We start from the raw sequence: 56,747 nt of genomic DNA, 5'->3' as shown, positions 1-56,747 counted from the left end.
CAACCCTTCTTCCTAACTTCAAAGTGATTCAAGAGAACTTACATAAAATTGGTCCAATTCGGAAATACGTTGCATCTTACTGTCAGTATTCTTCTCGTTACGATAAATATAAAGAAGGTATCGTGCTTAATGCCTTTAAGCCAGAGCTTGCAAACGGTTCACTGATGGATTTAGGTGTATATTGTCTTTATCCTCTGATTACGTTGTTTGGAGGGCCTCATAAAATAAAGGCGACGGCGTTTATGCTAGAATCTGGAGTAGATGGAGAAGGGTCAGTTGCTTTAGAGTACGAAGATCGTGACGCGGTCATCATGTATTCTAAAATTACAAATTCGCATTTGCCAAGTGAAATTCAAGGAGAAAAAGGCAGTATGATTATTGACAAAATACATACCGCTGAAAAAGTAGAAATTCGATACAATGACGGACGGGTAGAAGAGTTAACGGTCGATCAGCCTTATCCTGCTATGTACTATGAAATAAATGAATTCGTAGAGCTGTTAAAGCAAGGAAAGATGGAATCGGACACAAATTCTTATGAGAATTCATATTTAACAATGCACGTGATGGATAAAGTGCGAGAGCAAATCGGTCTTGTATATCCAAATGATAATAAATAAATAACAGAGGCTGGGCAAAAGTAGTTTAGTTGAAGAAAGATCCGAACGAGTTTGATTCTTGATGGAGAACCAAGCTCGTTCGGATTTTTTTATTGATAGGACAAAAGTAGTTTTCATGTATGAAGTTGTTTCTAGCTGTTGCACGAAAATCAACAGCGGTGTAACCCGTCATCCATACTAGATCATTTTCTAATTTGTTCGTCTCTAAATTGGATTGAGATAGTTATGTCTCATTCTCTTTTATTGTCGCTATAAAGAACATAATTGAGATTCGAAATCTTGCTTCGGCACATTTTAAAAGCAAATATGTTGAAACAAGGGAAGTTTTTTAGTATCTTCTATCTTTATCTATCCCTGCATACATAGGATTAATCAAAGGAAAGAATAAAAAGAGTGGAAAATATTCGATAATCAATCCTAGATTAAAATGATTATAAAAAAGTATTGACTATAATAATAGCTCGTGTATAATAAAGAATGTAATCAATAGTCATTACTAGTTTATAATGATACTAATAATCGTTATCAAATAGAAGCTGTCATTGATTGCATTAAAAATAATACATACAAGCATAAGCTTGTGAAATACATTGTACAAGGAGAGGTTTTGACATGGCAGAACGTATGGTAGGAAAACAAGCACCACGCTTCGAAATGGAAGCTGTACTTGCAAATAAGGAATTTGGAAAAGTAAGTTTAGAAGAAAATATGAAAAACGGTAAATGGACAGTATTGTTCTTCTATCCAATGGACTTTACATTCGTATGTCCAACAGAAATTACAGCTCTATCAGATCACTACGAAGAGTTTGAAGATCTAGATGCTGAAGTTGTAGGCGTTTCTACAGATACAATTCATACTCACTTAGCTTGGATTAACACAGATCGTAAAGATAATGGACTTGGAGATTTGAATTATCCATTAGCTGCAGATCCAACTCACGCAGTAGCACGTGATTACGGCGTCTTAATTGAAGAAGAAGGCGTAGCGCTTCGCGGGTTGTTTATTATTAATCCAGAAGGTGAATTGCAATATGCAGTTGTAAACCATAACAACATCGGCCGCAGCGTAGAAGAAACATTACGTGTACTTCAAGCTCTTCAAACTGGCGGACTTTGCCCAGCTAACTGGAAACCAGGTCAAAAAACACTTTAATAAATAGCGGTGGAGTAGAGGAGAAATTCCTCTACTGCTGCCATTAAAATAGAAAAGACAGTTTTCTAACTATAAAAAACAGAATATTCAGTTTAATCAATGTGGAGGAGGATTTTAAAATGAAATTACGTGAACAAATGCCTGAATTAACTGGAGCAACATCTTGGATTAACGACGAAGTAACAAAGGAAGACTTAGTAGGTGATAAAGCAACGCTTATCCACTTTTGGTCAGTAAGCTGCCATTTATGTAAAGAAGCAATGCCTGAAGTTAATGATCTTCGTGATGAGTATGATGATCAATTGAATGTTGTAGCAGTTCATATGCCTCGTTCGGAAGATGACTTAGATATGGGTGTTATTGAGGCAATGGCAATGGGACACGATATTACTCAGCCAATTTACGTAGACAGTGAGCATAAGTTAACAGACGCTTTTGAAAATAAATATGTACCAGCATATTATGTATTTGATAAAGAAGGTCAGCTTCGTCATTTCCAAGCGGGTGGAAATGGAATGCCGATGCTTCGCAAACGTATTAACCGCGTTTTAGGCGAAGAATAATCTCTACATGAAGAAGAAATAAAAAGGCCGGGATAAAAATATTTTAGCCGAAGTGAAAAACGAACCACTAATCAAAATATTTGATTAGTGGTTCGTTTTTTTTTTTTTTGTTGTGTCACAAGCGGGATCAGCTCATGTATCCTATTTATTCGTCTTTAAATTGGATTCATTTCGTTATGTCTCAATCTCTTTTTTATTTTTTACTGAGTCGTTTTGATTATTAATGAGCAATTCATCATATTGACATAAAAAACCTAATATAGTTAAATTTATATAAGAACAAACGTTCGTTATTTGGTGTTGTTATTTTACTCTTTTCTCCCTTTTTAATAAGTATAAGAAAAAAAGGAGGAGATTTGCACAATGACTCAGCTCTATTCGCAGCAAGAAAAGCGGCACGACAAAGAATGTACTTTTCATACATTTCTTACAAACCACAGCGCAACTCTTCAGACTCATATAATGAATACATTTTTGACATCAGAACGCTATGAGCGATTACAAAAAGCGGTTGTTAAACATGATACAAAAGAACAAAGACTTCTAAACAAAGAATTTCATCAGTTTTATAGCGAAGTTAGATTGCTTCATTATATTAACAAGCTTTGCAGACATTATTCCAGAGATGTTATGCGTGTCAAAGAAAAAGAGCGTTCTTATATTCCTCTTCGCCTGCAGCAGCCGGCTGCGCTAGATGGAAATCGAACAGTGGAAGATATGCTAGGAGTACAGGACGGGGCTGTATGGGAGCATGAATTTTTAGGAAATCAACTTGAAAATCGTATTCTTCATCATGCATTTCGCCAATTAACGGCCAAGCAGCAGTGTATGCTGCACTTGATTATTGTCGAACGCTGGACTCATAAAGAAATCGCTGCTTATTTTTCTATTTCTCAGCAAGCGGTTTCTAATCATTATCAACGTGCGCTAAGCAAGTTGAAAAAAATTATGAAGGTGAGTGATAGACATGTTTGATCCTCAGTGGCTTCAACTTGTTGGAAACGTAGGATTTCCCGCTGTCCTTTCTTTTTATTTATTACTGCGTGTAGAAAACAATATAAAGCGACTTGAAGAAAAAGTGGAGAAATTAACAACTGACTTAAGAAAGAAGTGAAGAAATGGAAACTCTATATGAGCTTGTAAATAAAGTGAAAGCTGGAGATGAAGAGGCGTCAAGGCGTTTATTAAAAAAGCTGGAACCAAAACTAAATAAAGCTGTTCAAAGCTTTTCGCTGCATGAGAGAGAAGACGTAAAGCAAGATTTAAAGATTAAAATTCTTTCCGCTGTTAAGACGTTTGATTTTTCCAAAACGCCAGGACTTTGGGAATTTTTACGCCATAAATAAAAAAGAGCGCTCGTTGTATCGACGCTCTTTTTTTATTTTTGCTGAAGTTCGACTACTTACCTTACGAAAATACAAAAAATAGAAAATGGATAAATATTTAAAAAAAGGTAAAATATTATGTGTGCAAATAGAGTTTAGTAGTATACTAACAAGTAGAATTTCTTGTATAAAAGGAAGATAATCACTCTTTATATAGAGAGGATTGTCGGCAACGAATAGAGGATAGAAGAGTTTTATTTAATGAAGGAAAAAATCGTGCTGTTCGATAAATCAAACAGCACGATTTATAAAAAGGGGCAGTAAACAATATGTAAGCTAAGAAGCCTATTGTTTTTTGTTTTAGCTTTTTGGAAAGAGGTGAAGAATAAAGTGAGTCAACTTCTCTTTAATATCACGTTAATTATTTCTTTCATGTTTGCTGCGAGTATAGTTCGAGAGCAAATCATTTCTAGAGTAGAAGGAATAAAACGGTACAAAATGTATCGCTTAATTTATTACGGATGTTCTTACGGCCTATTAGGCAGCATTTTAATGATATATACAATTAAAATAGATTCTACTATTATTCTTGACCTTCGCTTTTTAGCGGTGACAATTGTTTGTCTTTATGCAGGAATGGTACCCGCTATCATTGCGGCTTGTATTGTAGGGGTAATGCGTCTGCTTTTGTTTGGAATTACGGCAAGCGGAATAATAGGGGCTGCTGCAATTATCGTAATGGCTTTACTGTCTGGGTGGACGGTTCGCTTACCTTATCGTCCATTTATTCGTTTTCAATTAATGAATTCTATTAGCTTGCTTTGCGTATTCTTCTCATTGTCCTTTCTTTTTAAAGATATCAAGCACGCTGCTACAATTATCATTTATTTACTGCCCGCTTCTTTTATAGGTGGGTGTTTGGTCTATCTGGTAGGTAGATATATATATGTATCTCGAGTAACGACAAGTCAGCATAAAAAGCTGTCTAAAATGTTTTCAGTTATGATTCAAAATGCAAAGACAGGTACCAAACGCCAGAGCGCGAAGTAGCTGTTATTAATCAAACTTTTTGTGACATGTTTGACATACCCGGACCTCCTAATCAATACGTGGGATTGAAAAGTAATCAGCTGTTTTTATCTCACGCTCCTATGTTGAAAGATCCTGCTAGGTTTTTAAAAACGGTAGAAAGCACCGTTTATTCAAAAGAGTCAATAGTAGATGAAGAAATTACGTTTATTAACGGTAAAATTTATGCGCGTGACTACATTCCAATCTATGAAGGTCATGTGTATATTGGCCACTATTGGGAATATCGAGATATTACGGAGAAAAAGAAGGCTGAGTGTGATCTTCGCAAAGCCAATAAAAAGCTTGAAATGCTGTCCATGAAAGATGGCTTAACAGGTCTGAACAATCGCCGATCTCTTGATAAACAGTTGGAAATTGAGTGGAAATACGCACAGGAAGAAAAAGAGCCGCTTTCTTTTCTCTTATTTGATATTGATTATTTTAAAGCGTATAACGATACCTATGGCCATATTCAAGGAGACGAATGCTTGAAAGAAGTAGCGAATATTGCTAAAAGCGTTGTTTTTGACGAATCGGCTTTTGTTGCAAGATACGGAGGAGAAGAGTTTGGTATATTGCTTCCTCGAGCTAATCAATATGAAGCGATAAAAATGGCAGAAGCTATTAGACAGCAAGTGCAGCAGCGTGCAATTATCCATCAAGCTTCTGACGTGTTTAAGTGTGTCACAATCAGTGTTGGAATAATGACAGTCGTTCCATCCGAACACATACAGCTGATTTCAATTGTCCATGGAGCAGATCAGGCTTTATATGAAGCAAAGCGTACGGGTCGAAATCGAATTTCAGTATATTCTCACCACAAAGAAGCTGACTCAAACGTTTGAGTCAGCTTTGAAAAGAGATATAAGCCTCTTATTTAGGAGGAGCTTTTTCTTTTTCATCTTCTTCCATAATTCCTTTTGTAGCGTTTTTAAACTCTTTTAACGTTTTTCCGGCAGCTTTCCCTAATTCTGGCAGTTTCTTTGGGCCAAAAAGCAATAGAGCGACAAATACAATTAAGGCAATTTCTCCAAACCCAAGGTTCATTGTCATCGTCTCCTATTTTTTGAAAGTGTTTACAAGTTTAGTATAGCATGAAAAGAAAGGAAGTAGTACATCATTATCCAGTGATTTTAAGGCCGATTACACCTGCTACAATACAAAAAATAAATAAAATTCGACGCATATCTTTTGCTTCATGAAAGAAAAGCATGCCAAGAAGTACGCTTCCGGCAGCTCCTACTCCCGTCCATATGCCGTAAGCTGTTCCAATAGGTATCTCCTTTAATGCTAAGGAGAGAAGATAAAAACTTCCTGCACCGAAAAGGATAAATCCAATCGAAGGAAACAACCGCTTAAACCCATCTGAAAGTTTTAAAAAAATCACAAATCCCACTTCGCAAAAACCGGCAGCTATTAATGCAATCCAAGCCATGTTACGATTCCTCTCTTTCTGTTTCTTCAGTAGAAATCAACTTTAAACCAACGATTCCAAAGATCATTAATCCTAAAAATAAAATCTTTCCAATATTTGCTCCTTCGTCTAAAACGGTCATTCCAAGTATCGCTGTGCCAGCAGCCCCTATACCAGTGAATACTGCGTAAGCTGTTCCGACAGCAATTTTTTTTAAGGCATTTGAAAAGAAATAAAAGCTGATCACAATTGTGACGATTGTAATGATTGTTGGAGTTACTTCAGTAAATCCGTGTGAATATTTTAAGCCGATTGCCCATACAATCTCGAGCAAACCAGCGATAATAAGGTAAATCCAAGCCATTTTAATTCCTCCTTGCATAATAATAAGCCCTTTTTACAGGGCCTATTTAGCACGTATGCCTTCCCAAAATATCGTCCAAGCATCGTGAATTTTTTGGTCATAATACTCCGGTTCATAATAAAAGCGCTGAATGAACAGTCCGTCGGTTAAACAATAAAAGCTATTGATATACAAATCAATCGGACGTTCAATTATTTCGCCTTCAGCCATTCCCTGTGTAAAAATAGCATGCAGAATTTGATCAGACAATCGTTCGCTTCTTAAGAAAATAGCTTTTACTTCCGACTGTAAATGTTCAGGTGGAAACAAAATAAGACGACGGTACATCTGGCCAAAAGAATCTTTTTCAATCATCGTGCAGAAATCTACAACAAAGCAGTGAAGCTGTTCTTTAGCAGACTTTGTTTTATGCTGTTCGTATATAACAGATAACTTTGTTAAAAATAAATTCATTAAATCATGCACGGTTAGTAAAAATAAGTCGTCTTTGTTCTTAAAATGAGCGTACAGGGAAGGTTTTTTTATGCCTACTTTTGATGAGATATCGGCAAGCGATGTTTCTGTATAGCCTTTTTCTCCAAAGAGCTCCATTGCTGCAGCTCTAATTTTTTCTACAGTTGATAATTCACTCAAGAAAAGCTCCTCCTCAATCTAACTAACGGTCGTTAGGTAAAAGATATCAAATATAAAAAAAAGAAGCAAGGGAATCGCTTCTTTTTAATGTATTTTCACTAAATGACGCTGAGTTAAAAATAAAGAGAAGATAAAAATAAGCTCAAACGTATTTGTTACAGCCGTGCTTGGTATAGGAATTGACACGGCACTTCCTACAATCATCACGGCTACTCCAATCATCATACTGCTCCATCGCGTCTTGCGAAATAAGGAAATTCCAACAAAAAGCAAAATAATCGCCACAATGAGAACCATAAGAGGGGGACCGGATGATCCTACTAATGTATAGCGAACAATGCCATATTCACGTACAACTTCCATACGCTGACTAATCGTCTCGATTATTTCATAGCTAATTAAGGCAAACGTAGTTAGCAAAAAAAGAATGCCGGCAACAGGTTTTTTAGCCCATGTAATCGTCGAATATTTCGCTACGCCATACGCAAAGAGCACCAAAGTAGGGGTAAATAAAGCGTGAAACCAAAAGCGAAGCATGCTGAGTGAACGTAAAGTATCCCCTTCACCGATAAATGAACCAATCCCAATCATTATATTATCGTAAATTAGTCCAGCTATTACTAAAGGAAGAAAAAGCATGTAAAACGGCGAAGTGTTTTTTCGCACTACATATATGCTAAAGAAAAACAGGACAATATAGCAAAAAGAAAATAGAAAATAAAGGGTTGTATCAACCATTGTTTTCCTCCTTCTGATGATACTTCTTCTTTTTATGATAACATCATATGCCAAAAAAGTGAGAAATCATGCATTTTTCTAGGCAATCTTAACGGACCAAAGACGCCTTTATCGGTAGAAAGATTCAGAAAATATTGAAATAAAAATAGGAAAAGAGGCCATAGTCAAGAGATTTAGATTTACTGAATTGATTATTAAATAAAGGAAATCTATAAAATTACAACAAAAGAACTAGGAACATATGGAGTCTAAATACTTATATAATTAGAAAAAAATATTTAATGTCCTTTCTATTTAAGCAAGTTAAATGTAAGCATAAAATGATAAATAAATGTATTTTTTTTACTTTTATATCTATCTATCATCCTTACAAGTACGGTTGTTAGACAAATTCAATTGGTATATCCATAAAAAGGAATTAATGGGATAAAATATTTTTTATCCCACCTTTATATTACAAAACGTTTTCTAAAGTTAAGAAATTTTTAATTACGTAATATTTCCGTGTGTTAATTGTAAGAGTGGTGTATAAAATATTCCTGTTGTTATGGTAAAAAAAGGTATCGATGGGATTTTTATAGGTAAATAAACTTTAGACCTATTCTGTAAATTTTAAATAAAACGATGAGTTTTTAATTCTGTAAATAGACAATCGGAATTGTAAGAATATATAACATTTGAGCTATTGACCACTAATGAGCGCAGATGATAGTTTTAGAGCTGTTGAAATTGGTACTCGAGTCCATTTTTCAAAGCAGGTGTTTTAGCAGCATGCTAGCGCTGTTAATTGATTAGCTCCCATACATATATAAAGGGAGTGAAACTATGAAATCGTATATCTATCATTATGAATCAAAAGCATTCATAACGTATCCAACAGGAGAAGTTTGGAAGGAGAAGAATGAAACATGATCTTAATTATCCTATGCTGCCTATTTTTAGTAGGGTATGGCGTTTGGGAGTATCGCAGACATTTACGCAAGCTGCATTCAATTCCTGTACGAGTGAATGTTAATGGTATTCGCGGGAAATCCACCGTTACACGATTGATTACAGGTATTGTAAAAGAAGCAGGTTACAAAACAGTAGGAAAAACGACAGGAACACAAGCGCGTATGATCTACTGGCATACAAGTGAAGAAGAACCAATTATTCGTCGTAAAGAAGGTCCGAACATTGGAGAACAGCGACGAGTGGTAAATGAAGTTGCCGATATTGGCGCGGAAGCTCTTATTTGTGAATGTATGGCTGTACAGCCTGATTATCAAATCACATTCCAAAATCAGCTGATTCAAGCCAAGGTAGGCGTTATTGTAAACGTACTAGAAGATCACATGGATGTAATGGGTCCAACTCTAGATGAAGTTGCTCAAGCGTTCACTGCTACTATTCCTTACGATGGCCACCTTGTTACAATTGAAGGTCCATATTTGGAATACTATAAAAAAATAGCCGCAGAGCGCAACACAAAAGTTATTGTAGCTGACAATGATAAAGTATCTGAAGCGTATTTACGTGAATTTGATTATATGGTTTTCCCTGATAATGCTTCCATCGGTTTAGCAGTAGCAGAAGCACTTGGTATCGATGCTGAAACAGCGATGAGAGGAATGTTAAATGCTCAGCCTGACCCAGGAGCTATGAGAATTACAACGTTTGGCGATGAAAAAAATCCAGCCTTTTTAGTGAATGGATTTGCTGCCAACGACGCTTCTTCCACGCTTCGTATTTGGGAACGTGTAGATTCAATGAACTATAGTGAAAAGCTTCCTATTGTCATTATGAACTGCCGTCCGGACCGTGTAGATCGCACGGAGCAATTTGCTGAAGATGTAATGCCATACATTGAAGCGGACGTAATGATTGCAATTGGTCAGACGACCTCACCAATCGCTGCAGCATATCAAAGAGGCGAATTGCCAACAAAAGAATTCTGGGATATGGAAGGCGCTTCTACAGAAGAAATTTTAGAGCGCATGAAGCCTTATTTAAAAGATCGTATCGTATACGGTGTCGGAAATATCCACGGTTCAGCCGAGCCGCTTGTTGAAGCTATTATTGAAATGAAAAAGATGAGAAAAGCAGTTTAATCTAGGAGGCCATTTCATGTTCGGATCAGATTTATATATCGCCCTTGTGTTAGGGGTTACACTAAGCTTAATTTTTACAGAAAAAACGGGCGTATTGCCAGCGGGTCTTATCGTACCGGGGTATTTAGCTCTTGTATTTGATCAGCCAATTACCATTTTAATGATTTTCTTAATTAGTATTTTAACTTATGTTATCGTCGTATACGGAATCTCAAAAGTAGTTATTTTATATGGACGTCGCAAATTTACAGCGATGTTAATTACGGGTATTGTGATTAAAGTTGCATTTGATTATTTCTTCCCGATCTTGCCATTTGAAGTGTTTGAATTACGCGGAATTGGTATCATTGTACCGGGCTTAATTGCAAATACAATGCAAAAGCAAGGTCTTCCTTTAACAGTTGGAACAACGGTTTTATTAAGTGGTGTAACATTTGGAATTATGCAAGTTTATTATTTATTTTAATACACAAACAAACCGCAGCTGGTAAAGGAAGGTGAAAGCGTTGAAAGAGAAAAAATTAAACTTTCAAGAAAAAGTATTGATGTTTATAAAGAAAACAAAGCCTACAACGGGCAAGCAAGCTCTTATCTTAACGCCAATTTTAATCGTAATTTTAGCTCTTTCAGGATGGATGGAGCGTTCGGATGCTCTTGAAAACCCTGAGACGGCTAATCCAGAGGCCAATAATGATTTAACGATGACTATGGTCGGAGACATTATGATGGGTCGCCATGTAAGAGAAGTAACTGAACGCTACGGAGAAGATTTTGTATTCCGCAACGTGGAGCCGTTCTTTAAAAATTCGGATTACGTAAGCGGGAACTACGAAACACCGATTTTAACAAATGACGTAGATTCATATAAAGCAATGGAAAAAGGTATTCATTTATATAGTAAGCCTGCTGATCTAGCGACTGTTAAAAATGCAGGTTTCGACGTATTAAACTTAGCGAACAACCATTCAATGGACTACAGTGCAAAAGGGTTAGAAGATACGATCTCTACTTTTGAAGCAAACAAATTAGATTTTGTTGGTGCTGGCCGTAACTCTGAAGAAGCAAAGCATATTTCGTATAAAGATGCTGACGGTATCCGCATTGCAACAGTAGGTTTTACAGATGTACATTCAGACGGAATGTCGGCTGGAAAAAACAACCCAGGTATTTTAAAAGCAGATCCGGATCTTATTTTCAGCACGATTCAGAAAGCGAAAGCAAATGCTGATTTAGTTGTAGTAAATGCCCACTGGGGTGAAGAATACGATGCACAGCCAAGTCCTCGTCAAGAAGGACTAGCAAAAGCGATGGTAGACGCTGGTGCGGACATTATCATTGGTCACCATCCGCATGTTTTACAGTCATATGACGTATATAAAGGTTCGGTTATTTTCTATAGCTTAGGAAACTTTATTTTTGACCAAGGGTGGTCAAGTACAAAAAATACAGCAATGGTTCAATATCATTTAAACAAGCAGGGACAAGCTAAAATTGATGTTATTCCAATGGTTATTAAAGCAGGTACACCAACTCCAACAGATAACCCTTGGCGCATGAAGCGTATTTATAACGATTTAAACAAGTTTTCTTCAAACCCTGAACTGTTAGAAAAAGAACGAAACAAGTTTGAATTAAACTTAGATCATTCTCGCATTATAAAACATGCAGAGGAGCGCAAAAAGAACGAAGCGCAAGCTAACTAATAGCCCGTCATACACAGAGGAGGTAAAAGATGATAAATAAACGTAATACAATTATTGTTTCCATTGTCATCTTTTCACTCATAGTAGGTGTATGTGTTTATCAATTTATGTTTCCAAAACAAGAATATGCAGTAAGTACTTCAGATCCTCGCGCCACAAAAGTAGGTATGGAAATTCTTAAACAAGGCGGTACAGCAGTTGATGCAGCTATTGCCATTTCCTACACGCTTGGTGTTGTGGAACCGTACGGATCAGGACTTGGGGGAGGCGGCGGAATGCTGATTGATCCAGCAGATGCCTCTCCAACATTTATTGACTACCGAGAAATTGCACCTAAGAATGATAAAGAAGATGAGATTGGCGTACCAGGTTTCGTCGCTGGTATGGATTATATTCAGCACCACTACGGATCTATGTCGATGAGCAAACTAATCGACCCGGCCATTAACTATGCCGAGAATGGGTACAAAGTGGACAAAGATTTGCACGATAGGCTGGTTTCATACAAAAGTAATGTGAATGAAGATGAAATTCCTAGCTTTTATCCAGATAAGGACGCCATTAACACAGGTGAAATTGTCAAACAGCATGAATTAGCGAACACGCTGCAAAAGATTAAGGAAGAAGGGCCAAATGCTTTTTATAGAGGAAAAATTGCAGACGATATTACAGAAGAAACAAAAGTAAGTCACAAAGACTTGCGAAAGTATGCGCCTGTTGAACGCAAACCTCTATCGACGAATTATAAAGGTCATCAAATTATTTCAGCACCTCCGCCTTTTGCTGGTGCTACGCTTATTCAAATGTTAAAAATGACGGATCAAGAAGATATTTGGAAGCTGAAGGAATCGCATCCTAGTCTTTATTATCATTTTCTTGGTCAAATTTCAAAAGTAGCTTATCAAGACCGCTTGAAAAAAATCGCTGATCCGGCTTTTATAAAAGAAACGCCAAATGATTGGATCGACGATCATTACGTGCATTTACTTCGTAATAAATTAAATAATACTGAAACAGATCATACCAAAGTAAGCGACGTCGAAGAACATGAAAGTACCACTCATTTTGTTGTCATGGACGGTGAAGGAACCGTTGTATCAACAACGAATACGCTGAGTAATTTCTTCGGCAGCGGTGAATATGTAGATGGATTCTTTTTAAATAATACGCTGAATACGTTTGGGGAAGGAATTAATAAGCGTCAACCCGGTAAGCGTCCAAGAACATTTACAGCCCCTACCATTATTCGTGAAGGTGATGAATGGGTAATGTCCATTGGCACACCGGGAGGAAATCGTATTCCTCAAGTGTTAACGCAAGTAATTGGGGATTATTTTGAAGACAAAGATTCCATTAAAAACGCAGTAGAAAACAAGCGTGTCATTTTTGATTCTCATAAGTTTTATTCAGAAGCTAAGCTTAAACAGTCAACTAAAGATGGTTTAAAAACGTACGGCTATGACTTGAAAAACAATGATAACGCGATGTTTTACGGAGGCGTTCAAGCTCTTGTGAAAGACTTAAAGAAAAATAAGATTCAAGGTGACGCTGATCCGCGCCGCCACGGTTTATGGGAAAAAAGTACAGACTAACTTAATTGGAGGAATAGAAAATGATCGCAAAACGAATCGTAGGGATTGTAGGACCAATTGCTATTGTAGCAGGAGTAGTAGCAGGACTTGGAGCTTTAAAACATCCGGCTACTCTTTCAACAGATGAACAGCAAAAAATTGAAAATAACGTAAAAATGATTGAACAAACAAAATCTGCTGCTGCAGATGCAGTAAATGATGCTGCGGCAGCTGCTGGAAAATAAATCTTGTGTAGTAACAAAAATGGCATCGTCCTAGACGATGTCTTTTTTGTGTCCAATGTATTTTATGGATAAAAATGAAAGCGCTTCACAAAATATACATATGAGTAAAAATGGAGGGGAATGTGTGAATAAAAAATTACTGTTATTTAATATTGTTGCTGTTTTGTTGTTAATCGGCGTTATAGCCGTTTTCTTTATGACTCAATCAAGTACAGAATTTAATCCTAAAAAGCTCCTAAAAAAAAATAATGATCATTCTTATGGTGTGAGCTCTTCTAATTCTCTGGCAGCAAATGTAGGGATGGACGTATTAAAAGAAGGGGGGAATGCAGTAGATGCGGCCATTGCTATTTCGTATGCCCTCAATGTAGTCGAACCTTTTGGATCCGGAATTGGTGGAGGTGGAGGTATGCTGATTGCCAAAAAAGATCAGCCTGCTACCTTTATCGATTACCGGGAAACCGCTCCAGCTTCTATGAACGGTAAAAACGGCGTGCCGGGATTTGTCGCTGGTATGGAATATATTCAGCAGAAGTATGGTACAAAATCAATGAATGATTTAATTCAGCCGGCTGTTGAATACGCTGAAAAAGGGTTTGAAGTAGACTCTCTTTTATCTTCTCGATTGTATTACTCTAGAGGAAGGATGGATGTAGACGATCTATCCGCTTTTTATCCGAAGGGAGAAGCAATCGAAGAAGGGGAAACGCTGTCGCAGCCCGTGTTAGCTAAAACGCTAATCAAGATTCAGCGGGAAGGTGCATCTGCATTTTATAAAGGAGACGTGGCACAAGATCTTGCTGATGCAACGCCTATTTCTAAAAAAGACTTATCTTCCTATCAAGTGACAGAAACCAAGCCTGTCGTTTCTGCTTACAATGGAACGGAAGTGATTTCAGCGCCTCCGCCTTTTTCCGGAATTACACTGATTCAAATGTTAAAAATGGCAGAGAAAGAAAATCTTGAAACAATGCCTGACAAAGAATATTACGAAACGATGAACAGAATTAAAAAAGCAGCTTACTCCGACCGGTTAAAACAAATCGGCGATCCAGATTTTCATAATCAAAACTCAAGTGAATTAGTTAGTGATGATTATATAACAAACTTGGTCAATCACCCGACACGTTCTTCAGGTGAAGGCGATGAAGAACACGAAAGTACAACACATTTTGTGGTTATTGATTCAGAAGGAACCGTCGTATCTACAACCAATACGTTGAGTAACTTCTTTGGTACAGGCGAACAAGTTGACGGCTTTTTTCTTAATAACAATGCTGATACCTTTGGAAGCAAAGAACCGAATAATCGCGAGCCGGGAAAAAGAGCAAGAACTTTTACGGCTCCAACTATTATAAGAGAAAAAGGTGAGTGGGCGATGGGAATAGGTTCTCCGGGCGGAACGCGGATTCCTCAAATTTTAACTCAGGTACTTTCTAAAAACCTTGAAGGAAATGAACCGCTTCAAGAAGCTGTAAACGAACCGCGATTTATTTTTGACGATTCGATTATTTATGTAGAGCCCGATTTAAATACAAAAAATATTCCTTCTGCGTTTCGAATAGAAACAAAGGAAAGCGACGTCTTTTATGGAGGTATCCAAGCGTTAACCATTAATTTTCAAGATAAACAAATGGAAGGAGCCGGAGACCCTAGAAGAAATGGAGTTTGGAAAACAGGAGATTAACGAAGTAAAGATTCCTTCTCATATGCTTAGGCATAGTGAGAAGGCGTTTGAAAATATCGAATGCAATGAAAATCTTTGTCGCTGGAATGAAAATGTACGTAAATAGGGGAACGATCTAAAGCAGGGTGAGCGTTGAAAAACGTGGCATCACCGTAGCGCAAAGCTTTTAGCAAGTAAGGCATTTCCTGTTTGAAAATAGCATATCGTATGGCTTGAACGGATTTTTCCGTTTGTTCATTTCCAATAAATACGTATACATACAGCGTATCAACACCGTCTTTGTGGAGCCATTCGGCAAAAAGCTCATTTCGCTGCTCATTTAATTGATCAACAGCAAACTTTTCGTCGATCCAAAGAAATAAATCGTCTGTTTGTTCAGAATGTGTGAGCGTATAGCGTCGCCCAATAAAAGGAAAGGTAGGCGTGCTTCCTTGCCGGTATGTGACGCTAAATTGCTGAGGATTAAAAGCAGACAAAGGGCATCTTCCTTTCACGCTTTTAAGTAGTTTATGCATAAAAAAGAGAAATTTCACACATTCGTCAAGAATTTTAAGCTGTTTTTCTTACATGCATACTTATGAAAAAGTTGTTACACTGAAGAAAAGAAATAGTGGGTGATAAAAGATGGAGCCGCTGTATATTGTCTTATCAATTTTTTTAGCAGCGATGCTATCGTATGATATTGCTAAATTTGTTCGAGGGGACCGGCCAGATTGGAAAGAGGGTTTCGTGACGGGCCTTGTGTTCGTGGGCTTTTTAGCAGCCATGCAAATGGCTTTTCACATTGTATAGCGACGAAAGAGGCTGGGACAAACGTAGTTTAGTTGAAGGAAGATCCGAACAATGAATTGTTCGGATCTTTTATGGTTAGGGTGAACGTAGATTCCATTGATTTCGTTATGTCTCAATCTCTTTTTTAAAGATATGCCGGATAAGTTTAGTCCGGCAATACTAAAAAGCTTGGATATCGAATAAGCTGTTGTATACTGCATTTTTGATAAAGGGGCTTTTTACTTGTATCGAAAAAAAACACTGCTTTTGAAGCGAAGTTTAGGAGTAGCTGTGTTTCTTTCTGTTATTGCGCTGGGAGTTTGGATGTTTCAATTTACATTTTTTTCTCCGAGTCATCAAGCCAAATCTGCTGTAAAAGAATTTTATACGCTAGAACAGGAAGGGAACTTTTCGGAATCATGGGATCTTTTTCATTCATCCATGAAAAAGAAGTGGACAAAAGGTGCATACATACAAGATCGAGCACACGTATTTCTCAATCATTTCGGGGTAGACACTTTTACGTATTCCATTGAAGATGTTGAAAAAAGAAAGAGCTGGAAGATGGAAAATGATCGTAAAGCGTTTCCTGTGGTTTACGAAATGACCGTTATCCAAACGTATAAAGGGAAATATGGAAACTTTGATTTGGTGCAAAAAGTGTATGCTGTTCGTGAAAAAGGAGAATGGAAAGTCGTGTGGGATTATAAACAGTAGGAGAGCCTGCTGTTTTTTTATCTTCATAAGAAATGAGCATACCTCAGCTGTTAATAGGCCTCTTTTTTAACAGAAAAAACGTTATGTTTTTTTGCGAGTGGGTAAAATGAAAGAAGGAGGCGAACACAGATGAAATTTAAAACGATTTTATTTGATGCATATGGAACACTGTTTGATGTACATACCGTTATTGAAACGTGTGATAAGCTGTATCCGGAACGAGGAGAAAGTATTAGCCATTTATGGCGTTTGAAGCAAATTGAATATGCAATGCAATATCAGCTGATGGGACGATACGTTGACTTTTATACATTAACAAATCAATCCCTGAAATATGCAGCAGAAGCAAATGATATTGATTTAACGGAACACGAAGAAAAAATGCTGATGAGTGCTTACATGAAGCTGAATGTCTACGATGAGGTCAAAGAGGTGCTCGCCTATTTAAAAGAAAAAGGATATCGTCTGGCTATTTTTACGAATGGTCCTAAGCACATGATTGATCCGCTTGTTTCTTATCACAACATGAATCATTTATTTGAAGACGTTATTTCCGTAGACGAAATCAAACAGTACAAGCCTACGATGGCAAGCTATCACTATGCAAAAAATAAAATGAACGCAAAAAGAGAAGAAGTATTATTTTTGTCATCGAATACATGGGACATTGCCGGTGCTAAAAACTACGGGTTCGCAACGGCTTGGGTCAACCGAAAAGGAAATGTAGCTGAACATAAAGAATTGCAGCCAAACGTAATCATTAAGAGCTTAAATCAGCTTACTAAATAAAAAAAGAACGAGCATTAAGCTCGTCCTTTTTTATTTATTGCTAAATGTATCTTTTGTTTCGCCTACTGCTTTTTGAGCATTTCCTTTTGTTTTCTCAGCTTTTCCTTCACGCTGAAGGTCGCGGTTATTCGTTGCATTTCCCACTTGATCTTTTACTTCACCTTTAGCTTTTGATACATTTCCTTTAATTTTATCTCCTAAACCTTTACTCATTTTAATCTTCCTTTCTATTAGTAATTAAGTAGTGTTACTTGTCTGTTCCACCATTAGAAAGAAATTAAACATATTTTCTGATTTTAACTTAAACAGAAGCTAAGCGTACGATATTCAGGAGTAATGTTTAGGCACTATCATTACTATTGTTCGGAGGTTTTAAGCTCCCAATCATCATAAATCTGAGATTCATAAGGCCATGATAATAAGCTCAAAGATTCCACTGCTTTTAGAACAAGAGGTGAAGCATTATTGATGTTGAGATCTTGCGGTGCAATCCACAATGCTTCCAAAGAATCCTGTCCTTCAAACTGTACGGGGTTGGAAAGAAGCTCACCGCCGGCAATGTTTACGTAATAAAATACGGCAATGTGATGCACGTGAGTAAATTCTTTCCACTTACAGGGATACTGAAAATCTGTTGTACCCGCTTGAGAAACAATGTTAATCTCAAAGCCTGTTTCTTCCACAAATTCTCTTTTCATCGCTGCCGTTAATGTTTCACCGTGCTCTAGCTGTCCGCCTGGCAAATCAAAACGATGAATATACGGACCTCTATTTTTTCGAATAACAAGCATCTTGTTATCTCGCATACAAATTCCATATACGCCAAAGGCGCGATCATAGTTTGGTTCCATCTTTTTTTCACTACTTTCTATAACAGAATGGCTTGATAAAGCATAGTTTGATTTCTTTATCCTACCATACATTTTGCTATAGAACCTTTTTTAATGAGATGCTTTTACAGTAAGCGTGCGGGAAACGGCACTTTCGTTATGCAAACGGTCAACAGAGGTTACAACATATGTGTATGTTTGATTTTTGAGTGCATTTGGATCTACAAACAATTGTTTTTCTCCTGTTTTTCGAACGGTTGTCAGCAGGTTTTCTGCGTCGTTAATGTCGCCTTTTTTATTACCTTGAAAGCGATAAATGGCATAATAAGCGGAATCATTCTGCTGGTGATCTCGAATTTCAAATGCTGCTTCTTTTGTATGAGGACCCGCGTTTTTTAATTTTGGTGCTTTTGGGGCCGTATTATCAAGCCAAGGCATTGCTGGAATAAGCGCAGGGTGTTTATAAATATCGTTTTGCAGCTTATCTTTTATTCCTAGCGAGTTTCGGTTCAAATCTTTCAGGCTAAAATGCATGCTCCCCTGTACTTCTGGAAACTGGTGATTTAGAGCAATTTGCCTCGGATACTCATCGGGATCAGACCAAGCTTCCACCGCGTTGTTATTAATTTTGTAAGCAGCTTGTCCAATATAAAGGTGAACTGGCTTTCCGCGCACTTCATCTCTCCACCAGTTGAGCAGCGTATCGTAAGCAGCGGGTTCAAATCCGATATTCCAATAAATTTGCGGAGTAATGTAATCAATGTATCCATTTTGAATCCACGTACGCGTATCAGCATACAAATCATCGTAGTTTGTTTGTCCAGCAGTCGTCTCAGAGCCGGTTGGATCATTAGCAATGTTTCGCCATACGCCGAACGGACTGATGCCAAACTTCACGTATGATTTTGTTTTTTTAATAGATTTATTTAAATCTCGAACAAGCTGATTAACATTGTCACGCCGCCAGTCTTCAATATTGGAAAACGTTTGAGCACCGTAGGCTTCATATGTTTTTTGATCTGGGAACGTTTGACCTGCAATTTTATAAGGATAAAAATAGTCGTCCATATGAACAGCATCAATATCATAGTTTCTTACGACTTCGAGCACTTCTTCAATAATAAAGTTTTTTACTTCTGGAATACCTGGGTTGTAGTAGAGTTGTTTTCCGTAGGAGACGACCCAATCAGGATGTTGTTTGGCAGGATGATTATCGGCTAGTTTGTTTAAATCAGTATGATTCATTGTAATGCGGTAAGGGTTAAACCATGCGTGGAATTCTAAGTTGCGCTTGTGTGCTTCGTCTACCATAAAGGCCAGAGGATCATAGCCGGGATCTTTTCCTTGTGTACCGGTTAAATATTCTGACCACGGGCCATATTTTGACGGATAAAAGGAATCGGCGGTCGGTTTAATTTGAACAACAACAGCATTCATCCCCATCTTTTTTACTTCATCTAGCAAATAGGTAAACTCTTTTTTCTGCTGTTCAACCGGAAGACCAGGCTGAGAAGGCCAATCAATGTTGTATACGCTTGCAATCCAAGCGGCTCGAAGCTCCCGTTTTTGATACGTAGTAGGTACGTCTGCTTTAGCAGGCAATGTGCTCGAACAAAACAGCAGTAAAAACAAGATGCCTCCAACCCATTTTCTAATATGCATGTTCGTTCCTCCTTCTTTTTTGGTTGAGATAAAATTTCTTTCATAATATAGCATGCGGTCGTTATATTCACAATAGATTTTAATGAAATATTCTGAAAAATAAAATAAAGTTTTAAAAATATCAGAAAAATATTGAAATTAAACTTCAGAAAAAATATAATAATGGTAATTTAAAGAATATTTTAGAAATACGTTACTTAACGATGGAGGAATTCATGCGCCAATTTTCCGTACTTACTTTAATCGATGCACAAATGAATCATTACAGTCCTGCTGAAGGAAGAGTAGCTGATTACGTGCTAGAAAATCCCACGACCACGTTGAACTTAACGACCAAACAGTTAGCTAAGCAGTGTCAGTGCAGCGAAGCTACGATTATTCGCTTTTGTCAGCGTGTAGGCATTAATAGTTTTAAAGAATTAAAGATTGAATTAGCAAAAGATGCTCATAAGGTGCATACCGAACAGCTGCCGAATCTTCCAGTTAATTTTGAAGACGAGACAGATGCCGTGCTTGAAAAAGTCATAAGCAAAAGTATGAGCGCACTGATGAATACAAGCCGACTAGTGAGCACTTCTGCAATTGATGCAGCTGCGGAAGCTATTCATGGAGCGAAACGAGTGTTTTTATACGGAGCAGGAGGATCATCTGTAGTTGCGCTAGATGCTCAGTATAAACTGCTTCGAATTGATATTTCGGCTCTGTTTTCATTAGATAGTCATGTTCAAATGGTGATGGCTACGAATATGACAAAAGATGATGTGCTGTTTGTGGTATCCACTTCAGGTCAAACAAAAGAAGTGGTAGAACTGATGCAAATAGCCAAAGACAAAGGAGCAGCCGTCATTTTGCTAACGCAGCACGGATCATCGCCAGCTTCTAGATTAGCTGATATTCTGCTGACTATTTCGGTAGAAGAACAGCATATTCGAATTGGAACGATGAGCGCTCGTATTGCTCAGTTAGCCATTGTAGATGCGATGTTTATACGGTTATGTATTCAAAAAGGCAATCAAGTGTTTGAACGCATAATCGATACACATAATGTAATTCAAAAAATAAAGAGGTAGGGGGAAATGAGAAAATGAAGGTATTGTTTGTATGTTCTGGAGGAATGTCAAGTGCGATTGTGGTAAAAGCATTAAAAACAGAAGCACAAAAGCACGGAACGGATATGGAAGTGCTGGCAATTGGAACAAATGAAGTGGCAGAGGAAATTCAAAAGGGCTGGGACGTTGTAATGGTTGCACCGCAGATTCGTCACCGGTTTAATGCAGTGAAAGCGGAAGCAGATAAAGCTTCTGTTCCATGCGGGCCCATTCCGCCGCAGGCTTATACGCCGCTTGGAGGTCCAACGCTTTTTAAAACGGTTCAACAGCTCGTTAGCTAAGAAAAGCAGGTGTATTCCTGCTTTTTAAATAGATAAGGGGTTTCATTTACACAAGGGGAGAATATAGAGGGGGAAAGGGTATATGAGCAAATTTGTGTCGTTTTTAGAGAACAATTTATCAGGACCTATGGCCAGGTTATCAGAACAGCGGCATCTTCAAGCCATTCGCGATGGTGTTATATCCGCTTTGCCGTTTATCATTATCGGAAGTTTTTTCTTGATTCTAGCGTTTCCGCCTGTGCCGCAAGACAGCACAATTGCGAAATGGGCCGCTGATAACAGCGCCAATATTTTAATACCGTATCGCGTAACGATGTTTATTATGTCTTTATATATAGCCTTTGGGATAGGATACAACTTGTCCAAAAGCTATAATCTCGATCCGCTGTCAGGAGCGCAAATTGCAGTAGCTGCACTACTTCTTACGGTCACTCCAAAGCTGATTGAAGAAGAAGGGTTTATGCTTCCAATGACAAACCTTGGAGGTCACGGTTTATTTGTAACGATGATTGTATCGATTTTATCGGTCGAAATTCTCAGGTTTTGTAAAGCAAAAAATGTCACCATTAAAATGCCGGAACAAGTGCCGCCTTCGGTATCGAGGTCTTTTGAAGCACTAATTCCGGTTGCGATTGTTGTTGTACTTATGACAATTATTACGATTGTTTTAGGTATCGACCTTCATCATTTAGTTGATAAACTAGTTGCTCCGCTTGTGGAAGCTGGAGATAGTTTAGCAGGAGTGTTAATACCGGTTTTCTTAATCACGTTTTTCTGGTCATTCGGAATCCACGGCGTCTCTGTTGTTGGAACAGTGGCACGGCCTGTATGGGAAGTGTACTTAGCAAAAAATGCTGAAGCGGTAGCGGACGGAGCTTCCACACTTCCGTATATTGCACCTGAAACGTTCTTTCAGTGGTTTGTTTGGATTGGAGGATCTGGAGCGACGCTAGGTCTTGCCTTAGCGATGCTGTTTTTCTCAAAATCTAAATATTCGAAAGCGCTTTCTAGGACATCTTTTATTCCAGCGGTTTTTAATATTAACGAACCAATTATTTTCGGTTTGCCAATTGTCTTAAATCCTATTTTAATTATTCCATTTATCATTATCCCGATTATTACAACGATCATTTCATACGCAGCAACGGCGACAGGTCTTATTACGCCAACCTACGTAATGGTTCCATGGACGCTCCCGGCGCCGATCGGAGCTTATCTATCAACCGGAGGAGACTGGCGGGCGGTTGTGCTAGTCATTATCAATATTGCTATTTCTGTTGTCATTTATCTTCCGTTCTTTAAAATGTACGACCGAAAGATGGTCGAAATGGAAAAAAGCGATGAAGCAACGGTTGCACCATCCGATAGTTCAGTTCAAATGTAAAGAAAGAGAAGCCAACTTGTTTGGCTTCTATCTCTTTAGTAGGAGTGAGGGTCAATGTTTGTTCGGTTTCGATATAAAACTGTGTTTTTATTTCTGCTAACCATGGTTCTTTGCAACGTTATTTTTACACCTCTACTGCAGTATGCTGGTTTATCAGCGCAGCATAGTTTATTTGCCATTACAAGTCTATCAGCAGCGCTGCTTACAACATTTATTTCCATTCGGCTTTCAAACGCAGCTTTATCTAAAACCGCCGTTTGTATACGCTTTGTTTTGCTTGGAATAGGGTGCACAGCCGTTACATATTTAGCCGTTTTTTAACAAGGAGGGACAAAAAATGAAAGTAGTGACAATAGGGGGAGGATCAAGCTACACACCGGAATTGGTCGAAGGGTTTATTAAACGATATGATGAGCTTCCAATTCGAGAGCTATGGCTTGTAGATATTGAAGAAGGAAAAGAGAAGCTTGAAATTGTAGGAGCACTTGCGAGAAGAATGGTCAAAAAAGCAGGTGTTGATATGGAAATTCATTTAACGCTTGATCGACAAAAAGCGTTGATAAATGCTGATTTTGTAACGACACAGCTTAGAGTAGGTCAGCTTGATGCGCGTATTCAAGATGAACGCATCCCTCTTAAGTACGGAATGATTGGTCAAGAGACAAACGGGGCGGGAGGATTATTTAAGGGCTTGCGAACGATACCCGTTTTGTTGAAAATTGCCGAGGAAATACACGAAGTTTGTCCAAACGCCTGGCTTATTAATTTTACAAATCCTGCAGGTATGGTAACGGAGGCACTGCTTCGCTACGGAAAGCATTCTAAAGTAGTAGGAGTCTGTAACCTGCCTGTACATATGACAAACTCCATCGCGGGCTTGCTTCAAGTAGAAAAAGAAGATGTTCACATTGAATTTGCAGGGTTAAATCACTTGGTATATGGACTGCATGTGTATGCAAAAGGAAAGGAAGTAACGCAAGAAGTCATTCGGCGATTAAGTGATCCAAACTCTCAAGTAACAATGAGAAACATAGCTCCTATTCCATGGCAACCGGACTTTTTGGAAGCTCTTGGCGTGATTTTATGTCCTTATCACCGCTACTACTACAAAACAAAAGAAATATTAGCAGAAGAGCTTCTGACCTTTCAGTCAGGTACCACACGCGCTGAAGTGGTCAAAGCATTAGAAGCCGAGCTTTTTGAACTCTATAAAAATCCAAATCTAGAAATGAAGCCTCCGCAGCTGGAAAAACGAGGAGGCGCTTATTACAGCGATGCCGCATGCAATTTAATTTCATCCATTTATAACGATAAAGGCGATATTCAAACATTAAATGTAAAAAACAATGGAGCCATTTCCTCACTCCCAAACGAATCTGCGGTTGAAGTAAACTGTGTAGTAACAAAGCAAGGGCCAGTACCGCTCGCTGTCGGTGAACTTCCGGTAGAAGTTAATGGACTTGTGCAGCAAATTAAATCGTTTGAACGAGTAGGAGCAGAAGCTGCGGTTACAGGATCTTATGAAAAAGCACTGGTTGCGCTGAGCATTAATCCGCTTGTTCCAAGTGACGAGCTGGCTAAGTCGGTCTTAGATGAACTGCTTCAAGCTCATCGCAAGTATTTACCTGCTTTTTTTAAGGAAGTGAACGCGTAGTATGTATGCTGTTGCACTTATGTCAGGAACGTCACTCGACGGAGTTGATGCAGCTCTTGTTCAAATTGAAGGAAGCGGCTATGAAAGTAAAGTTAAGCTTCTTCATTTTATTACCGTGCCGTTTTCACCTCAGTTAAAAAAGGAAATTGAGCAGGCGCTTTCTTTTGAACATTCAAATGTACAGCTGATCTGCAGCTTAAATTTTAAACTTGGCTATGCATTTGCGGATGCAGTGAAAAAAGTGTGCCAAGAAGCCCGCTTTTCTCTTGAACAAATAGATGTTATTGGATCGCATGGTCAAACCATTTACCATCAGCCTTATGCTTCGGGAAGTACAGCGATGTCTACACTCCAAATTGGAGAGCCGGCTGTTATTGCCTATGAAACCAAAACGAAGGTAGTAGCAAACTTCAGAGTGATGGACATGGCAGCAGGCGGGCAAGGTGCTCCGTTAGTTCCTCACACGGAACGGATTTTGTACAGCCACGCTGAGCGTACAAGGCTGCTTCAAAACATTGGAGGTATTGGAAATGTAACGTTGATTCCGCCAAAAAAATCTCCTGTACCCGTAGTAGCTTTTGATACGGGGCCGGGAAATATGATGATAGATGAAGCGTGTCAGCAGCTTTTTAATGTTTCATTTGATGAAAATGGGCGTTTAGCAGCTGAAGGAAAGATTATTTCAGAGCTTTTAGAAGACTGTATGAATCATGATTACATGAAGCTTTCTCCTCCTAAATCGACGGGAAGAGAACTGTTCGGTACACAGTACACAAAGAGACTGCTAGAGAATTATAGTAAACATAAAAAGGAAGATCTGCTAGCTACGATTACTATGTTCACGGCATCATCCATTGTACATCACTATGAAACATTTATTTTTCCTGCCTATTCTATTGACGAAGTGATTATTGGAGGAGGCGGAAGTTATAATAATACGCTGATGAATATGATTAAAGCGCAGATCGGGAAACGCTGCAGCGTGTATACACAAGAAGAAATAGGAATGTCTTCAGAAGCAAAAGAAGCCGTAGCTTTTGCGGTGCTCGCAAATGAAACACTTTCAGGTTATCCAAGCAATGTACCAAGCGCAACCGGCGCCTTGTCTCCTGTAATATTAGGAAACATTACGCCTGTACCACTATAAAAAAGGGGATGGAAGAAATGACAGAAGCAGCAAATATGGAAAATGAAATTTTTGAACTTATTGCATACGGAGGAAATGCCAGATCACTTGCATATGAAGCGTTAGAAGCAGCTGAAGATTATGATTTTAATAAAGCTGACGAACTTTTAAAGCAGTCTCAAGAAGAGCTCAGTCATGCTCATAAAACGCAAACTGCGCTTATTCAACGTGAATTGAACGGAAAAACAATTGAAAAGTCGCTGCTTTTAATTCACGCACAAGATCATTTAATGACGGCTATTTCAGAGCAAAAATTAATTGAACATATGATTAAGCTTATTAAAAAATTTAAAAAAGAAGGCGAAAATCAATGAAAAAGCTAGGTATTGCGATTTACCCGGAACATTCGACTGTCGAAAAAGATAAAGCGTATATAGCACTTGCGCATCAATACGGATTTACCCGCATTTTTACATGCTTGCTTTCTGTTGAAGGCGATCAGAAAAAAGTAATGGCAAATTTTAAAGAAATTATTGAGTTTGCCAATGAGCTAAAGATGGAAGTAGTAGTGGATATTGCTCCTCGCGTATTTGGAGCGCTTGGCATTTCTTATGATGACTTATCTTTTTTTCACGAATTAGGGGCTTATGCTATTCGCCTTGATCTAGGGTATACGGGAAATGAAGAGTCTATTATGACTTTTAATCCATACGGCTTAAAAATTGAAATTAATATGAGCAATGCGACGAAGTATGTGGATAATATTTTAAGTTACCAGCCAAACCGAAAACAGCTATTGGGGTCGCATAATTTTTATCCTCATCGATACGCAGGATTGTCGTATGATCACTTTGTAAAGTGTTCAGCATTGTTTAAAGAACATAACCTTGAAACAGCAGCCTTTATTAATTCACCAAGCGCTACGTTTGGACCGTGGCCTGTTACTGAAGGGCTTTGTACGCTTGAAATGCATCGCACGCTTCCGGTCGACGTGCAGGCTAAGCATCTTTTTAAAACGGAGTTGATTGATTGTGCAATTATTGCCAATGCTTATGCATCAGAAGAAGAAATGAAGGTGCTGCGTGATGTTGTTCAGCAAGAGCGCTTTACTTTTAATGTGACGCTGTATGATACGATTACTGAACTTGAGAAAAAAATTGTGCTGGAAGAGTTTCATTTTTACCGCGGAGACGTATCCGATTATTTAATTCGCTCTACGCAAAGCCGAGTAAAATATAAAAAAGAAGAATTCAAGCCTACGCATACTCCTTCCATTCGAAGAGGCGATATTTTAATAGAAAATGAACTCTACGGACAGTACAAAGGAGAGCTGCAAATTGCGCTGTTAGACATGGAAAACTCAGGTAAAACAAACGTAGTAGGACGCATTGCAGAAGAGGAAATATTCTTACTAAATGAACTGCAGCCATGGGACAAATTTGCTTTTTGTGAACGGTGATAAAATGGACTATATTATTGGTATCGACGGGGGCGGAACAAAAACAGAAGCCGTTGCTTACAGCTTAAACGGTCAAGAGCTCGCTGCTTCAAAAAGCGGCTATGGAAATTTACTCATTAATTACAATACGGCTATTACTCATATTGATGAATGTATTACGGCGTGCAAAACTGCGCTTACTGGTTATACATGTAAAGGCATTTCACTAGGACTTGCTGGAAGTAAAGCATTATCTAAGGAAGAAATAAAAAGATATTTTTATGATCGTTATCAGGTAGAAGTAGGTTTATATGATGACGCCATGATTACACACGAAGCACTACTGCATGGAAAAGACGGGATATTAACCATTGCAGGAACTGGAGCCGTCAGCATTGGAAAAAAAGACGGGGTATACGAATACGGAGGAGGGTGGGGACACCTTCTTGGAGATGAAGGAAGCGGATATTGGATTGGTCTTCAAGCACTGATATTGCTGACGAAGGAGCATGATCAAAGCCGTCCGTACAGCAGCCTTAGTCAGACAATCTTGCAACATGTAAAAGCAGATACCATACACGATATAAAAAAGTTTGTCTATTCATCTCCTAAATCAGAAGTTGCTTTACTCACTCCGCTTGTTGTAAATCAAGCAAGAAATCATAAACAAAAAGCAAGTGACATTCTTCAACAAGCTGGAAAGCACCTTGCAAACATGACTCTTCATTTATATAAGAAACAGCGGTTTGAAGGGAGCTGCTTGCTGGCATGCAAAGGCAGCATTTTAACGGAAGTTCCAGAAGTGTTTGATGTTTATAAAAAAGCATGTGAGAAAGAAATAAAGCATATCCAGTGGGCAACACAGCGAGTATCATCTGCTAAAGGAGCTTATCAGCTGTTCATGAACGAGTATAAATAGAGAAAAAATGATAGTGGAAAAGGCAGGGGATCACAGTGAACTTAAATCATATCTTAACTGAAAAACGCAATCCGCAAACCTTAAACATTGATGAATTATCAAGTCTGGAAATTGTAAAAAAAATTAATGAAGAAGATTACCAAGTGCCTCAGGCGATCAATAAGGTGCTGCCTGTTATTGCTTTGTTAGTAGATGAAATTGTCAGTGCTTTTAAACAAGGCGGACGTCTTATTTATATCGGAGCAGGTACAAGCGGGCGGCTAGGTGTGTTAGATGCATCTGAATGTGTACCAACATTCGGTACACCTGCCGAACAAGTAATTGGGATCATAGCCGGGGGTGACAAGGCGCTCCGTCATGCGTTAGAAGGAGCAGAAGATAACAAGAAACAAGCGATAGAAGATTTGAAAGCGATTAATTTATCAAATAAAGATATTCTTGTAGGTATAGCTGCAAGTGGAAGAACTCCTTATACACTCTCAGCGCTTGCGTATGCAAACAGCCTGGGGACAGTAACGGGCTGTGTTGTAAATTCTCCTCAATCACCTATGGAACAAGAAGCAAAATATGCAATAGTAGCAGAATCAGGGCCGGAAGTTGTAACAGGTTCAACAAGAATGAAAGCCGGAACTGCTCAAAAGCTTGTTCTTAATATGCTGACGACCGCTTCAATGATTCAAATTGGTAAAGTCTACAGCAATCTAATGGTAGACGTACAGCCGACTAACGATAAACTCGTACAGCGTGCTAAAAATATTATTGCGGAACTAACAGGCGTCTCACCAGAGGAGGCAGCGGAAAGTTTACAAACATACAAAACGCCAAAAGCCGCCATTCTTGCGCTTCTTACTTCTATAGAAGGTGATGAGGTGCATCGGCTGCTTGATAAACATGACGGACATTTAAAAAAAGCCATTGGAGAAGCAATGGAACAGCAGATTAAAGATTAACCCTTAAAAGAAGTGCATACAGCACTTCTTTTTTTTGTTGAGCACATTTTTTGCACAATGTATGTGGGTGAATTCGGTCTAATCATTTTGCAAGACCCGTAGTATAGTAAAAGCATAAAACATAGTAAGTATTTCAATTTGTGCACGAATTGGACTGAAGGTGATTCATTTGTTAGACAAACGCAGTACGGCCGTATTGCAAGTTTTGCTTCAAGCCGCAACATTTATATCAGTACAAGAGTTAATGAAGCAGTTTCAAGTGTCAAGACGTACCATCTATTATGATATTGAGAAAATTAACGATTGGCTGTGTCAGCAAGAATTAGAGTTTGTTCAGTACACATATGGAAAAGGCTTTTTTCTAAACGATCAAGCAAAGGACCAAGTTGCTAAACAATTTTCTCATGTTATGCCATCTGCTTACTTATCAGTTGAGGACCGTCAAATATACGTTGCTTTGATGTGTATACTTCGAGGCGGAAAAATTGGAACTCAGCAGCTCATGGATGAAACAGAAGTTAGTCGCAACACTGTATTACAAGATATTAAAGACTTAAAAAACAAGTGGGCAAAGAAAGGCATATCTTTGACATACAGCTATAAAGATGGGTACGAAGTAAAAGGATCTGAAAGCGACATTCGAAATTTGCTTTATATACACATTACAGAATTATTAAGTCAACATCAAGAAGAGTTGTTGAAAAGGGTTATGAAAGCAGATTACGAATATTCACTGATTTATAACTGGCTTGTAGAGTGTGAAGATAAACTGGGAATGGCGTTTACAGACAAGATGCTGACGCAATTAGCCTATATGCTCACGTGCTGTATTCAGCGTATTGGAGGCAAGCGCTATGTAGACGCCTTGATTACTAGAAAAGAAGAATTAGAAAAAACCAGGCAGTACAAAGCGCTGCAAGAAATTGAAAGCGTTTTAGGATTTGATTTTCCACCTCATGAAAAACATTATCTGGCCACGGTTTTACTAAGTGCAAAAGTAAATGTAGTAAATCAAGCAGATAGTGATGATTGGATGAGAACCATTGTAAAAGAAATGGTATCACGGTTTCAAGCATATGCTTGTGTGGTATTTGAAGATCGAAATCGTCTTGAACAAAATTTATATATTCATTTGAAGACGGCTTATTACAGGCTTCTCTATAATATTCACCTCCCTAACCCTATGCTTTCGGCTATTCAAACAAAGTATCAGGATATAGTGGAACTGACAAAAAAAGCGTTGCTTCCTTTGGAAAACAGCCTTCAAACACGTATTAATGAAGACGAAATTTCTTATTTTGCTCTTCATTTCGGAGGGTGGATGAAAAAACAAGAGGGAAGGCAAAAACAAAAGCGTATTGTTATTGTTTGTGCCAATGGAATTGGAACGTCCCGTATGCTTCAGTATCAGCTTGAACAACTGTTAACAGATGCTGAATTGATAGGGCCAATGACGGTAAGAGATTATGAGCAGTTTAAAGAAACCTATGATTTAGTTATTACAACTACGCCATTAAAAAAGCGAATGAACGTGATGCTTGTGAATCCTATTTTAACGGATGATGAAAAGCAGCGGTTAATCGACTTAGTTGAACCAGCTTCTTCTCAGCTAACCACTCAAGCCATCATGGGTATTATTAAGCAGCATGCAAATATTCAAGATGAACCAGCTCTATTAGCTAATTTAAAACTAGTGATACAGCAATCAAAAAAAATGGTAAGAGAGGATAAAAAGCCAATGTTGCATGAAGTATTGCAAGAGCCATTCTTGCAGCTTACAGATTCAGCAGATGATTGGAAATCAGCTGTTAGGCTGGCTGCCAAGCCTTTGTTGAACTATGAATATATTGAACCTTCTTATGTAGAAGCAATGATCAAAAGTGTAGAACAGTTAGGCCCTTATATTGTTATTGCGCCAAAAGTTGCGCTCCCTCACGCAAGGCCGGAACAAGGTGTAAATCGTGTGGGTATGAGCATGCTTCGTTTAAAGGAGCCGGTCTATTTTTCTACTGAAAAACAGCACGGAGCGCAGCTTATTATCGTACTTGCTGCTACTGATAATGAAACCCACTTAAAAGCACTGTCACAGCTTTCAATGATGCTATCTGAAAACGATAATATTGACAAGCTTATTGCTATGAATACAAAACAAGAAATGCTTGCGTTAATTGAAGCTTACTCAAATTAAAAGGAGAGATAAAAAATGAAAAAGATTTTAGTTGTATGCGGAAACGGTTTAGGAAGCAGTTTTATTGTGGAAATGAATGTAAAGAAAATTTTAGTAGAGCTTGGTGTTGAAGCACAGGTATCTCATACGGATTTAACAACTAGTAAAACGGAGCAGGCAGATATCTATTTAGGATCTGCAGATATTGTAAATCAATTGGATGATGGCACTCGCACGGTCGTGGCATTGCAAAACATTTTAAATCAAGCGGAAATTAAAGGAGCACTGCAAAAATACTTCGTGGAGGCGTAAGCCATGTTTGATTTAATTATGAAAGATATATTAGGAACACCGGCTATTCTAGTAGGGTTGTTTGCGCTCATCGGTTTGTTGCTTCAAAAGAAAAAAAGTGCAGATATTGTATCAGGCACGTTAAAAACAATTATGGGTTTTCTTATATTAGGAGCAGGAGCTAATATATTAATTGCTTCACTTGAAGCGTTTGGAAAAATGTTTAATAAAGCGTTTTCCGTTGAAGGCATCATTCCTAATAATGAAGCAATTGTAGCTGTAGCTCAACAAACGTTTGGTACAGAAACAGCGATGATTATGCTTTTAGGTATGATTGTAAATATCATTATCGCGCGCATCACGAAATTTAAGTATATCTTTTTAACTGGGCATCACACCATGTTTATGGCTTGTTTGATTGCAGCAATTTTATCTACCGGCGGGTTAACGGGAGCACCTTTGGTTTTGATCGGTGCACTATTATTAGGTATTTTAATGGTTTTATTTCCTGCACTGCTTCAGCCGTATGTGCGTGAAATTACAGGGTCAAACGATATTGCCGTTGGTCATTTTGGTTCCTTAGGCTATTTAGTAGCAGGGTTTATCGGCAAGCGAGTAGGAAATCGCGAAAAAACAACAGAAGAAATTAAAGTTCCTCAATCCTTAGGATTTCTTCGGGATACATCTGTTTCTGTCTCACTGACCATGACCGTTTTATTTATTGTTGTTGCACTTTTTGCAGGTCCTGCATTTATCGAAACAAAATTAAGCGGGGGTCAAAACTTTATTGTGTACTCGCTAATTCAAGCAATCACCTTTGCAGCAGGAGTATATGTCGTGCTGGCGGGTGTTCGTATGCTTTTAGCAGAAATTGTACCAGCATTTAAAGGAATTGCTGACAAAGCGGTACCAAATGCCATTCCAGCTCTAGATTGTCCAACTGTGTTTCCGTTTGCTCCTAACGCAGTGGTCATTGGATTCTTTTCAAGCTTTATCGCAGGTCTCATTTCAATGTTCTTTTTGCCTCTATTTGGTCTAAGTATTATCGTGCCAGGCCTCGTTCCGCACTTTTTTACGGGAGCAGCTGCCGGAGTATTTGGAAATGCGACGGGGGGAAGAAGAGGAGCAGTGGTCGGGTCATTTGCCAATGGAATCTTAATTAGTTTTTTACCGGCTATTTTACTGCCTGTTCTCGCGTCGTTAGGTTTTAAAGGCACAACATTTGGAGATTCGGACTTTAGTGCGGTAGGTATTCTTCTTAGCATGCTAATTAAATTATTTACGTAAAGATAAAAAACTCATGTTACGCTAGTAGGTAGCATGAGTTTTTTATGATATTGGAAACGGAGGAGCAATGAATGAAAATTGGGTTAGCTCAAGTGAGATTTCCAAAGTCAGCCGCAGAGGGTATAGAAACGGTAGAAAATTATATGAAACAAGCAGCAGAAGAAGGGTGTAACCTTGCATGTTTTCCAGAATCAATTGTGCCGGGACTTAGAGGAGTGGGTTTTGAAGTTGAGACATACAATCACGAAATTCAACAAAATACGCTTTATAGAGTTAAGTTGCTTGCCAAACAGTTAAAGCTCAACGTAATTTTACCACTGGAGTGGCGCGACGAACTTGGTATGCATTTAACTGCTTTTGTAATTGATGAAAATGGAAAAGAATTAGGGTATCAAACTAAAAATCAAATTGATCCAGCAGAAGATCAATTTGGTTATAAGCCTGGAAATGGCCGCCAGTTGTTTGAAATAAACGGCGTGAAATTCGGTATTGTCATTTGCCATGAGGGATGGCGCTATCCTGAAACTGTCCGATGGGCTGCTATAAGAGGAGCAAGCATTGTGTTTCATCCACAGTTTACTGGTGAAGTACCAGATCCGAAGTTTTATGATTATGCAATGATTGCAAGAAGTACGGAGAATGGTATTTACTTTGCAAGCGTGAATTATGCCTTAGAGAACCAAAAAAGCACAACTTCTCTTCTTTCTCCAAAGGGTGAATGTTTGATAAAAGCGAAAGCTGAAAAGCAAGAACTACTAACGTATACGCTAGAGCCCGGTGAGGCTAACCGGCTGTTAGCTCAGCGTCTGCTATCAAATTTACTATTGTAAAAAAGTTTATTTTCTCTAGTTAAATTAGCATGTGCGCTCATATAACCCTTTGGTTATTTCTCCTTATGACGATATAAACGTCAATATGGTATTATCAAAAGTTAAAGGGGTATTAAAAGGTGTGTGGAAACAATGGATCGAAAAAAAGTCGCATCAGTAGCTGGAGCATTGGTTATTGCCGTAGGAATTTGGCTATTTCAAAGCGGGAAATTTAAAAGTGAAGCGCAGGCAGATAAGTTTACGAGTACATTTTTGGTCGATCATGAACAAACAGACAATGGATTTGAATTATTTACTTCGGATACCAATCAATATAGGATGTGGTTTCCGCTTCAGTATGTTATTCATAAATCTTCTTATAAAAGCAGTGAAGATGAAAGTGAAGTATGGACAGCATCAACGAAGGAAAATGATTCATACAATGCTGGGAAAATAACGGCTTTATTTTCTAAGAAAAAAAGCAAAGCAGCTCAAAATAAAATAGATGCTTTTCAGCCTGATTACATGTTAAAAGGTAAAAATGCAACGATTTATGTGAAAAAACAAACAAGAGATGGAAAGCATAGCATTTACCATGCTTATGTGAATGATGATTATTCAGACAAGTATATTTACTATACGTTTGAACTAAAAAGCAGCGAACAGACAAACAGTACAAAACAGCAGTATTGGGTAGAAAAAATTCTTCTAAATACACAGTTTCAAAAAAACTCAGCTGAATAGTCAGCTGAGTTTTTACGTAAGGGTTCATAATACTTTTCCTTTTTTATGTAAACGGGTACAATATGAGTAAGGAGGCCTTTGTATGATTGAAAAACAAGCAGTTGGTGAAAAAGCAGCACAATTTGTTGAAGATGGAATGATTGTAGGGCTAGGGACAGGTTCAACAGCTTATTATACAATTGTAAAACTAGGTGAACGAGTAAAAAATGGATTACACATCAAAGCGGTTCCTACTTCTCAAAAAACAGAAGAGCTGGCAAGGAAACTAGGTATTCCCATTGTTACCTTAGCAGATGTTGAATATATTGATATAGCAATTGACGGAGCAGATGAAGTAGATAGCGAACTTTCTTTAATTAAAGGAGGAGGAGGCGCGCTGCTTCGAGAAAAAATGATTGCGTACGCAGCGAAGCGGTTTATCGTGATTGCAGATTCTAAGAAAATAGTGAAGACGCTAGGAGCTTTTCCTCTTCCTGTTGAAGTTATACGTTTTGGCTGGGAAATGACGGCGAAGCACATTCGCAGTGCAGGTTGTGTACCGCAGCTTAGGCTTTTAGATGATCATACGCCGTTTATCACCGATAACGGAAATTACATTCTAGACTGCCATTTTTCAGAAATTGAAAATCCTGCTGAGTTGGAAAAACAGCTGATAAGGATCCCAGGCGTAGTAGAAAGCGGTTTGTTTGTAGGTATGACGGAGGAAGTCATTACCGTACAAAACCAAGATGTTCATATCATAAAAAAATAGAAGCTTTGGCGTCGGGCCTAGGCTTCTATTTTTTAATTGGAAAGAACGTTCCAATTTTTCTCTAATTGATATATGTATTGAGACGCGTTCAGTACATTTGGATGAACGAAAGTATCAATTGTTTTTTGCGGACAAGCAGATCCGTATAATGAAAAAATGATAAGCTTGCTATGCTCGATTGGTGATACAACGTGAGATAAACAGCGATAAGAAGGATTTATTAAGCTTTTTACCATCTCATGGATATCTTCTTTGTCGTAAAAATCGACTTCAATTTCCGTCTTTACTAAATAACGGCTTTCAATGGCGCTGCTTCGGTAATAATTGTAGCGTGCTCCTATGAAGTAGGACGGATCTGATGTTGAAACGTCCAAATTCGTATATGTTTGATCCTGCTTGCTTTTATAAAAAATAGAATCATGAGTATGCTTCATGAATTCTTGATAAGTTGTTCCATCTTCCCACAGAGCTAGAATACAAGCATCTGTTTCATCTTCCACGTTCCAACCCCCTAATTGGCCAATGAAACCATTCACGTGTGCCAGAGCAGCCCAATGCTGTTGCGTATATGAAAAAGATGCTTTTTTATCAGTCGGTATGCTGCATTTAACAATTTTTGTCAACATTCTCCCATCACCTCAATTAATTACTTCGATAAATGAAGGAAAAATCCTTCTAAAAAGAGGAAAATCATAGACATATCCCCCCTTTAAAAGCCATACATTTCAAATAGGACAATGTTAGGGAAAGAAGGGGAAATGAATGAAAGTTTTTCGTGCAAAAGCCTGTCAATCTCCTATGCGAAAAGGCTGGTCAATTATGTTTCAGCATCCGTTTAAAAAAGATGAAAGAGGAAGATCGCACCCGTTTGTTAAACGGTTTATGTATACAGAGCAACACGATGAAATTGACATTCTGGTTGAAGAGATGAATGAACTGCTGAGAGTGCAGGATTTTTGGACAAGTACTGCAAAAGGAAGAGCAAAAGCAAGATATGATGAACGAGTAGTGAATGCTTTTTATAACGATATTGAAAAAAGGACGAGCGAACAAATTGACAGTGAGTATGAGTACATTCATGTAATCGGAGAACAAGGAAGCGGCAAAACAGCCTTAATCCGCCAGCTTCTTGGTATAAAAAAGGAATGTGGCTTTCTAGGAATAGGCAGTAAAGGCGCTTATTCTGTTACGTATAAGGTGAAGGATTCCCAACACTATGAAGCTGCTGTCTCTTTTTTTACGCGAAGTGAAGTGCAAAGGAAATTGGAGAATATCCTACTAAGAAGCGCTGAAGTGTATGCTGAAGGAGGCACGGATTATGACTTGGTCTTTGAGTTGTTACACGGAGATTCCTCTTTCAATCTGAGCGCTCTTTTGGGAGATATCCCATACAAAGCCCGTTATTTTAATGACGATGTTCCTTTAAGAATGAACGACGAAAATAGTTCATTCAAACAATTTGTAGATGCAATTAAACGAGAAAGTGAAATAGTAAAAGACGCTGTTGATCAAGAAGGAAGAGATTTTGCAGAGGGATGGCACAAGCGGCTTGAATGTAGGAAAATCACCGAGCAAATGCTTCTGGCCATTGAATCCCGGTTGAAAGAATACAAGGAAGGAACATGGGAAATAGGAGAAGACGACTGGCCAATATCCTGCCGTCTCACAGCAAAAGAGCTGTCTTCCCTTGGTCCGCTAACAAATGAAGAAGAAGAAAATAACGGACGTCTTATTTATCCATTGTTTCGTAGAATTGAAGTTTGCGGCCCTTTTTCTTTTAAAAAAGGGTTAGCGATTTGCGAGCATCCGTATTTTGAATATACGAGCACCATCCACGATTCTTTTAAAAAAGCAGCTTCTATTTTATACGTACATCATGGGCTTAAAGAATTAGATATTCAATTTCTTCAACAGCTCATCGTACATGGTCATGGCGCTAAAGTAAACGTTTGTGTTACACACGGAGATTTGCTGACCTCTCCAAGCTGCCGTACGGATTATGCTAAAAAACATGCCATGGCTAAAATGATAGATGGTGCGCTTAAAAGCGTTTCACCTCTTATGAAAAAGCAGCTTCACTACTATTTAACAGTAGGGAATACGACTATTTTAGAATGTGTACATGAGGAATTCAAAGAGAGTCACCTTCTGTATAAAGACTTAAAGGCAGCTTTAGTATCAGAAACGAGAAAAAAGCAGCAAGAGCTGCATCCTATTTATTTAAACTTGACTGTCTCTCAGGCTTTTTATGAAGCGATGGAGTCGCTGAACATTCCTTATATGGACAGAGAAACGTGTTTGAACATTTCCTTAGGAGAGCATGAAGGGCCGGTGCCAGTCATTACGTCCGCTTTTATTTCATCTGTCTACGAGCATTTTCTAAGCCAGCCGTCTGGGTGGTCAAGTACCTATCATTCGGTCACCGACCGACAGCAGGTTATTCAAGAATTGGCAGGTGAGTTTGCAACCGTCGTTTATTCCTATTTCAACGAACAGTTGCTTGAAAAATCCCGTAATGACTGGCTCGCTCTTTATAAACAAAAAGAAGACGATCAAGCCTACAAATATAGCAGACTAATAGAAAACGTAATTCCTGCCAAAAATGATATCTATCAGCAGCAAATTCTTATGAGAACGGTTTATCATCTGATTAAGTATGTCGTAGAAAAGAAAGACGGCGTACTGGTTCATTAAGGGGTCAAGGCGCGATGTGAAAAAGAGGTTTATCAATAAAAAAACAGAGCCTGAAATCAGGCTCTATTAGCGTTTGGAAATAGCAGTTAAAGTATTAGGTCCGGCAATGCCGTCAGCTGCTAGCTTATTGTCTTTTTGAAAATTACGTACAGCAGCTTCTGTATTGGCACCGAAGATACCGTCCGTACCTTTTGTATTATAGCCAATCGCTGTTAATTTCTTTTGAAGAGCTTGAACATTGCTGCCTTTGCTTCCTTTTTTAAGCGTTTGTTTTGTGTTAATTGTTGTATCTGCTGGTGGATTTGTTGGCTTTGGATTTGTTGGGTTTGTTGGTGTCGTCGGGTTCGTTCCTGAACTTCCTAAAGCTTTATATGTTGATGGGCCAACAATGCCGTCAGCCGTTAAGCCGTGGTCTTTTTGGAACTTACGAACAGCTGAATCTGTATTGGCACCGAACACACCGTCCGTACCTTGTGTATTATAGCCAAGTGAAGTTAGTTTCTGCTGAAGCTCTTTAACTGCATTTCCTTTGCTGCCTTTCTTTAAAACAGTTCCTGTAGAAGGAGCTGGAGTAGAACCTGAGTTTCCAGAAACGTTGTATCCGTTTGCTGCTGCAATGTCGTTAAATGATTTAGAAGAAGTTGTAATCACAACCGGTGTACCGACGGTCACTTTACTAAATAACCATTCTACTTCTTCATCGTACATACGAACGCATCCGCTGCTTACATATTTGCCGATGGAAGCAGGATTATTATTTCCGTGAATAGCATACGTCGTGCCGTATGTACCTCTCGCATTTAGGCCTAGCCAGCGATTGCCAAGGGGATTTCTAGGATCTCCACCAGGAATGTTCCCTTTGTAATAAGGGCGATTGACGATTTTATTTACTACTTTGAAATGGCCTTCTGGTGTAAGAGACTGCGTGCGTCCTGTTCCTACTGAAAACGTTCGGACAAGTGAACCATTTTGGTAATAAGCGAGTTTATTCGTCGCTTTGTTAATGATAATTAAATGAGATGGTGTTGAAGCAGCTTCTGTTTTTGGAACTCCTACAAACAAGCAGGCTAGAGCTAAAATAGCTGCTATGAGTACGATTGCTGTTCTTGATATTCTATTTGCCATGTGCTGCGCCTCCTTAGGCTGCATTAATGAAAAACGTATGATGCTTTGGGCGGTGCTATAAATTCTTCACTAATAAAATAAAAGACGAATAGCTGCATTTTCTATCCCTGTATGTATGCGCTTAATAAGGAAATCATTAAGTAGAAAGACTTTACTAGCGGGAATTTATAATAATAAGAATAACTAAGTTTTTCTTAATTCTTTGTACAACTTTAGGAATATAAGTTTACTAATCTAGCGGATTCACATTTACATAAGCATCACATCCTTTCCAGTTCTTCATTTTTGTGTAAAGAAATGAAAGCGTTATATAGATTGTTTTGTAATCATATTGTAACATATTTGTATTTTTTGTACCATAAAAAGACATAAAATAGTATAAAAATACTTTATATGGGTTTTATGTACAAAAAATCAAAAGTTCAGGAGAACGAAGCTATTATTAGATATACGAAACTGGAAAAGAAGTATGCGTAGTTTTGTGGAAATAGATAAATATTCTTATTCGAATATAGGGAGGGAAAGAGTAAAAAAACTACTTGCAAAGAGACAAGTAGTTTTTAAACCGTTATTTTTGAGCATACATTACAACAAAATTAAAAAATTTATAGATGCAATCCACCGTGCTGAACCCGCTTGCTGTTAACCAATTTAACTGATCGTGCAAAGTTGCCATTTTATCTAACTTCGTACGTTCATGAGCAGCCTCAATTTGCTCATGAGTTAATCCGCTTGCGGTAATTCTTTCGCTCCAGTCTTTTTTATATAACTCTTCAATAATAGAAGAAGGGCCTAATACTTGATCGGCATTAATAAATATTCCTCCTGTATGCAGCAAATCATAAATTTGTTCATACAGCTTTTGTTTTTGTTCGTCTTCTAAATGATGAATAGCAAGTGAGGAAATCACAATGTCAAATGAGTGCTCAAATTTGTAGCTTGTTATATCTGATACGATAAATTCTATATGCTGTTCATTTTTAAAGCGTTCCTTTGCTTTTTCAAGCATTTGATCTGAGACGTCAATCAACGTGAAATGCGCATCTGGGTATTTTTCTTTAACAAAAGAAGAAAACAAGCCTGTACCTGCTCCCATATCAAGTATGCGAAGCGTCTTTTTTGGAAAGTGAAGAAGCGAAACGGGAATAGAATAAAAATCAAAAAAACAAGGAATGAGTTTGCGGCGCTGCTCATCATACTGAGAAGCATGAGCATTAAATTTTTCTTTAACGTTATTTTTCATTTTTACAGCTCCTTTATTTGGTAATATTGAGATACATATATCGTATAGAAGTTTAATAGAAAAGAAAATAAACAAAAATAAGCAGTATTGATTCCAGTTTGTTATGAATAGAAAGAGATGGAGAGAAGAGAATGGAGATCAAATGGTTAAAAACATTCATCATAGCGGCTTCTTATGAAAATTTCAGGCAAGCGTCTGAAGATTTATTTTTAACACAGCCTGCTGTATCAAAGCATATTCAGCGACTGCAGCAAGAATTAGGAGATGAGCTTTTTGAAAAAAAAGGTAAATATATCGTGCTGACTGAGGCAGGACGCTTTTTTTTGCCTCATGCTCAAAAAATGGTGAGAGCATATGAAGAAGGAGTAGGGAATTTTAGGTTATGGAAGCAAGGATATAACCGAAAACTGACTATATCCGCTGCTCCTCAAATAGCAGCATCTGTTTTGCCGAGTCTAATCAAACAATTTGTAGAGAGATATCCCCATATTGAAGTAACGGTTAATATCACAAATTCGTTTCAAGTGGGAAAAGACATCAGCGACAGAAGGTCAGATATTGGATTAACAAGGATGCTTCCGGGTCAGGCAGACGTTTCTTATGAGTTAATTCATAAAGAAAAAGCAGTCTTAGTTGCCCCGTTTTCTGCAGGAGCACGTACGGAACAGGAGCTGTTATCTTCCTACCGCCTCCTTACGAATAATCATCCTGTTTATTGGGAAGATTTACTCCTTCAAATCAAGGCTTGTTATCCTCACATTCAGCTGCTTCCTTTGACGCAAGTAGAAATTACAAAGCGCTTTATTGAAGAAGGCCTAGGCGTATCTTATTTGCCATTTTCTATGGTGAAAAAGGAAGTTGAAAATCAAACGTTAAGCGTAATTTCACAGCAAAAAATTATCCGGCCTTCTTCACATACGTATATCGTAACAAAAGGCGAAACAGAAGAAACAAAGCAGTTTAAGCACTTTGTGGCTGAGACCTTAACAGAAACGAGTTGAAATGATACCATAAAAAGGAAGGAGAGATGACGATGTATATATTGATCATGCTAGTAGCAGCAGCAGTCTTAGTAGATTTTATTTTAAGAAAAGTGCTTGATATACCTCGCAGCAAATTTTGGGGTAAATATGAGTATGAAAGTCTAGCTTTAGGACGATGGGATAAATATGTGACGATAGCTTTTGTTCTTTTTCTAGTACTCGATATGATCTTTATGTTTGTCGAGCCTTATATCGTGTCTTGCCTATTTTTAGTTGCGGCTATTTTGCTGAAAGGTATAGATGAATGGAAATATAAACAAGAAACCAAAGAGTACATAACAAGCTTTGTACAGATAGGATTCTTCCTTACGGCTTTTGTTCTATTAACCAGCGGAATTGTATAGAAAAAAGAGCTTTACCTATGGCAAAGCTCTTTTTATGTTATTTAAAAATATGATCAATGTCTTTAATTTCCGAAGAAGTGAGCTGAACATCTAATGTTTTTAAGTTATCAAGTACTTGATCAGCGCGTTTTGCCCCCGGAATTAATACATCAATTGAATCGCGCGTTAAGTACCAAGCCAGAACAAGATGAGCTACTTCTACGCCTTTTGCGCTAGAGATTTGACGAAGACGCTCTACTTTTTCTAGATTTTGCTGAAATGCTTCCCCGATAAAATGAGGCATATCTTCGCGCAAGTCATTAAACTTTGTGTTTTTATCGTATTTCCCAGCAAGTAAACCAGCAGCTAGCGGGAAGTACGGAATAAATGAAATGCGGTTTGCAGCCGTATAAGGTAAAATATCGTTTTCTGCTTCTCTTTGAATTAAGTTATATTGCCCTTGCACCACGTCTACATAACCATCTTTATTTGCTTCTTTTAACTGATCTAACGAGAAGTTTGATACGCCAATAGAACGGATTTTTCCTTCATCTTTTAATTCTTTTAACGCACCGACCGCTTCGTCTTTTGGTGTGTTTTTATCAGGGAAATGAATATAATATAAATCGATATAATCTGTTTGAAGGCGTTTTAAGCTATCTTCAACCGACTGTTTTAAAAACGCAGGAGAGTTGTCTAGCAGTACCTCATCTCCAACAATTTTATGTGCTCCTTTTGTGGCGATAACCGCTTCTTCACGATTTCCACGTTCTTTTAGCACTTCACCAATTAGTTCTTCAGAGCGTTTTGGACCATAAATGAACGCTGTATCAAGGAGGTTTATGCCATTATCTAGCGCCTTATGAACAAGGTCCTTGCCGACTTCTTCGTTTAGGTTAGGATATAAGTTATGTCCTCCTACAGCGTTTGTTCCAAGTCCAATAGGATTAACATATAATTCGGATTTTCCAATCTGTACTTTTTCTGCCATGTCTAACGTCCATCTCCTTTTTTATATCTTCTTTTTTACTATAGCAAAATATACCATGAATCAAAAATAGTACGCTCATATCAAAAGCAGCCTTAAAAAAGTATTGGAACTAGAGCTTCATATAAATGACGCTTATATTCTATAGGGCTTCGTCTTCAGCGGCAAAAATAAAAAAAGAACCTCTTTTAAATAAGAGACTCTCTTTTGGTCAGGGTAATATGATAACTTTTTGACAGCTGAAATGTTTCAGCGAGCTGCCTGCGTCCTTGCGCTCCTTGTTCGCGTACATACTCTAATTCGTTTGGTGTAAGAAGCTTCATGCTAATCAGTTTAATAGATTCGTAAGGTAAAGAGAGGCTAGCTGAAACAGAAGGAGACTGAACGCCTAGCAATACACCAATTTCTCCATTTTCATTTACAAAATGAGACGGTACGTCCAAATCAGTAAATTCAATTGAAAGAATATCGTGCTTCATGAATAGTTCTAGCATATTAGGATGAGCGGCAGCATTTTGACTCATTTGATAAAGAAGGTCAAATGCCCAGTGATCCTGGATATCAGATAAAGGTCCGCGCAGAGATTCATCATCGCATTCGATATAGAATTCTAATCCTTTTCCTTGCTTTCGGCTCTTTTCTTCGGGGGATTGAAACGGATCGGACAAGCCGTCGCTTGCGAGAATAACCGTCTCTGTTTTTTGAACACGAATAAATGTTTGACGTCCAGATGGCCAAGCAGGTCCGCCAAAAAACATGGGATTTAACAAATGAGTTAATACGTCTCCGTCTACATGTCCAATTGTGTTCCAGTAGTCTTTTCTTTTTGAGATTGATTCCTCAAGAACACGCTCTACTTCTTTTTCCTGCTTCTTTTGCTTCCACTTTAAAAATAATGACAAGTATCCCACACCTCTTTACGACTTCATAGTACCCAATATATACCTCATTAAGGGAACTCGTAAACCATTATTTAGTGCATGAAAGTAAATTATTCCTTTAAATTATAAAATTCCCAAAGTTTTCTTAGGAGAGCATAGTATTTTGTCTTTAATAAATCAGGTGAAAAATCAAATAAGCCACATACACGGCCTGTGCGAAGAATAACAAACCCCAAAAGCGTGCTGAAAGATGGGTCAGCTGCTTTAAACTAGTAGCGTCACCTGCATCGTTTGGATATTTAATACTTAATACAAAGATAATAAATGCAGAAAATAGAGATTCTACAAGCAACAGCGCACCAACAAACATCATACTGTAGCGCATAAGCTGTGGATCTTGCAGATAATAGATGCCTCCGAGGATCAAACCGATAGAAAAAAGCCACACAATTCCGTATCCGTTACGTACCCAAAGCAGTAAATTAATAACAACAACACTTCCTAGCCCGTAAAAAAGCCAGTCGTAGTGATGGTGAACGAGCAGGTAGAAAAACAAATAAGCCATTGCTGAGCTGAACGGGTAGCCGGCTAAAGCAATAATGACGCGCGGCAGCCATCCACGGGATCCCGCGTAGGTGGCAGTCACAGCTACACCTTCATTATTGGTATAAAGCTCAATGCGATTGACGCCTTTTCCCACAATAAGCCCCATTAACGCGTGGCCATCTTCATGAAACATCGTATTTAAATTTGAAAAATAACGTCCAATATGCCGAAGCAGCTGATTAATGCTAGGAGCAAATGAACCTATAAATGGAATGCCTCTTGTTAGCACAAAAGCTAATAAAATAAATAAGAAAAGCGTAGTAGATTGTTCCATCGCGATAGTCCTTTTCGTAAAATGATATGTTTCTACTTTACTCGCAAACGTGCTAAAAGGGAAATAAAACGGCTAGTTTCTCTAGGGAAAGGGAAGCTGGGAGATCTACATAATATTAATGTTAACAGACCTGACACATTCATTGACCAGCTTATTCCAAATTTTATATTCTAAACAGATATAAGAAATGAGGAGATGGTTGAATGAAAGATACGTGGAACGCATTTGTAGACAGTGATCTTTACGTACCTCCGACGGGAACGGGAATGTTAAATAACTTGAATTTTGCGTTAAAAGACGTATTTGATGTACAAGGACATATATCAAGTGCAGGAAATCCGGATTGGCTCGCCACGCATCAGCCTGCAAGCGAACATGCAGACGTAGTAGCTGCTCTTTTAAAAGAAGGAGCTGCGCTAAAGGGAGTTACGCATACTGACGAGCTTATGTACGGATTAAATGGAGAAAACGCGCATTACGGAACACCGGTAAACCCAAAAAGCGCAGATCGAATTCCGGGAGGTTCTTCAAGCGGATCAGCGGTTGCTGTCGCAGCGGGAATAACTGATTTTGCGATTGGAACAGATACGGGAGGATCGGTTCGAATTCCTTCAAGCTACTGCGGTATTTTCGGGTATCGTCCTTCTCACGGACGCATTTCTACAAACGGTCTGATTCCACTGGCTCCTAGCTTTGATACAGTTGGTGTAATGGCTAGAGACGGCCACACTCTGCAAAAAGTAGGAGCGGTTTTATTGAATTCAGCGTCGCGTGCTAATGGATTTACACGGCTGTATGTACCAACAGATGTGATGGAACTTGTGGATGAACAAAGCATGCGAGCTCTTGCGCCCTCTATTAACCACGTAATGGAGTCTTTTTCTACTATAGAAGAAATAGCGATTGCTCCTCAGGGTTTTTCTACATATATGGAAACTTTCCGTTTGCTGCAAGGAAAAGAAATCTGGCAAGCGCACGGAGAGTGGATTCAAAAAGAAAATCCAACCTTTGGAGAAGACATCGGAAGCCGCTTTCAATGGGCCAGCACTCTTACATTATTAAATATGAATTATATAGAAGAAAAGCGTCGTGAACTTCGCTATTTTATGTACTCACAGCTTGGAGAAGAAGGAATATTAGTACTTCCTACAGCTCCAGGACCCGCGCCTGTAAAAGATGCAAAAGGACCGGAATTAGAAAACAGAAGATTGCGAACACTTCAAATGACGTGTATTGCCGGCCTGAGCGGTCTTCCCCAAGTTACGATACCTGCAGGAGAACTAGACGGTTTGCCAGTCGGTTTATCTTTTATTGCAGGATACAACCAAGATGAAAAATTATTAAATTGGGTAAAAGAAAACAGCCGTCGTATCATTCAAGCATCGGTAAGGAGCGTATCATGAAGTTAGTAAATATAATAGAGCAAGGGAAAGAACAAGCAGCTATTTTAGATAATGACAGCATTATGCTTATAGAAGATATCAATACTAAATATTTAACAAACTGGTCTACAACAATTTGGGATCTTATTCAATATAAAGAACTTCGCCACCTTGAAACATGGTACGCCCATAATAAATTTGGTATGAACAGCTCTTTTCCCGTACTACACTTGCAGGGCAGAAAAACAGCTCCTATCATTAGTAATCCGTCGAAATTATTAGGCATTGGATTTAATTATGCGGCTTCTGAAGAAAAACTAAAAGACTACGACCGTGCCATTGATCCAGTTAGTTTTTTAAAACCCGCAACCGCCATTATTGGACCAGATGACAGCATTCGTATTCCAAAGCAGTCCTACAAAACAACGGCTGAAGCGGAACTAGCGGTGGTAATCGGCGAAACGTGTAAGGATATAGAGCCAGATGAAGCCATAAACGTAATTGCTGGTTATACGTCAGCAATTGACGTAACCGCAGCTGATATTCATGCGGCAAATCATCGTTACTTAATGCGAGCGAAAAGCTTTGATACATTTTGCAGTATAGGCTCAGAATTTATCACAAAAGAAAGTATATCAAACGTAAAATCACTTCAAGTGCGCACATTGCTAAATGGAGACATGCAGCATGAAAATACAGTGTCTAATATGATTTACGACATCGCATACTGTGTTTCATTTTTCTCAAAAGTCATGACGCTGCATCCAGGTGACATCATCCTCACCGGAACACCGGGACCGGCTGTTATTGAAGACGGGGACTGTATTGAATGTCATATTGAAGGGATGCTTCCATTAAAAAATAAAGTAAAAGATATGAAGAAAGTGCCTCAGCAAATCTAAGAAGAAAACCCGTTGCCTACACGCACGGGTTTTTGAGCAGAAACGAATATCTTCACACTCAGTTCACAATTAGTAGATATACTAATTAAAAGAAACAGCTGCGGTATCATATACTGAAAAATGAAATATTTACAAATGGAAAAGAAACGGGTACGATATCTGTAGCGACACTTAATAAAAAGGAGCTGACTGACAGTATGATTTTAGTCATCGGAGGAGCAGGCTATATCGGAAGCCACCTAGTAAAAGAATTAGTGAAAACAAATGAAGTTGTGGTACTTGATAATCTATCAACGGGTCATCGCTGGGCAACCGATGAGAAAGCGGTATTCGTAGAAGGAAATCTAGGTAATGAGAAAGATTTAGAAAGCGTATTCACAAATCATAAAATTGATGCTGTCATGCATTTTGCTGCTAATAGTTTAGTAGGGGAGTCAGTAACAGATCCTCTTAAATATTATCAAAACAACGTAGCTGCGACGTTAACCCTTTTACAAACGATGATGAAGCACAATGTGAAAAAGTTTATTTTTTCATCTACTGCTGCTACATATGGGATCCCTTCTGTAGATATTATTACAGAAGATACGGCAACAAACCCAATTAATCCGTACGGACGTTCAAAGTTAATGATTGAACAGATTTTAGCTGACTTTGCAAGTGCTTACGATATGGAATATGTGGTGCTTCGTTACTTCAACGCAGCGGGTGCTTACGAAACAGCGGAAATTGGCGAGTGCCATGATCCTGAAACGCACTTAATTCCAATCATTCTTCAGCACCTGCTTGGTGAACGTGAAAACATCTCTGTATTCGGCTCAGACTACGATACTGAAGACGGAACGTGCATCCGTGACTACATTCACGTAACGGACCTAGCAAATGCTCACATTTCAGCGCTTCAAGCACTGTTAGACGGCACGAAGAAAACAGCAACGTACAATCTTGGAAACGGCCTTGGTTACTCTGTAAAAGAAGTGATCGAAACGTGTGAAAAAGTAACGGGTAAAAAAGCGAATGTTGTAATGGCAGACCGCCGCGCTGGAGATCCGGCACGCCTAGTTGCATCTTCTGATAAAATTCACGAAGAATTAGGCTGGAAAGCGCAAATTTCATTAGAAAAAATTATCGCATCAGCTTGGAACTGGCATCAAAACAGCGCAAACGTAACAAAGTAATAAAAAAAGCCTCTTTTCTTTTTGAAAGAGGCTTTTTTATTACGATTAAACTGATTTATGTTCTAAATAATCATTTTGAAAAGCCAGCGGTTTAGCCCATGGACAAGCCTTCTCCTTTCCGGACATTTTCCCTAAACAAGCACGACTTTTGTTCTTTTCCATAGGATGTAGGTAAATATACCATTCAAAACTATCCCCGTTTATAAAATAGTCCGCAAGGAGGTTATGATATGTATTACTGTGTAAGATGCTCCAAATTTCATGACGAACAGGAAAAAGAAAACATCTTTCAAAATGGTTTTTACATTGATCCCTATTTGCTTCAAAAAGTTCATTTAGGCATGTGCGTACACAAATCCCCATCAATCAAACAAATGAGAGCCGTAGAACGAGTCGAAACGAAAAAGATGTAGAATTCACATTCACCAATAAGAAGCTAGATCTAATCAGGTCTAGTTTTTTCAGTGAATAACAGCTTTCTTCAGCTATCTTTCATGTAATATTAAGAGAAATTTAAGACAAGCCCGCTATACTAGTTAGTAGACGTATACATAGGATATGGTACGTTAAGAAATTGAAACAGCAGTCCGTTTTATAAACTAGAAAGGATGGCGTCAAATGATTTCTGAAAAACGATCTCTTTTGTTGAAAGAACAAGCAAAGCTTCTCGCATTAAAAGAATATAAAGGCATTGTCAAATCCATATCGCTGAGTAAAATACTCACTCTTCCTATCTATATAGTAGACATCCTTACGTTAAACGGAGAAGAGCATAAAGTAAAAATTAACGCCCAAACCGGCAGTATTTTGAAAGAAAAAACGATTCCTTTAACTAAAAGCCGTGCAAAAGCATACGCGTTAAGACAGCATAAAGGCATTATTGAATCCGTTGTTCTTGCTAACAAGCAATACGAAATTGTGATTCTTGGCCTTGATGGAAAAACCCACAGCGTAAAGATTGATGCTGAAATTGATGTGCTGGCACAAGAAGAGCGAAGCGTTCAGTAAATGGCCTATATTATGTAATCAACCTCACTTTTTTGAAAGTGGGGTTTTCTTTATTGAGAGAAATCATTAATAAAGCAAGAAACGATTATTTATTTGAAAGAAAGGGTAAGTAATAGTGAAAAATAACCACTTCCTAATTATGGTTCTTTGATTCGTTCTGCTTATGACTCTCCCATTATAAGTATGATAGTATCGAACATGTATAAAACATAGGTTATAACATAACTAAAAGGGTGTGCGACAATGAAAAAACGTACGAAGACCATTATTGCAGTCATTGCAGGAGCTGCTATTTTAATAGGAGGAATATGGATGATAAACGAAAGCCGATACCCAAACGTCCCTGCTTTTGATGATCACTTTACGCGTGAATTCTTAAACAAAGATAAAAAAGTGGACGATGGATTTTATGAATTTAAGTCGAAGACAGGACAGTATACGATGTGGTTTCCGGAGGAGTATCAGTTGTTACATGAAAATGAGCAACAGTATGTAAGGGATGGAGATTTTTATGAAAGATGGAAAGCTTCATCAGTTAAGAATAAAGAAGAAAATCAGTTGAACTATTTACAAGTAAAGTTATCAGAGAGCAATCCTGATGATGAATCTATTTACGTGGAGAGTTTATTTAAAGATGAGTTTGGAGTAAATAATCCTCAAAAGTGGGAAACAGCTAATACACGTATATACTTTGATACAGGATATCTTTATTTTAAGGGAACAGAAGAACATGTTATCTATGATAAAAATAAACATGCTCCCAATACATATATAGCATACGTAGCAGATAAGAATTCTAGTAAAGTAATAGAATTATGGTTCGATGACAGTCTAAATAATCAAGTTGGTAGGGAATCTGACAAAAAAGATTGGTTTGTAAAAGTACTGAATAGTATTCATTTTAAAGAGGGAAAGAAGCATGAATGATAAATGCATTTTAGATGATAGTTTAAGAAATAAAATAACTCAACTTGAATATAAAAACTTATCTAATAAAGAAAAAGAAATTAAAGAGATATACAAAAAACATACAGGGAGAGAAATTCCTAATTTTGAAATTTATAGTAGCTCAGAGATGGGGATTGGAAAAAAGTCTGGATTTGACGGAGCTGCTATTCATTTTTATGATAAACAAAGAAATATTAACGAAGTCTATTATATTTTTAGAGGCACTGAGCCGTCTAAGGACTTTGGAGATGTTGTTTATGATGCTTTAGGTGTTGGGGCTGGAAAAAATAATGCACAGATTAACGATGCAGTAAAGATGTATAAAAAAGTAGAGGCAAATTTAAAAGGCTCTAATGTGAAAGTAAAAAGATATGGCGATGGGCATTCTTTGGGAGGCCACCTTATAGTAACATTGAGCTTGATAACGAAGAATTTTACAGGTGTAAGGGGCCTAAATGATGCACCTGTTAATGTAAAGCAACTAGTGGAGCTTGATCAGACCTTTGCAAGGTACGTGGAGCATCAAGTAGGCAGAGAAAATAAAATATCTGCTAAAAGGCTAACAGAACTAGCCAACATCTACTATGAGAGACAAAAAGCTGCTATCAGCCATACTTGGGTGAAAGGTGAACCAATGCATGCACAATCGTTTCCTGGCAGCTGGTATGCAGGCAATAAAGTAACCATGCTTGGAGATTTAGATACAGAAGAAATGATTAACATTGGAAAATATCCTTTTCAGAAAGAAGCAAAATGGAACCCAGTGTATATGATAGACCAATTTCGCTATAATCTTGGAGTGAAAACGATACTAGGTGGCTTAGGCTTTGCAAATGATCATGTAAAACAGGAAACGTTACTCGACCTTCCTAATAAGAGTGAGCAATACCTTGAGCATATAAAAAAGTATCCTTTTCTCCATTTAGGTGAGATAAAAGCTGGAGTTGCTCTAGGTGCAGCAGGTGGAGTTAATTTACTAACTAGTCCCGGGGGGTTCTCACAGGTTTATAAAGGAATATCTCAAAGAGATCAAGCAAAACTCCACGGAATTAATTATGTTGTCAAATACACAGAAGCTAATGCTATGAAGACGTATTATCAGGTTTTTGATTCAGGATCTCAGGAAGAAATCTTGCTAGATTATGAACAAATGAAGAAGTTTGTTTATTACTGTGCTAATGCCATTAAAGACAAAGAGGCAAACTTAAATGCACTAAAGCAGTATTTACATAGTGAAATTAACGAAGTCTTCGAAGCTAAGAAGAAAAAATTAAAAATGAAAATATCCAGAGAAGAAGCTTCTCCCCAGTCATTTATGGAAAAGGCAGATAAAGACGAAGCTACTCTCGCTTGGTTTGGACAAAAGCGTGTGGCTGAAAAAGTGACGTTTGACAAAACGTTTGATTCGCTAGACGATAGTGTATTTACCCCTGTTGAAGAGATTATTTCTTCTATTCAAGAGGAAGTTACATACTATCAAAAGTTTCTTGAAGCGTTCTTCCAAAATTTCGAGAAGATGATGGAAGCAGACGAATCGGTAGCTTCAGATATTAAAAGCATGAAAGAAGTAGTAGGGGGGATTTAATTGTTTGATTTTGATTTTACACACACAGGAACAACGAGCGGTAAATATACGTTCCAATTTGATAGTGATGACTTTAAGGACGAGCAGGCAAAAAGGATTAAAGAGTTAATTAAGAAGGATCAAGAAGTGAATGAAAAGCTTTGGCATGCTAAAAGCTATTTAGAAAACCAAACGGGTGAGTTTGCTGATGCTGTTAAAAGTAAATTAGAAGCAGCTGAGCGGGGATATACGCTAAGGGCTCAGCAGTATGATACTGGAGCATTTCAGCATATTATGAGTTTTATGCATTCTGTTAAAGATATGCATAAGAGAGAGTACGAAATTCGATATAAAGAATCAATGGATGAAAGTGAATTAACATAAGGGATACTGCTATTCCTCAGACAGTGGTCTGAGGGATTTTTATATGTTGAACAATTTACATTAAGTCCCGTTTATTTCAAAAGAATAATAAAGGGAGTGTATGACCATGAAAAAACGTACGAAGACCCTTCCCGCAATCATTACAGGGGCAGCTATTTTAATAGGTGGAATATGGATGATAAACGAAAGCCGCTATCCAAATGTCCCAGCTTTTGATGATCACTTTACACGTAAGTTCTTGAACAAAGATAAAAAAGTGGACGATGGGTTTTATGAGTTTAAGTCCAAGACAGGGCAGTATACGATGTGGTTTCCAGAGGAGGACCAGCTGTTGCATGAAAATAATCAACAGTATGTAAGAGACGGTAATTTCTATGAAAGATGGAGGGCTTCGTCTATTAAAAAGTATGAAGGTGAAAACCAAATAAACAATATACAAGCTACATTTTCAGAAGCTAGAAAACAAGAAAACGAAGAATTTAGCGTATCAAGTTTATTAAAGAGACGCTTCAATGTCAGTAAACCGGAAAAGCTAGAAACAGATGAAGTTCGAATCTACTATCAATCAGCTTATATCTATTTTAGAGGGACAGATAAATACGTTATAGATGATAAAAGTAAGCATGCTCCTAATACATATGTAGCATATGTAGCTGATAAAAACTCTAAAAAAGTTATTCAGCTATCTTTTGATAGTATTGGTGAGCGTTCAGATAACTCTGAGCCTATAACAGAAGAGTGGTTTATAAAACTTTGTAAAAGCATCCATTTTAATAAGCCAAACAACGGAGATGTAAGAGGATGAAAAAACATACGAAGACTATTATTCTAGTCATTGTAGGAGCCGCAATTTTAATAGGCGGCATATGGGGCATAAACGAAAGCCGTTATCCTAACGTTCCAGCTTTTGATGATCACTTTACGCGCAAGTTCTTAAACAAAGATAAAAAAGCAGCTGATGGTTTTTATGAGTTTAAGTCAAAGACAGGACAGTATACGATGTGGTTTCCAGAGGAGTATCAAGTTCTACATAAATACCGCGAGGATTACACTAGAAATGGCGAATCATATGAAAATTGGTCAGCTGCTTATATTAAACCCTACGAAAATGATCAACAAACGTACGCTATCAATGTTAAATTTTCGGAGAACAACACAAAATCAGAATTAATTTATGTAGAGAGTTTATTTAAAGAACAATTAGGCAGTAAAAAACCTAAACAGTTAGAAACCTCTAATACAAGAATTTATTATGATTCTGCCTATACATATTTTCGTGGTACTAACCAACATATAGTACATGACAGTAAAGGAAATCCACCCAACCTTTATGTCGCATATGTAGCAGATAAAAACTCTGATAAGGTAATCAAATTAATATACGATAGTGTAGGAGAAAATACAGAAACAAATCAAATGGATAGAAAGAAATGGTTTTTGAAAATGCTAAAAAATATTCATTTTAACGAGGGGAAATAGTAGGGGATTTATAGAGAAGAAGAGATAGCGAGTTAAATGAAGAAAGTTATAAGATTTGCTTTAGCTGTTAGTATATTAGCTGTAGGTATAATGTTTTTTTTGTAATGCTTTATAGGGGCTATTATCGTTAATTTTCCAACGAGCGTCTATTTATCAGTACGAGCAATTTGTCTATGATTACAAACTAATGATAAGAGGTTATTGTGCTAAGTATATGGTAAACGTAAATTTCACATATTAGGTGCTTCTAGGGGTTGATTGGAGGGCAAGGCGAAGACTCCTGCGGGAAAAGTGGAACAGGTGAGACCCCGCAGGAGCGTAAGCGACGAGGAGGCTCAGCGGCCGCCCGCGGAAAGCGAAGCCATGCACGGAAATCAACCGCGGTGTAACAAGCAGTCCAGCTCCTTTATCCAATTTGTTTGTTTTAGATGAGATTGAGTCCGCTCTTTTTTGAAACATCCTTTACAGCCTGTCTATCAAAAGCATAAAAGTCTCTAAAACACTTCTTTGTTGCTATCATAAGCCCCCCCCGCAAGTCTCAAAACCCCTAAATCGTCTAATGGAATATCTTACTTTTAATGGACAATTATCTGTTTTTAGGATATATTTTTATAAGTTTAGGTTATGGAAGAAATAGTATATTGAAAATGAAAGGTGATTAAACGAAAGAATGGATGCTCATGTTTTAAAGGAACTGACGTATGAAGACTTTCAGTTTGTATATCAGCCTATTTATGCGTTGAATTCGTGGGAGACGCTTGGTTTTGAGGCTTTGCTGCGCACGGCTTTCGCAAAAGGGCAGATTGAAGAGTTGTTTTCACTGGCAAGACGCCATAATTATTTGTACAAGCTTGATACGATGGCAATTGAAGGAGCGATCAAGCACTTTCCGTTTGATGTGTTGAAATCAGAGGATGTATTTATCAATGTGTTTCCATCTACTCTTCTCCATCCCCATTTTCAACTGTTTTTAACGTATCTGTTGAACACCTATAAAAACGCCAAGCATCGCATTGTATGGGAGTTAAATGAAACGCTTCATGAAAAGATTTTATGGGAATCGCCTGCCCTTTTTGCCCGAGTAATGAGTTTGAAAGAGGCCGGTTTCAAAATTGCGATTGATGATTTTGGAGCAGGGGCTGCAGCGATGAGACAAGTGAGCATGTACGAACCTCACTATATGAAGCTGGATCGAAGCTATGCTGAAGGGCTAGCTGACTGCAAGCAAAAGAAAGATCTGATTGATTTGCTTGTTAACTATTATCCGCATACGAATCTCATTTTAGAAGGCGTTGAACGAGATAAAGATTTAGCCGCAGCGATTTCGTTAAACCTACATGCTGCTCAGGGCTATTTACTGGGCACGCCGCAGTCGATCTCTTCCTACTTAACTTATAATAAGTACCGCAGTTTATTCAGACGAGAAAGGCTGCTGAACTCTTAAACCATACACTTCACTAAATAGATAATTTATCGTAATATGAGAACGGGTAATTAGACTTATATGCAACGCAGATGTCTTGAATTTTTATAAAATTATGTGATTTTGTGCGATTGTTAAAATATTTTAAGGGATAAAGAAGATGTGTTGGCTTGGTAGAATGAGTGAATTGCATATCAAAACAAGACGTTTAGTGAAATTCCAAAGGCAGATGGAGGATATTTAGTATGTATAGTGAAGGGGTATTCCAATTTTATTTTATGAATATGCCGCAGCCTGTTATTTTAATTCAGCAAGAAAAACATCAGCTATATTATAAAGAATGTAACAAAGCAGCTCAGCAATTCTTTGACAAAATGGAAGACAAGATAATCAATAAAGAAGAAAATCTGCTTTTTTACACACTTTGTGAAAAAGCTATTGCCACGAAAGAACCGATTCAATATCAATACATACAGCTTTTTCAGCCCGACCGGCATGCATATGAAGTAACATTTACCCCTCTTTTTAATCAAGCGACAACCCCTTCACATGTCCTTGTCATGGCTCAAGAAATTCATTATAAAAAAACGCAGGAAGAGAGCACGCGCTTACTCGATGCGTTTTTAGAAAATACGGTAGACGCCATTTTAATTGCTGATTGTGATGAGAAGGTCTTAACAGTCAATGGTGCATTTGAAAAGCTATTTCAGTGGAGAAAAGAAGAAGTTATAGGAAAAAGCCGTCAAGAGATGAACATCGTGTCAAAGAAAGAGGAAAAAGAAAACCTTAAATTAATAGCAGAATTAAAAAATGGCAAGACGCTGCCTCCTTATGAAACAGTCAGGTACACAAAAAGCGGCGAAAGCGTGTGTGTCTCTGTCAGCTGTTCACCGATTTATGATGATCAAAATCAACTGGTCGCCTATTCGGTGATTTACCGAGATATCACAGCTATTAAAAGATTAGAATTGGAGCTCATAAAAAGCAAACAGTGGTATAAATCGCTATTTACAAACCACCACCACGCGGTTTGTATGCTGAATTTGAACGGCACGATTTTAAATATAAACAGCGCATTCTTGGAAACGCTGCAGCTTTCTGCAAGCGATGTGCTGCATCAAAATTACCGAGATATTGCTAAAAGACTGGGAGCCTGTAATTACAAGTCTTGGAATGTATATGAAGAAATTAGCTATAGTACAGAACTAACATTCCGCAGAAGTCAACATTCCGCACAGCACGTGTTTATTACCACCATTCCTGTTAAAGTAAATAATCAAACGGTGGGGGCTTATGCAATCTTACACGATATTACGCCTCAAAAAGAAGCAGAAGAACAGCTGGCTTATACGCTGAAAGAGCTTGAAAATATAAAATATGCGCTTGATGAATCAGCTAGCGTTATGATTATAAATGCAAGTGGAATTATTACCTATGTAAATGATATGTATGTACAGTATTCAGGTTATGAAAAAGAAGATTTAGTAGGGAAGTATTATCGAGATGCAGAGCTTCATCATGACCACCATGAGCTGCTTGAAACAATAAAAAACGGAAAAGTATGGCGAGGGCAGCTTGAAATGGAGACGAAGCATCATCAGTCATACTGGGTATCGAAAACAATTGTGCCGTTAAAAGATATAGACGGAAATATTACTCATTATGTATCCATTCACAATGATATTACTGAACAAAAAGCGCTAGAAAATAAACTTCATTTTGAAGCCACTCACGATAGTTTAACAGGTCTTCCCAACCGGGCGATGTTATTAAAAGAGTTAAACAAAGTAATTGAAAACGGGCAGCGGAAAAGCGATGAGTTTTTTGCGCTTTTGTTTCTCGACTGTGATAATTTTAAGCAGATTAACGATGAATATGGCCATCATATAGGCGACGAATTTCTAAAAGCATACACGAAGAGATTAAAAAGCTGTGTACGGAAAGGCGATCGCATTTATCGTTTGGGCGGAGACGAGTTTATCATTATTTTAAACGTAACAAATGGACGGGAAATTGAACAAATTGCTGGGCGGATTCATGTATCTCTTCAGCAAAGTTGGAATGTACGGGGCTATTGTTTACGCACCACAACTACCATCGGAGTGTCTATTTATCCAGAGGACGGGGAATCGGCTGCTTTATTATTAAAAAATGCAGATGATGCGTTATACAAAGGAAAAAGAGAAGGGAAAAATAATTATATCCTCTATCAAACGTAAAAAAAGCCTCACTGGAGGCTTTTTTATTTTATCCATGTTTTTGCCCACTTACTGACGGGCCCTAAGATCATACCAAGCTCTGATCCTTTTTTAGTTAAGATATATTCAATGCGAACGGGACGTTCAGGAATAACGTGCCGGATCACAATTCCTTCTTCTTCCAGCTCTTTCATTCGTTCGGTTAACATTCGTTTACTTAAAGAAGGAATGCTGCTGTGAATTTCA

Annotated in this window: 65 protein-coding genes (2 of these 65 cut by a window edge); 49 read left to right on the top strand and 16 right to left on the bottom strand. The window is 38.1% G+C overall.

Going from position 1 to position 56,747, the window contains the following annotated elements; all coding sequences use genetic code 11:
• The 8 genes from ACFX4G_RS12915 to ACFX4G_RS12880 all read left to right on the top strand — a co-directional run.
• Positions 1 to 620: the 3' portion of a Gfo/Idh/MocA family protein gene (locus tag ACFX4G_RS12915; protein ID WP_097824190.1), read on the top strand. The gene continues 367 nt to the left of window position 1, outside the view; only the last 620 of its 987 coding nucleotides appear in the window; its start codon lies off the left edge, out of view; the stop codon is at positions 618 to 620.
• Positions 621 to 1,232: 612 nt separating this feature from the next.
• Positions 1,233 to 1,775 (top strand): peroxiredoxin, encoded by a 543-nt coding sequence (locus ACFX4G_RS12910; RefSeq protein WP_014461319.1) that lies wholly within the window; start codon positions 1,233 to 1,235, stop codon positions 1,773 to 1,775.
• A gap of 119 nt (positions 1,776 to 1,894) precedes the next feature.
• On the top strand, positions 1,895 to 2,338 hold the full coding sequence (locus ACFX4G_RS12905; protein WP_013055693.1) for a TlpA family protein disulfide reductase: 444 nt from the start codon (positions 1,895 to 1,897) through the stop codon (positions 2,336 to 2,338).
• Positions 2,339 to 2,701: 363 nt separating this feature from the next.
• On the top strand, positions 2,702 to 3,313 hold the full coding sequence (locus tag ACFX4G_RS12900) for a sigma-70 family RNA polymerase sigma factor (protein WP_097824189.1): 612 nt from the start codon (positions 2,702 to 2,704) through the stop codon (positions 3,311 to 3,313).
• A complete protein-coding gene (locus ACFX4G_RS12895; RefSeq protein ID WP_013082003.1) occupies positions 3,306 to 3,452 on the top strand; it encodes a YvrJ family protein in 147 nt (48 codons plus the stop codon). The genes ACFX4G_RS12900 and ACFX4G_RS12895 overlap by 8 nt, the downstream gene beginning before the upstream one ends.
• 4 nt (positions 3,453 to 3,456) lie before the next feature.
• Entirely contained in the window at positions 3,457 to 3,684 is a 228-nt protein-coding gene (locus ACFX4G_RS12890; RefSeq protein WP_013055697.1) for a helix-turn-helix domain-containing protein, read from the top strand.
• 369 nt (positions 3,685 to 4,053) lie between these two features.
• Positions 4,054 to 4,713, top strand: coding sequence for a LytS/YhcK type 5TM receptor domain-containing protein (locus ACFX4G_RS12885; RefSeq protein ID WP_255255741.1), 660 nt, complete (start codon positions 4,054 to 4,056; stop codon positions 4,711 to 4,713).
• 65 nt (positions 4,714 to 4,778) lie between these two features.
• Positions 4,779 to 5,579: a GGDEF domain-containing protein gene (locus ACFX4G_RS12880; RefSeq protein ID WP_377575155.1), complete on the top strand. Its 801-nt coding sequence runs from the start codon at positions 4,779 to 4,781 to the stop codon at positions 5,577 to 5,579.
• A gap of 28 nt (positions 5,580 to 5,607) precedes the next feature.
• Here the strand turns inward: ACFX4G_RS12880 and ACFX4G_RS12875 are convergent, their stop codons facing one another.
• From ACFX4G_RS12875 to ACFX4G_RS12855, 5 genes are all read right to left on the bottom strand, one after another.
• The gene (locus tag ACFX4G_RS12875) at positions 5,608 to 5,781 is read right to left on the bottom strand and encodes a twin-arginine translocase TatA/TatE family subunit (RefSeq protein WP_013055701.1); all 174 of its coding nucleotides are present in this window, start codon (positions 5,779 to 5,781) and stop codon (positions 5,608 to 5,610) included.
• A gap of 73 nt (positions 5,782 to 5,854) precedes the next feature.
• Positions 5,855 to 6,169: a DMT family transporter gene (locus ACFX4G_RS12870; RefSeq protein WP_047933611.1), complete on the bottom strand. Its 315-nt coding sequence runs from the start codon at positions 6,167 to 6,169 to the stop codon at positions 5,855 to 5,857.
• Position 6,170: 1 nt separating this feature from the next.
• A complete protein-coding gene (gene sugE / locus ACFX4G_RS12865; protein WP_043980074.1) occupies positions 6,171 to 6,512 on the bottom strand; it encodes a quaternary ammonium compound efflux SMR transporter SugE in 342 nt (113 codons plus the stop codon).
• A 42-nt stretch (positions 6,513 to 6,554) separates the two neighbouring features.
• A complete protein-coding gene (locus ACFX4G_RS12860; protein ID WP_014461312.1) occupies positions 6,555 to 7,145 on the bottom strand; it encodes a TetR/AcrR family transcriptional regulator in 591 nt (196 codons plus the stop codon).
• Positions 7,146 to 7,229: 84 nt separating this feature from the next.
• The gene (locus ACFX4G_RS12855; protein ID WP_043980067.1) at positions 7,230 to 7,883 is read right to left on the bottom strand and encodes a hypothetical protein; all 654 of its coding nucleotides are present in this window, start codon (positions 7,881 to 7,883) and stop codon (positions 7,230 to 7,232) included.
• Positions 7,884 to 8,791: 908 nt separating this feature from the next.
• On the opposite strand from ACFX4G_RS12855, the gene pgsB reads away from it, so the two are divergent.
• From pgsB to ACFX4G_RS12825, 6 genes are all read left to right on the top strand, one after another.
• Entirely contained in the window at positions 8,792 to 9,973 is a 1,182-nt protein-coding gene (gene pgsB, locus ACFX4G_RS12850; protein WP_016763263.1) for a poly-gamma-glutamate synthase PgsB, read from the top strand.
• A gap of 16 nt (positions 9,974 to 9,989) precedes the next feature.
• Positions 9,990 to 10,439 carry a poly-gamma-glutamate biosynthesis protein PgsC gene (pgsC, locus tag ACFX4G_RS12845; RefSeq protein ID WP_013055707.1) on the top strand — a complete coding sequence of 150 codons (450 nt, stop codon included), beginning with the start codon at positions 9,990 to 9,992 and terminating at the stop codon, positions 10,437 to 10,439.
• Between the two features lie 40 nt (positions 10,440 to 10,479).
• Complete coding sequence (locus tag ACFX4G_RS12840) at positions 10,480 to 11,676, top strand: CapA family protein (protein WP_013055708.1); 1,197 nt, start codon at positions 10,480 to 10,482, stop codon at positions 11,674 to 11,676.
• 29 nt (positions 11,677 to 11,705) lie between these two features.
• Positions 11,706 to 13,268 (top strand): gamma-glutamyltransferase family protein, encoded by a 1,563-nt coding sequence (locus tag ACFX4G_RS12835; protein ID WP_029324923.1) that lies wholly within the window; start codon positions 11,706 to 11,708, stop codon positions 13,266 to 13,268.
• Positions 13,269 to 13,288: 20 nt separating this feature from the next.
• Complete coding sequence (locus ACFX4G_RS12830; protein WP_016763265.1) at positions 13,289 to 13,492, top strand: CapE family protein; 204 nt, start codon at positions 13,289 to 13,291, stop codon at positions 13,490 to 13,492.
• Positions 13,493 to 13,616: 124 nt separating this feature from the next.
• Positions 13,617 to 15,179, top strand: coding sequence for a gamma-glutamyltransferase family protein (locus ACFX4G_RS12825; RefSeq protein ID WP_029324924.1), 1,563 nt, complete (start codon positions 13,617 to 13,619; stop codon positions 15,177 to 15,179).
• A 26-nt stretch (positions 15,180 to 15,205) separates the two neighbouring features.
• On the opposite strand, the gene ACFX4G_RS12820 is transcribed toward ACFX4G_RS12825, so the two are convergent.
• Entirely contained in the window at positions 15,206 to 15,655 is a 450-nt protein-coding gene (locus ACFX4G_RS12820; RefSeq protein ID WP_053486899.1) for a staygreen family protein, read from the bottom strand.
• A 148-nt stretch (positions 15,656 to 15,803) separates the two neighbouring features.
• On the opposite strand from ACFX4G_RS12820, the gene ACFX4G_RS12815 reads away from it, so the two are divergent.
• From ACFX4G_RS12815 to ACFX4G_RS12805, 3 genes are all read left to right on the top strand, one after another.
• Positions 15,804 to 15,971: a hypothetical protein gene (locus ACFX4G_RS12815; RefSeq protein WP_170959558.1), complete on the top strand. Its 168-nt coding sequence runs from the start codon at positions 15,804 to 15,806 to the stop codon at positions 15,969 to 15,971.
• 222 nt (positions 15,972 to 16,193) lie between these two features.
• Positions 16,194 to 16,667, top strand: a complete 474-nt coding sequence (locus tag ACFX4G_RS12810; protein ID WP_013082017.1) for a hypothetical protein — start codon at positions 16,194 to 16,196, stop codon at positions 16,665 to 16,667.
• 129 nt (positions 16,668 to 16,796) lie between these two features.
• Positions 16,797 to 17,456 (top strand): haloacid dehalogenase type II, encoded by a 660-nt coding sequence (locus tag ACFX4G_RS12805; protein ID WP_029324926.1) that lies wholly within the window; start codon positions 16,797 to 16,799, stop codon positions 17,454 to 17,456.
• Between the two features lie 30 nt (positions 17,457 to 17,486).
• On the opposite strand, the gene ACFX4G_RS12800 is transcribed toward ACFX4G_RS12805, so the two are convergent.
• The 3 genes from ACFX4G_RS12800 to ACFX4G_RS12790 form a co-directional block, all read right to left on the bottom strand.
• Entirely contained in the window at positions 17,487 to 17,669 is a 183-nt protein-coding gene (locus ACFX4G_RS12800) for a CsbD family protein (protein WP_013055716.1), read from the bottom strand.
• Positions 17,670 to 17,812: 143 nt separating this feature from the next.
• Entirely contained in the window at positions 17,813 to 18,307 is a 495-nt protein-coding gene (locus ACFX4G_RS12795) for an NUDIX hydrolase (protein WP_377575151.1), read from the bottom strand.
• A gap of 90 nt (positions 18,308 to 18,397) precedes the next feature.
• Entirely contained in the window at positions 18,398 to 19,948 is a 1,551-nt protein-coding gene (locus ACFX4G_RS12790) for a glycoside hydrolase family 10-like protein (RefSeq protein ID WP_377575148.1), read from the bottom strand.
• A 215-nt stretch (positions 19,949 to 20,163) separates the two neighbouring features.
• Between ACFX4G_RS12790 and ACFX4G_RS12785 the strand changes: the two genes are divergently transcribed.
• The 16 genes from ACFX4G_RS12785 (at position 20,164) to rpiA (ending at position 34,858) form a co-directional block, all read left to right on the top strand.
• Complete coding sequence (locus ACFX4G_RS12785; RefSeq protein WP_162213705.1) at positions 20,164 to 21,018, top strand: MurR/RpiR family transcriptional regulator; 855 nt, start codon at positions 20,164 to 20,166, stop codon at positions 21,016 to 21,018.
• A 14-nt stretch (positions 21,019 to 21,032) separates the two neighbouring features.
• Entirely contained in the window at positions 21,033 to 21,338 is a 306-nt protein-coding gene (locus ACFX4G_RS12780) for a PTS sugar transporter subunit IIB (RefSeq protein WP_013055720.1), read from the top strand.
• Positions 21,339 to 21,420: 82 nt separating this feature from the next.
• Positions 21,421 to 22,722, top strand: a complete 1,302-nt coding sequence (locus tag ACFX4G_RS12775) for a PTS sugar transporter subunit IIC (RefSeq protein ID WP_057274422.1) — start codon at positions 21,421 to 21,423, stop codon at positions 22,720 to 22,722.
• A gap of 54 nt (positions 22,723 to 22,776) precedes the next feature.
• The gene (locus tag ACFX4G_RS12770) at positions 22,777 to 23,043 is read left to right on the top strand and encodes a hypothetical protein (RefSeq protein WP_013082025.1); all 267 of its coding nucleotides are present in this window, start codon (positions 22,777 to 22,779) and stop codon (positions 23,041 to 23,043) included.
• A gap of 16 nt (positions 23,044 to 23,059) precedes the next feature.
• Positions 23,060 to 24,376: a 6-phospho-beta-glucosidase gene (locus tag ACFX4G_RS12765; protein ID WP_318331021.1), complete on the top strand. Its 1,317-nt coding sequence runs from the start codon at positions 23,060 to 23,062 to the stop codon at positions 24,374 to 24,376.
• A 1-nt stretch (position 24,377) separates the two neighbouring features.
• The gene (gene anmK / locus ACFX4G_RS12760) at positions 24,378 to 25,523 is read left to right on the top strand and encodes an anhydro-N-acetylmuramic acid kinase AnmK (RefSeq protein ID WP_377575145.1); all 1,146 of its coding nucleotides are present in this window, start codon (positions 24,378 to 24,380) and stop codon (positions 25,521 to 25,523) included.
• Between the two features lie 17 nt (positions 25,524 to 25,540).
• On the top strand, positions 25,541 to 25,876 hold the full coding sequence (locus ACFX4G_RS12755) for a PTS lactose/cellobiose transporter subunit IIA (RefSeq protein ID WP_013055725.1): 336 nt from the start codon (positions 25,541 to 25,543) through the stop codon (positions 25,874 to 25,876).
• Positions 25,873 to 26,961, top strand: a complete 1,089-nt coding sequence (locus tag ACFX4G_RS12750) for a DUF871 domain-containing protein (protein WP_377575142.1) — start codon at positions 25,873 to 25,875, stop codon at positions 26,959 to 26,961. Before ACFX4G_RS12755 ends, ACFX4G_RS12750 begins: the two co-directional genes overlap by 4 nt.
• Positions 26,918 to 27,859 (top strand): BadF/BadG/BcrA/BcrD ATPase family protein, encoded by a 942-nt coding sequence (locus tag ACFX4G_RS12745; protein WP_377575139.1) that lies wholly within the window; start codon positions 26,918 to 26,920, stop codon positions 27,857 to 27,859. The genes ACFX4G_RS12750 and ACFX4G_RS12745 overlap by 44 nt, the downstream gene beginning before the upstream one ends.
• A 35-nt stretch (positions 27,860 to 27,894) precedes the next feature.
• On the top strand, positions 27,895 to 28,809 hold the full coding sequence (murQ, locus tag ACFX4G_RS12740) for an N-acetylmuramic acid 6-phosphate etherase (protein ID WP_013055728.1): 915 nt from the start codon (positions 27,895 to 27,897) through the stop codon (positions 28,807 to 28,809).
• 169 nt (positions 28,810 to 28,978) lie between these two features.
• A complete protein-coding gene (locus tag ACFX4G_RS12735) occupies positions 28,979 to 30,997 on the top strand; it encodes a BglG family transcription antiterminator (protein ID WP_013055729.1) in 2,019 nt (672 codons plus the stop codon).
• Between the two features lie 15 nt (positions 30,998 to 31,012).
• The gene (locus ACFX4G_RS12730) at positions 31,013 to 31,288 is read left to right on the top strand and encodes a PTS sugar transporter subunit IIB (protein WP_013055730.1); all 276 of its coding nucleotides are present in this window, start codon (positions 31,013 to 31,015) and stop codon (positions 31,286 to 31,288) included.
• 3 nt (positions 31,289 to 31,291) lie between these two features.
• Positions 31,292 to 32,554: a PTS ascorbate transporter subunit IIC gene (locus ACFX4G_RS12725; protein ID WP_013055731.1), complete on the top strand. Its 1,263-nt coding sequence runs from the start codon at positions 31,292 to 31,294 to the stop codon at positions 32,552 to 32,554.
• Positions 32,555 to 32,625: 71 nt separating this feature from the next.
• Positions 32,626 to 33,384 (top strand): carbon-nitrogen hydrolase family protein, encoded by a 759-nt coding sequence (locus ACFX4G_RS12720; RefSeq protein WP_162213712.1) that lies wholly within the window; start codon positions 32,626 to 32,628, stop codon positions 33,382 to 33,384.
• Between the two features lie 132 nt (positions 33,385 to 33,516).
• Positions 33,517 to 34,107 (top strand): hypothetical protein, encoded by a 591-nt coding sequence (locus ACFX4G_RS12715; RefSeq protein ID WP_043980032.1) that lies wholly within the window; start codon positions 33,517 to 33,519, stop codon positions 34,105 to 34,107.
• An 82-nt stretch (positions 34,108 to 34,189) separates the two neighbouring features.
• Positions 34,190 to 34,858, top strand: coding sequence for a ribose-5-phosphate isomerase RpiA (rpiA, locus tag ACFX4G_RS12710; RefSeq protein WP_025749641.1), 669 nt, complete (start codon positions 34,190 to 34,192; stop codon positions 34,856 to 34,858).
• Between the two features lie 32 nt (positions 34,859 to 34,890).
• Here rpiA and ACFX4G_RS12705 read toward each other — a convergent pair whose 3' ends face one another.
• On the bottom strand, positions 34,891 to 35,484 hold the full coding sequence (locus tag ACFX4G_RS12705; RefSeq protein ID WP_025749640.1) for a YdbC family protein: 594 nt from the start codon (positions 35,482 to 35,484) through the stop codon (positions 34,891 to 34,893).
• Positions 35,485 to 35,620: 136 nt separating this feature from the next.
• On the opposite strand from ACFX4G_RS12705, the gene ACFX4G_RS12700 reads away from it, so the two are divergent.
• Positions 35,621 to 37,552, top strand: a complete 1,932-nt coding sequence (locus tag ACFX4G_RS12700) for a hypothetical protein (RefSeq protein ID WP_377575135.1) — start codon at positions 35,621 to 35,623, stop codon at positions 37,550 to 37,552.
• Between the two features lie 66 nt (positions 37,553 to 37,618).
• On the opposite strand, the gene ACFX4G_RS12695 is transcribed toward ACFX4G_RS12700, so the two are convergent.
• Both ACFX4G_RS12695 and ACFX4G_RS12690 read right to left on the bottom strand, forming a co-directional pair.
• Positions 37,619 to 38,677 (bottom strand): L,D-transpeptidase family protein, encoded by a 1,059-nt coding sequence (locus tag ACFX4G_RS12695; protein ID WP_035439385.1) that lies wholly within the window; start codon positions 38,675 to 38,677, stop codon positions 37,619 to 37,621.
• Positions 38,678 to 39,245: 568 nt separating this feature from the next.
• Positions 39,246 to 39,920, bottom strand: a complete 675-nt coding sequence (locus ACFX4G_RS12690) for a class I SAM-dependent methyltransferase (RefSeq protein ID WP_377575132.1) — start codon at positions 39,918 to 39,920, stop codon at positions 39,246 to 39,248.
• A 131-nt stretch (positions 39,921 to 40,051) separates the two neighbouring features.
• On the opposite strand from ACFX4G_RS12690, the gene ACFX4G_RS12685 reads away from it, so the two are divergent.
• Entirely contained in the window at positions 40,052 to 40,921 is an 870-nt protein-coding gene (locus ACFX4G_RS12685) for a LysR family transcriptional regulator (protein WP_377575129.1), read from the top strand.
• A 32-nt stretch (positions 40,922 to 40,953) separates the two neighbouring features.
• The gene (locus ACFX4G_RS12680) at positions 40,954 to 41,307 is read left to right on the top strand and encodes a DUF4181 domain-containing protein (protein WP_377575126.1); all 354 of its coding nucleotides are present in this window, start codon (positions 40,954 to 40,956) and stop codon (positions 41,305 to 41,307) included.
• A 37-nt stretch (positions 41,308 to 41,344) separates the two neighbouring features.
• Here ACFX4G_RS12680 and ACFX4G_RS12675 read toward each other — a convergent pair whose 3' ends face one another.
• The 3 genes from ACFX4G_RS12675 to ACFX4G_RS12665 all read right to left on the bottom strand — a co-directional run bounded on the left by ACFX4G_RS12675 (position 41,345) and on the right by ACFX4G_RS12665 (position 44,035).
• The gene (locus ACFX4G_RS12675; protein WP_013055741.1) at positions 41,345 to 42,277 is read right to left on the bottom strand and encodes an aldo/keto reductase; all 933 of its coding nucleotides are present in this window, start codon (positions 42,275 to 42,277) and stop codon (positions 41,345 to 41,347) included.
• 185 nt (positions 42,278 to 42,462) lie between these two features.
• Complete coding sequence (locus tag ACFX4G_RS12670) at positions 42,463 to 43,185, bottom strand: suppressor of fused domain protein (RefSeq protein WP_223268931.1); 723 nt, start codon at positions 43,183 to 43,185, stop codon at positions 42,463 to 42,465.
• A 139-nt stretch (positions 43,186 to 43,324) separates the two neighbouring features.
• Positions 43,325 to 44,035 (bottom strand): M50 family metallopeptidase, encoded by a 711-nt coding sequence (locus ACFX4G_RS12665; protein ID WP_053486909.1) that lies wholly within the window; start codon positions 44,033 to 44,035, stop codon positions 43,325 to 43,327.
• A gap of 203 nt (positions 44,036 to 44,238) precedes the next feature.
• Here ACFX4G_RS12665 and ACFX4G_RS12660 point away from each other — a divergent pair, with 203 nt between their 5' ends.
• The 13 genes from ACFX4G_RS12660 (at position 44,239) to ACFX4G_RS12600 (ending at position 56,522) form a co-directional block, all read left to right on the top strand.
• Positions 44,239 to 45,438 (top strand): amidase, encoded by a 1,200-nt coding sequence (locus ACFX4G_RS12660; protein ID WP_377575122.1) that lies wholly within the window; start codon positions 44,239 to 44,241, stop codon positions 45,436 to 45,438.
• Entirely contained in the window at positions 45,435 to 46,319 is an 885-nt protein-coding gene (locus ACFX4G_RS12655; protein WP_237074581.1) for a fumarylacetoacetate hydrolase family protein, read from the top strand. The genes ACFX4G_RS12660 and ACFX4G_RS12655 overlap by 4 nt, the downstream gene beginning before the upstream one ends.
• 197 nt (positions 46,320 to 46,516) lie before the next feature.
• A complete protein-coding gene (gene galE, locus ACFX4G_RS12650) occupies positions 46,517 to 47,497 on the top strand; it encodes a UDP-glucose 4-epimerase GalE (RefSeq protein WP_377575119.1) in 981 nt (326 codons plus the stop codon).
• 230 nt (positions 47,498 to 47,727) lie between these two features.
• Positions 47,728 to 47,910, top strand: a complete 183-nt coding sequence (locus ACFX4G_RS12645) for a DUF3973 domain-containing protein (RefSeq protein ID WP_377575116.1) — start codon at positions 47,728 to 47,730, stop codon at positions 47,908 to 47,910.
• A 205-nt stretch (positions 47,911 to 48,115) separates the two neighbouring features.
• Complete coding sequence (locus ACFX4G_RS12640; protein WP_176584945.1) at positions 48,116 to 48,505, top strand: PepSY domain-containing protein; 390 nt, start codon at positions 48,116 to 48,118, stop codon at positions 48,503 to 48,505.
• Positions 48,506 to 48,748: 243 nt separating this feature from the next.
• Entirely contained in the window at positions 48,749 to 49,432 is a 684-nt protein-coding gene (locus tag ACFX4G_RS12635) for a hypothetical protein (protein WP_013055749.1), read from the top strand.
• Positions 49,425 to 51,038: a DUF6792 domain-containing protein gene (locus ACFX4G_RS12630; RefSeq protein WP_013055750.1), complete on the top strand. Its 1,614-nt coding sequence runs from the start codon at positions 49,425 to 49,427 to the stop codon at positions 51,036 to 51,038. Before ACFX4G_RS12635 ends, ACFX4G_RS12630 begins: the two co-directional genes overlap by 8 nt.
• Entirely contained in the window at positions 51,039 to 51,401 is a 363-nt protein-coding gene (locus ACFX4G_RS12625; protein ID WP_055989245.1) for a hypothetical protein, read from the top strand.
• Between the two features lie 106 nt (positions 51,402 to 51,507).
• Entirely contained in the window at positions 51,508 to 52,206 is a 699-nt protein-coding gene (locus ACFX4G_RS12620) for a hypothetical protein (RefSeq protein WP_013055752.1), read from the top strand.
• Positions 52,203 to 52,880, top strand: a complete 678-nt coding sequence (locus ACFX4G_RS12615; RefSeq protein ID WP_377575113.1) for a hypothetical protein — start codon at positions 52,203 to 52,205, stop codon at positions 52,878 to 52,880. Before ACFX4G_RS12620 ends, ACFX4G_RS12615 begins: the two co-directional genes overlap by 4 nt.
• A 254-nt stretch (positions 52,881 to 53,134) precedes the next feature.
• Positions 53,135 to 53,269, top strand: coding sequence for a hypothetical protein (locus ACFX4G_RS12610; protein WP_255255738.1), 135 nt, complete (start codon positions 53,135 to 53,137; stop codon positions 53,267 to 53,269).
• 281 nt (positions 53,270 to 53,550) lie between these two features.
• Positions 53,551 to 54,324: an EAL domain-containing protein gene (locus tag ACFX4G_RS12605; RefSeq protein WP_165575489.1), complete on the top strand. Its 774-nt coding sequence runs from the start codon at positions 53,551 to 53,553 to the stop codon at positions 54,322 to 54,324.
• A 224-nt stretch (positions 54,325 to 54,548) separates the two neighbouring features.
• Positions 54,549 to 56,522 carry a sensor domain-containing diguanylate cyclase gene (locus ACFX4G_RS12600; protein WP_097824162.1) on the top strand — a complete coding sequence of 658 codons (1,974 nt, stop codon included), beginning with the start codon at positions 54,549 to 54,551 and terminating at the stop codon, positions 56,520 to 56,522.
• 23 nt (positions 56,523 to 56,545) lie between these two features.
• Here the strand turns inward: ACFX4G_RS12600 and ACFX4G_RS12595 are convergent, their stop codons facing one another.
• Positions 56,546 to 56,747: the 3' portion of a winged helix-turn-helix transcriptional regulator gene (locus ACFX4G_RS12595; protein WP_057239017.1), read on the bottom strand. 113 nt of this gene lie beyond the right edge of the window; the window shows 202 of its 315 coding nt (coding positions 114–315); its start codon lies off the right edge, out of view; its stop codon occupies positions 56,546 to 56,548.

Source organism: Priestia sp. YIM B13486 (assembly GCF_042787865.1).
Classification (GTDB): domain Bacteria; phylum Bacillota; class Bacilli; order Bacillales; family Bacillaceae_H; genus Priestia; species Priestia megaterium.
The sequence above is the reverse complement of the archived record's forward strand: the minus strand, read 5'-3'. Positions and strand labels throughout refer to the sequence as shown.

Excerpts from the sequence above, each read along its gene's own strand:
- ACFX4G_RS12815 (WP_170959558.1), top strand. The coding sequence starts at position 15,804 with ATGGAGCCGCTGTATATTGTCTTATCAATTTTTTTAGCAGCGATGCTA.
- ACFX4G_RS12765 (WP_318331021.1), top strand. The coding sequence starts at position 23,060 with ATGAAAGTAGTGACAATAGGGGGAGGATCAAGCTACACACCGGAATTG.
- galE (WP_377575119.1), top strand. The coding sequence starts at position 46,517 with ATGATTTTAGTCATCGGAGGAGCAGGCTATATCGGAAGCCACCTAGTA.
- ACFX4G_RS12665 (WP_053486909.1), bottom strand. The coding sequence starts at position 44,035 with ATGGAACAATCTACTACGCTTTTCTTATTTATTTTATTAGCTTTTGTG.
- ACFX4G_RS12775 (WP_057274422.1), top strand. The coding sequence starts at position 21,421 with ATGAGCAAATTTGTGTCGTTTTTAGAGAACAATTTATCAGGACCTATG.
- ACFX4G_RS12715 (WP_043980032.1), top strand. The coding sequence starts at position 33,517 with ATGGATCGAAAAAAAGTCGCATCAGTAGCTGGAGCATTGGTTATTGCC.
- ACFX4G_RS12795 (WP_377575151.1), bottom strand. The coding sequence starts at position 18,307 with ATGGAACCAAACTATGATCGCGCCTTTGGCGTATATGGAATTTGTATG.
- ACFX4G_RS12600 (WP_097824162.1), top strand. The coding sequence starts at position 54,549 with ATGTATAGTGAAGGGGTATTCCAATTTTATTTTATGAATATGCCGCAG.
- sugE (WP_043980074.1), bottom strand. The coding sequence starts at position 6,512 with ATGGCTTGGATTTACCTTATTATCGCTGGTTTGCTCGAGATTGTATGG.
- ACFX4G_RS12635 (WP_013055749.1), top strand. The coding sequence starts at position 48,749 with ATGAAAAAACGTACGAAGACCATTATTGCAGTCATTGCAGGAGCTGCT.
- ACFX4G_RS12695 (WP_035439385.1), bottom strand. The coding sequence starts at position 38,677 with ATGGCAAATAGAATATCAAGAACAGCAATCGTACTCATAGCAGCTATT.
- ACFX4G_RS12805 (WP_029324926.1), top strand. The coding sequence starts at position 16,797 with ATGAAATTTAAAACGATTTTATTTGATGCATATGGAACACTGTTTGAT.
- ACFX4G_RS12615 (WP_377575113.1), top strand. The coding sequence starts at position 52,203 with ATGAAAAAACATACGAAGACTATTATTCTAGTCATTGTAGGAGCCGCA.
- ACFX4G_RS12630 (WP_013055750.1), top strand. The coding sequence starts at position 49,425 with ATGAATGATAAATGCATTTTAGATGATAGTTTAAGAAATAAAATAACT.
- ACFX4G_RS12855 (WP_043980067.1), bottom strand. The coding sequence starts at position 7,883 with ATGGTTGATACAACCCTTTATTTTCTATTTTCTTTTTGCTATATTGTC.
- ACFX4G_RS12785 (WP_162213705.1), top strand. The coding sequence starts at position 20,164 with ATGCGCCAATTTTCCGTACTTACTTTAATCGATGCACAAATGAATCAT.
- ACFX4G_RS12755 (WP_013055725.1), top strand. The coding sequence starts at position 25,541 with ATGACAGAAGCAGCAAATATGGAAAATGAAATTTTTGAACTTATTGCA.
- ACFX4G_RS12685 (WP_377575129.1), top strand. The coding sequence starts at position 40,052 with ATGGAGATCAAATGGTTAAAAACATTCATCATAGCGGCTTCTTATGAA.
- ACFX4G_RS12900 (WP_097824189.1), top strand. The coding sequence starts at position 2,702 with ATGACTCAGCTCTATTCGCAGCAAGAAAAGCGGCACGACAAAGAATGT.
- ACFX4G_RS12620 (WP_013055752.1), top strand. The coding sequence starts at position 51,508 with ATGAAAAAACGTACGAAGACCCTTCCCGCAATCATTACAGGGGCAGCT.
- ACFX4G_RS12605 (WP_165575489.1), top strand. The coding sequence starts at position 53,551 with ATGGATGCTCATGTTTTAAAGGAACTGACGTATGAAGACTTTCAGTTT.
- ACFX4G_RS12770 (WP_013082025.1), top strand. The coding sequence starts at position 22,777 with ATGTTTGTTCGGTTTCGATATAAAACTGTGTTTTTATTTCTGCTAACC.
- ACFX4G_RS12875 (WP_013055701.1), bottom strand. The coding sequence starts at position 5,781 with ATGAACCTTGGGTTTGGAGAAATTGCCTTAATTGTATTTGTCGCTCTA.
- pgsC (WP_013055707.1), top strand. The coding sequence starts at position 9,990 with ATGTTCGGATCAGATTTATATATCGCCCTTGTGTTAGGGGTTACACTA.
- ACFX4G_RS12830 (WP_016763265.1), top strand. The coding sequence starts at position 13,289 with ATGATCGCAAAACGAATCGTAGGGATTGTAGGACCAATTGCTATTGTA.
- ACFX4G_RS12680 (WP_377575126.1), top strand. The coding sequence starts at position 40,954 with ATGTATATATTGATCATGCTAGTAGCAGCAGCAGTCTTAGTAGATTTT.
- ACFX4G_RS12910 (WP_014461319.1), top strand. The coding sequence starts at position 1,233 with ATGGCAGAACGTATGGTAGGAAAACAAGCACCACGCTTCGAAATGGAA.
- ACFX4G_RS12790 (WP_377575148.1), bottom strand. The coding sequence starts at position 19,948 with ATGCATATTAGAAAATGGGTTGGAGGCATCTTGTTTTTACTGCTGTTT.
- ACFX4G_RS12800 (WP_013055716.1), bottom strand. The coding sequence starts at position 17,669 with ATGAGTAAAGGTTTAGGAGATAAAATTAAAGGAAATGTATCAAAAGCT.
- ACFX4G_RS12655 (WP_237074581.1), top strand. The coding sequence starts at position 45,435 with ATGAAGTTAGTAAATATAATAGAGCAAGGGAAAGAACAAGCAGCTATT.
- ACFX4G_RS12645 (WP_377575116.1), top strand. The coding sequence starts at position 47,728 with ATGTATTACTGTGTAAGATGCTCCAAATTTCATGACGAACAGGAAAAA.
- ACFX4G_RS12745 (WP_377575139.1), top strand. The coding sequence starts at position 26,918 with ATGAACTGCAGCCATGGGACAAATTTGCTTTTTGTGAACGGTGATAAA.
- ACFX4G_RS12700 (WP_377575135.1), top strand. The coding sequence starts at position 35,621 with ATGAAAGTTTTTCGTGCAAAAGCCTGTCAATCTCCTATGCGAAAAGGC.
- ACFX4G_RS12705 (WP_025749640.1), bottom strand. The coding sequence starts at position 35,484 with ATGTTGACAAAAATTGTTAAATGCAGCATACCGACTGATAAAAAAGCA.
- anmK (WP_377575145.1), top strand. The coding sequence starts at position 24,378 with ATGTATGCTGTTGCACTTATGTCAGGAACGTCACTCGACGGAGTTGAT.
- ACFX4G_RS12890 (WP_013055697.1), top strand. The coding sequence starts at position 3,457 with ATGGAAACTCTATATGAGCTTGTAAATAAAGTGAAAGCTGGAGATGAA.
- ACFX4G_RS12640 (WP_176584945.1), top strand. The coding sequence starts at position 48,116 with ATGATTTCTGAAAAACGATCTCTTTTGTTGAAAGAACAAGCAAAGCTT.
- rpiA (WP_025749641.1), top strand. The coding sequence starts at position 34,190 with ATGATTGAAAAACAAGCAGTTGGTGAAAAAGCAGCACAATTTGTTGAA.
- ACFX4G_RS12660 (WP_377575122.1), top strand. The coding sequence starts at position 44,239 with ATGAAAGATACGTGGAACGCATTTGTAGACAGTGATCTTTACGTACCT.
- ACFX4G_RS12730 (WP_013055730.1), top strand. The coding sequence starts at position 31,013 with ATGAAAAAGATTTTAGTTGTATGCGGAAACGGTTTAGGAAGCAGTTTT.
- ACFX4G_RS12835 (WP_029324923.1), top strand. The coding sequence starts at position 11,706 with ATGATAAATAAACGTAATACAATTATTGTTTCCATTGTCATCTTTTCA.
- ACFX4G_RS12905 (WP_013055693.1), top strand. The coding sequence starts at position 1,895 with ATGAAATTACGTGAACAAATGCCTGAATTAACTGGAGCAACATCTTGG.
- ACFX4G_RS12750 (WP_377575142.1), top strand. The coding sequence starts at position 25,873 with ATGAAAAAGCTAGGTATTGCGATTTACCCGGAACATTCGACTGTCGAA.
- ACFX4G_RS12690 (WP_377575132.1), bottom strand. The coding sequence starts at position 39,920 with ATGAAAAATAACGTTAAAGAAAAATTTAATGCTCATGCTTCTCAGTAT.
- pgsB (WP_016763263.1), top strand. The coding sequence starts at position 8,792 with ATGATCTTAATTATCCTATGCTGCCTATTTTTAGTAGGGTATGGCGTT.
- ACFX4G_RS12870 (WP_047933611.1), bottom strand. The coding sequence starts at position 6,169 with ATGGCTTGGATTGCATTAATAGCTGCCGGTTTTTGCGAAGTGGGATTT.
- ACFX4G_RS12675 (WP_013055741.1), bottom strand. The coding sequence starts at position 42,277 with ATGGCAGAAAAAGTACAGATTGGAAAATCCGAATTATATGTTAATCCT.
- ACFX4G_RS12895 (WP_013082003.1), top strand. The coding sequence starts at position 3,306 with ATGTTTGATCCTCAGTGGCTTCAACTTGTTGGAAACGTAGGATTTCCC.
- ACFX4G_RS12725 (WP_013055731.1), top strand. The coding sequence starts at position 31,292 with ATGTTTGATTTAATTATGAAAGATATATTAGGAACACCGGCTATTCTA.
- ACFX4G_RS12720 (WP_162213712.1), top strand. The coding sequence starts at position 32,626 with ATGAAAATTGGGTTAGCTCAAGTGAGATTTCCAAAGTCAGCCGCAGAG.
- ACFX4G_RS12780 (WP_013055720.1), top strand. The coding sequence starts at position 21,033 with ATGAAGGTATTGTTTGTATGTTCTGGAGGAATGTCAAGTGCGATTGTG.